This window comes from Pseudomonas sp. N2-3-1-14 (assembly GCF_041228395.1).
In the GTDB taxonomy this organism is placed as follows: Bacteria; Pseudomonadota; Gammaproteobacteria; order Pseudomonadales; family Pseudomonadaceae; genus Aquipseudomonas.
The window spans coordinates 122,501-180,171 of record NZ_CP166199.1; the positions used below are offsets into that span (position 1 = coordinate 122,501).

Consider the following 57,671-nt stretch of genomic DNA (forward strand, 5'->3'; position numbering starts at 1 on the left):
AGATGTAACGGGGCTCAAACCATACACCGAAGCTACGGGTATCACGTAAGTGATGCGGTAGAGGAGCGTTCTGTAAGCCTGTGAAGGTGAGTTGAGAAGCTTGCTGGAGGTATCAGAAGTGCGAATGCTGACATGAGTAACGACAATGGGTGTGAAAAACACCCACGCCGAAAGACCAAGGTTTCCTGCGCAACGTTAATCGACGCAGGGTTAGTCGGTCCCTAAGGCGAGGCTGAAAAGCGTAGTCGATGGAAAACAGGTTAATATTCCTGTACTTCTGGTTATTGCGATGGAGGGACGGAGAAGGCTAGGCCAGCTTGGCGTTGGTTGTCCAAGTTTAAGGTGGTAGGCTGAGATCTTAGGTAAATCCGGGATCTTAAGGCCGAGAGCTGATGACGAGTTAACTTTTAGTTAACGAAGTGGTTGATGCCATGCTTCCAAGAAAAGCTTCTAAGCTTCAGGTAACCAGGAACCGTACCCCAAACCGACACAGGTGGTTGGGTAGAGAATACCAAGGCGCTTGAGAGAACTCGGGTGAAGGAACTAGGCAAAATGGCACCGTAACTTCGGGAGAAGGTGCGCCGGTGAGGGTGAAGGACTTGCTCCGTAAGCTCATGCCGGTCGAAGATACCAGGCCGCTGCGACTGTTTATTAAAAACACAGCACTCTGCAAACACGAAAGTGGACGTATAGGGTGTGACGCCTGCCCGGTGCCGGAAGGTTAATTGATGGGGTTAGCTAACGCGAAGCTCTTGATCGAAGCCCCGGTAAACGGCGGCCGTAACTATAACGGTCCTAAGGTAGCGAAATTCCTTGTCGGGTAAGTTCCGACCTGCACGAATGGCGTAACGATGGCGGCGCTGTCTCCACCCGAGACTCAGTGAAATTGAAATCGCTGTGAAGATGCAGTGTATCCGCGGCTAGACGGAAAGACCCCGTGAACCTTTACTATAGCTTTGCACTGGACTTTGAATTTGCTTGTGTAGGATAGGTGGGAGGCTTTGAAGCGTGGACGCCAGTCTGCGTGGAGCCAACCTTGAAATACCACCCTGGCAACTTTGAGGTTCTAACTCAGGTCCGTTATCCGGATCGAGGACAGTGTATGGTGGGTAGTTTGACTGGGGCGGTCTCCTCCTAAAGAGTAACGGAGGAGTACGAAGGTGCGCTCAGACCGGTCGGAAATCGGTCGTAGAGTATAAAGGCAAAAGCGCGCTTGACTGCGAGACAGACACGTCGAGCAGGTACGAAAGTAGGTCTTAGTGATCCGGTGGTTCTGTATGGAAGGGCCATCGCTCAACGGATAAAAGGTACTCCGGGGATAACAGGCTGATACCGCCCAAGAGTTCATATCGACGGCGGTGTTTGGCACCTCGATGTCGGCTCATCACATCCTGGGGCTGAAGCCGGTCCCAAGGGTATGGCTGTTCGCCATTTAAAGTGGTACGCGAGCTGGGTTTAGAACGTCGTGAGACAGTTCGGTCCCTATCTGCCGTGGACGTTTGAGATTTGAGAGGGGCTGCTCCTAGTACGAGAGGACCGGAGTGGACGAACCTCTGGTGTTCCGGTTGTCACGCCAGTGGCATTGCCGGGTAGCTATGTTCGGAATAGATAACCGCTGAAAGCATCTAAGCGGGAAACTAGCCTCAAGATGAGATCTCACTGGAACCTTGAGTTCCCTGAAGGGCCGTCGAAGACTACGACGTTGATAGGTTGGGTGTGTAAGCGCTGTGAGGCGTTGAGCTAACCAATACTAATTGCCCGTGAGGCTTGACCATATAACACCCAAGCAATTTGCTTGCTTCAAGCTGAAAAGCGAAAGAGCACCAGATTGCGGTGTGTGAAGACGAAATGAACCGAAAGTTCGAATCTCACAAAACACCGAAAGCTGTCACATACCCAATTTGCTGAAGCGAGGCCACATGGTCACGACTCAGTACCCGAATTTCTTGACGACCATAGAGCATTGGAACCACCTGATCCCATCCCGAACTCAGCAGTGAAACGATGCATCGCCGATGGTAGTGTGGGGTTTCCCCATGTGAGAGTAGGTCATCGTCAAGATTAAATTCCAAAGCCCCTGTTTGCTAACGCAAACAGGGGTTTTGTTTATGTAGAAGTCCATGAATTTCACCGGCACGTTGCAAACGCAACGCGCTGGTACACAGAATTTCTTGACGACCATAGAGCATTGGAACCACCTGATCCCATCCCGAACTCAGCAGTGAAACGATGCATCGCCGATGGTAGTGTGGGGTTTCCCCATGTGAGAGTAGGTCATCGTCAAGATTAAATTCCGAAACCCCTGTCTGCTAACGCAGACAGGGGTTTTGTCGTTTTGGAGGACTGCCGCCGACTGAGAGAAGGCAGGTAAGTCCTCCCGGGTCGACCACATCAGATCACCTGAACCCGGCCCACAAAAAAGCCAGTGCCTGAAAGCGGACACTGGCTTGTCAGAAACGCTAACAGATCAGAATTGATAGCTTACCGTCGCACTGACGTTACGTTCTTCGCCCAAATAGCAGAAGTTCAGGCTGGCACAGGACGCTACATAGGTCTCATTGGTCAGGTTGTTCGCGTTCAACCGTACATCTACGCCTTTCAACCCAACCCTGCCCAAGTCATACCCCAAGGATGCGTCAAACAAGGTGTAGGCCGGTACTTTCATTGTGTTCTCCGCGTCTGCCCAGCTGTAGCCGACGTACCGAACCCCGCCGCCAATTCGCAAGCCGTCAAAGGCGCCGCTATCAAACGTGTAGTCCGCCCACACCGATGCCATATGGCGAGGTGCCTGCGTGGGGGAGTTGCCTTTGTTCTCGATCAAGTTGTCGGCTGAGCTCAACGTACTGACCATCGATTTTGAGTATTTAATGTCGGTAAAGGTATAGCTGCCCAAAATCTTCAGGTTATCGGTCAGTTGCATGTGTGCTTCCAACTCCAGGCCCTGCGAGCGAACCGCACCTACTGCGCGATAGAAGTTTTCTTGTGGAAGCTTCGTCGCCAGGTTTTCTTGGTCGATGCGAAACCAGGAAGCTGTAAACAGGTCATCCGTCCCCGGCGGCTGATACTTCAAGCCCGCTTCCCACTGCGTTCCATTGGTGGGTGCCAGCGGGTTACCGGCGCTGTCTGAATAGGAGTTCGGGTTGAACGACTCTGAATAGCTGACATAGGGTGCCAAGCCGTTATCAAACAGATACAGCGCGCCGGCTCGCCCAGTCAGCTTGGTACGCTTGTCAGAAATCTCTGTGCCCAGCGGTCGACCCGCTTCAGCAATACGGTTCTCGTCAGAGGTCTCTACCCAGTCCTGACGCAGCCCTAGAGAGAACCGCCATTTATCCATTTCGATCAGGTCTTGTAGATAAACGCCAGTTTGCTCAAGGCGACGCAGATAGCTGGTCAGGCTGGCATTGCTGATAGCAGTGTTGCCATAGACCGGGTTGAATGCGTTGATTGGCTGCAGTGACCCGCTCATCCAGTCCACCACCGTTTTACGTCGCTGATAATCAGCTCCCATCAGCACGGTATGTTGGGTGGCCCCGGTAAAAAATTCTGCCTGCAGCATGTTGTCGATGATGAACGCATGCAGCTTCTCATCACCTCCCGAGTAATAGCGATTCAACTCGTTACTGGTCGGTGTGGTCCAGCCATAGGCGTACACCTGATCCAATTGCACCTTGGAGTCGAGATAGCGCAAGTTCTGTCGCGCAGTAAACACGTCGTTGAATCGATGCTCGAACTGATAGCCGAACGACTGCTGATCACGTTTGTAGCCATCAACTCCAGGTTCACCTTCAAAGAAGTGGCTGGAGATGCGCTGGCCATTACGCTGATGCAATGCGCCGTCTGCCGGCATACCGCCGTGATAGCCGCCATCAGGATCGTGCTGCAGGTACGCCTGGAGTGTCAGCGAGGTGTCTTCGGTAAAGTCGATGCTGAGTGTCGGCGCCAAGGCAAAGCGCTTTTCTTTGGCGTGGTCGAACTGCGTATCGGCCTTGTCCGCTAAACCGGTAAGCCGATAGGCAATGCGCTTGTCGTCATCCACGGGGCCACTGAAGTCAAAACCCATGCCCTGCTGGCCGTGACTGCCTGCCGTTGCTTGAACCTGATGGTAGGGCTCAAGCAATGGCTTCTTGCTGGTCAGCGCGACCAGGCCGCCGGGCGAGCTGCGTCCATAGAGGACAGAGGAAGGCCCCTTCAGAATGTCCACGCGCTCGAGAAAATACGGATCAACCTGCATGGTGCTATAGGTGCCGCTATCCCCCATGGACTTCAAGCCATCAAGGTAGATGTTGTCCACAGAACCATCGTTAAAACCGCGCATTGCCACGTAGTCATAACGATGGGTCGCGCCATAGGGGTTGGTCAGTACACCAGGCGTGTAACGCATGGCTTGTGCGACGGTCTGTGAGCCTTGGTCGTCCATCTGCTCGCGCGTCACCACAGAGACGGTTTGCGACGTCTCCAGCAGCGCAGCGCTGGTCTTGGTTGCGATTTGGCTATGCGTCGCGTTATAGCCTTCCATGCTGCCTAAGGCATTACCCAGGGCGAAGCCTTTGATATCCGTGGTGGGCAGCGTCACGGTGCTGCTCTGCATCTGGGTCTCCAGCACAAAGCTGACACCATCTTGCGATACGGCCTGCAAGCCAGAGCCGCTGAGTAGATGATTCAACCCCTGCTCGGCTGAATACTCGCCACGCAGCCCGGCTGATTGCCGGCCTTGGGTTTGCCCAGGCGTGCTGGAGAGGGTAATGCGTGCCTGACGGGCGAATTGATTGAGCACCTCGCCCAGGGCGCCGGCAGGCAGGTCGTAGCGCTGGTTAACCTGCTCGATGTTTGCTTGCCCAGCCATGCCGGCGATCGGAACCGCGCCCATGCCCAGCGCGGTCGACAGCAATGCCGCACGGATGGATTTAGCCAAAAGGGGGTAGGAAGAGCACGGTGAGTTGCCGGGAAAACGCGCTGTCATGATCAAGATCCGTGGAGGCCGGTGAGGGCTGATTGAAAGGCTTACTGTCTAAGCCGGTCTCACGGAAAAAAGCCGCCAAAAAAACTTCATATAAAACATAAAAAATCAGGCTGAACGTTCCAGGCTTACCCACCAACGCGTGCGATAGCGCACTTCAACAGACAGCGTCTGTGCAACGACCGCCAACAATTTATCCGTGTCCTCCAGGCGGAAAACCCCCGACAACCGCAAGTCGCTGGCTTCTGCCGAACAACCCAGATAACCATGGCGATAGCGCCCCACCTCCGACAGGAAGGCAGCCAGGCGCATGTTCCGCGTCACGATCAGCCCATCGACCCAGGCGCCCATGTCCATATCCAGCGGCGGCGCCAGCGTGGCATGCGTGCGATGTACCAGGTAGTTCTCTCCTGCGTGGACTTGAGTCGACAGTCCGTCTGCCGAGTGTGGTGAGTGAATGGCCACGTTGCCACTGACCACACTCAAGCGTGTGCAATCGCTGTCTTGGCGCACGGCAAAGCGCCCGTCGATACCTTCGAGCAAGCCATGCCGAGTTTGCACCAGCAGTGGCGCTGAAGAAGGCGCGCCGCACGTCACCAGGATTTCCCCGCGAACCAGCGTGATCAGACGCTGCTGTGCGTTGAAGTCCAGGTCCACGGCGCTGTCGGTGTTGAGTTGCACGCGAGCGCCATCCGGCAATTGCACGCTGCGCCGTTCCCCTGTGGCGGTCGCAAGGTCGGACGTCCAGCGCTGCCAGCCGGTCAGGTCGCGGCTTAACCAGGCTGCGGAGCCCACCAACATGACGCCAGACAACATCTTCAGTGCCTGCCGCCGGCCCACGCCTTGCGAAGCATTTTCCAAGGCCACGCGCGCACCGGGAATCGCGGCCATTTGGCTGCTCAATTCCTGCTGCAGTGCTTGTACCCGCTGCCAGGCCAATTCATGGTCGTCATGCGCCTCGCGCCAGCGCTCACATTGTGCATGCAAGCGCACATTGGCCCGGTTATTACGCAGGCGCAGTGCCCAAGTGATGGCCTGCTTGACCACCTGAGGATCTGGCCCCGGGCGCGCGGCATTATCCATCGGGGTCACGTTTCATAACGCACTACGTAGCAGTGATACAGCGCCTGCGCGATATACCGTTCCACTGTTCGCAACGACACCCCCATCTGCAGCGCGATCTGCTTGTGCGCCAACCCATCACACTGAGCCAGCAGAAACGCCTGACGTACTTTCGGTTTCAATCCGTCCAGAAGACGGGCAATTTCCTCCAGCAGTTCCAGCACCAACATCCGCGCTTCTGCGCTGGGTGCCAACGCTTCAGGCAGATGGGCAATAGACTCAAGGTAGGCGCGCTGGATTTCTTCGCGCCGCCAATGATCAATCACCAGGCCGCTGGCGATGCTTCGCAGAAAGGCGCGAGGAGCTTTGAGTTCAAGGCGTTCGGTTTTTTGCAGCAAGCGCACGAACGTGTCTTGAGCCAGGTCCGCTGCATCCGCCGCATTGCCCAGGCGACTGCGCAGCCACCGGTTGAGCCAGCTGTGATGGGCGCTGTAAAGCGTCTGCACAACAGGTTCACAAGGGATGTACTCGGTAGATGGCATTCACACAGGCCCGGCCAAACGTCACAAATGATAATTAGTCGCATTGTCTGGGAGGCTGAAAAATTTTGCAACGCTAGAGCGTGCAGATCTACCGCCGGTCGGTTTCCTACTCAAAATGAGGATGCTTCTCACAAATTTCTAAGATTTATCCTGGCCTGGCCGAAAGCCTGACGAGCCATGCGTGCACCGAAATAGAGCGGTCGCAGAGTCCGCCTATCCCGTTACATGGAATGTTCCACTCGGCACGCTCATCCCCATTTGGCAAAAGAAGTCGATGAAATGAATCTTAAGTTCAGTCATAAAATTCTGCTGGCCGCATCAGGCGTCGTGGTTCTCGCGTTCGCGTTATTCACGCTTTACAACGACTACCTGCAGCGCAGCACCATCAAGCAAAACCTGGACTCGTCTATCCAGCAATCAGGCGAACTCACGGCCAGCAGTGTGCAGAACTGGCTCATTGGCCGCATTCTGGTACTCGAAAGCCTGGCGCAAAACGTTGCCCATCAGGGCACTCAGGCCGATCTTCCTGGCTTGGTTGATCAGCCTGCGTTCACCTCGAACTTCCAGTTCACCTACGTCGGGCAAACCAACGGGGTGTTCACCCAGCGTCCTGACGCGAAGATGCCTGACGATTACGACCCGCGTCAGCGCCCTTGGTACAAGCAGGCGGTGGCTGCCGATAAACCCATGCTGACTCCGCCTTACATGGCCGCAGTCGGCGGGCAGATCGTAACCATTGCTCTGCCCGTCAAAAAGAACGGTGAGCTGTTGGGTGTGGTCGGCGGTGACCTGAGCCTGCAAACCCTGGTGAAGATCATCAACTCGGTAGACTTCGGCGGGATCGGCCATGCGTTCCTGGTCAGCGCCGATGGCCAGGTCATCGTCAGTCCTGACCAGGACCAGGTGATGAAAAACCTCAAGGACATCTACCCAGGTACCAACCTGCGGATCGAAAAGGTCAGCCAGGACGTGGTTCTCAATGGTCAGGACCGCATTCTTTCGTTCACGCCGATCAGCGGTTTGCCCGGTGCAGATTGGTACATCGGTCTGTCGATCGATAAAGACAAAGCCTACGCACCACTTGGCAAATTCCGTACTTCGGCGTTGATCGCCATGCTGATCGCGGTTGTCGCCATTGCCGTGCTGTTGAGCCTGTTGATCCAAGTACTGCTGCGCCCGCTGACCACCATGGGTGTGGCCATGCAGGACATTGCCCAGGGTGAGGGCGATTTGACTCGCCGCCTGGACGTAACCAGCAAGGACGAGTTTGGCGAGGTAGGCAGCGCCTTCAACCAGTTCGTCGAGCGTATCCACGCGTCTATTTCCGAGGTGTCTTCGGCAACGCGTCAGGTGCATGACCTGTCCCAGCGCGTGATGGCGTCGTCGAACGCCTCGATCATCGGCTCGGACGAGCAAAGCGCACGCACCAACAGCGTGGCCGCGGCGATCAACGAGCTGGGCGCCGCTACCCAGGAAATCGCGCGTAACGCAGCTGATGCTTCGCAGCATGCCAGTGGTGCCAGTGAACAAGCAGACGACGGGCGCAAGGTGGTGGAGAAAACCATCCTGGCAATGTCGGAGCTGTCGCAGAAGATCAGCCTGTCCTGCACTCAGATTGAAACCCTGAACGCCAGCACCGACAACATTGGCCACATCCTTGATGTGATCAAAGGCATCTCCCAGCAAACCAACTTGTTGGCGCTCAATGCCGCAATCGAGGCCGCGCGTGCCGGGGAAGCCGGGCGTGGGTTTGCCGTGGTTGCCGATGAAGTGCGTAACCTCGCTCACCGTACCCAGGAGTCCGCCGAAGAGATCCACAAGATGATCACGTCGCTGCAAGTGGGCTCGCGTGAGGCGGTGACCACCATGAACGCCAGCCAGACCTCCAGCGAGGAGAGCGTTGAAGTGGCCAACCAGGCCGGCGAGCGCCTGGTCAGCGTGACGCAGCGAATCGTCGAGATCGATGGCATGAACCAGTCGGTCGCGGCGGCTACCGAGGAGCAGACCGCTGTGGTTGAGACCCTCAATGTCGACATCAACCAGATCAACCTGTTGAATCAGCAGGGTGTGGCCAACCTCAACGAAACGCTGAAGGACTGCGATGCGCTGTCTCAGCAAGCGAGCCGCCTGAAGCAACTGGTCGACAGCTTCAAAATCTGACCGGGCCCTGCAGGAGCGAGGCGTCTCGCTCCTGCTGATCAGCTGAACATCTGGCGTACATTCTCCAAGGCAGTGTCGGCGAAGGTCTGCACAAACTGCTCAAACGCCGCCTGGGTGGTATCGACCGGCTCACCCATGAGCGTCCAGGTTGCCCGCGAACATCCTGCGCCGAGCGCTTCCACCTGCATCGCAGCCCACAGCCGGGCGACACCCAAGGTGTTGTAGAGTGTGGTCCAGGTCATGTACATGGCGTCGTCGTCGCGGCTGTTGAGTTGCTCAACGACGCAATGGCCATCGTGGAAATATTTCGTGCGCAAGGCGCCTATGCCTGTGCCCGTCATTTCGATGTGCGAGAGAGTCGGAACGAAGGCATCAAAGCCTGCAAAATTGCCCACCACTTGCCACAGATCAGCGGCCTCGCACGCGACGTCAACAGACGCCACCACCGGTGTGCCGTTTGGGTTGCGAATTAATGTATCGGGTTGCAGCAGATTCATAGAAATGTCCTGAACGGTCAGAGAAAGCCGATGGCCTTGAGGTGGTCGCAGCCCCTGCGCAACAGCGCCGGGTCCTTGTGCGGGTACTGCTCGCCCATCGCCTCCACACCCTGGCGTGCGTTCTCGTGACAAATCATCGTGATGTCGCTGATGTCTTCTGCGAGGTTATCCAGGTAGAAGCCCAGCACGCCAAACAGCGCGTTATCGGGGCCTACCGTTCGCAGCTCTGTCTGCCACTGCGCAACGCTCACTCGCTCGAAGCAGTGGCCTGCCTGACTGAATGCATCAAGGTAGTGATCCCAGCTCAAAGGCTGTGGGTTGTGCAGGTTGAATACGTTTCGTCTCGCAACAAAGCGGCCGCAGTGAAACGCAACAAAACGGGCAAAGAAGTCCACCGGCATCAGGTCGAAGTTCACCTGCAGGCGCGGCGCCAGGCCCAATTGCAACGAACCCTTGAGCATCATCATCAGGCGGTTGTTTTGCGGCTTGCAGACGCCGTTGCGGCTATTGAAAGCGATGTTTCCCGGGCGATAGATGTTCACCCATGCGCCTTGCTCGGCTGCACGCCCCAGCAAGCGTTCGGCGACCCACTTGGAGAGGTTGTAGCCATTCTTGAGGTAGAGCGGCAATGTGGTTGCAGCCGGCGTTTCAAGGATGTGTCCCTGGGCGTCGACACTGCTGCAGGCCGACAGGGTCGAGATGAAATTGAAGACTTTCTTGCAGTGGGTTTCACACAGGCGCAGGCACTCACGTATCGGTTCGACGTTGTCCTGGGCGAGTGAGGCGTAATCCATCACATGATTGACCCGCGCCGCGTTGTGCACCAAGACCCCGTGGTTACGGGCGAGGTGCTCATACACATCGCTGGCCAGGCCCAGCCGCGGCAAGCCCATATCGGCGGCATATACCTGCACCCGACTCAAATCCAGATGTTCCAGCCGGTACTCGCGCAATGCCTGGGTGAACCGCGTCGTCGCCGACTGCCCCGGCTGTTCACGCACCAGGCATGCCACCTCCTGCACACCGCCGGCCAACAAGGCTTCGACGAGGTGCACGCCGACAAAACTGTTGGCGCCCGTGACAATCACCTTGCGCGGATCGCCAGCGCGGTCCTCATGCAGCGTTTCTATATTCAGCGCTTGCGACGCATCCTTTTCCACCTGGCCTGACAGTGCATGCGGCAGTGCGCCGTCTTCCATGAGCACGCAGAGCGTACGAATTGTCGGCGCTTCAAAGAAGCTGCTCAGTGAAACGCTACGGCCAAACGCTTTGCGCAGACGCAGCAGCAGGGTAGACAGCAGAATGGAATGACCGCCCAGGTTGAAAAACCCATCGTCGATGGAAATGTCGCCATCCGGCACCGCCAACAACTCGCTCCACAGCGCCACCAACCGCATTTGCAGAGGCGTTCGTGCAGCATTGCAGTCGTTGCGCGCAGTTGCATGTTTCGGTATCGCCAGCAATGCCTGGCGGTCGATCTTGCCGTGGTGAGTGCGCGGCAGAGTGGGTAATTCTGTCCACACCTCGGGCTGCATGTAGGTCGGCAGCCATTGCCGCGCATGGTGCTTGAGGCCCGCCATGGTGGCGCCTGGTTCGGGTTGGGCGGCAAAGCTGAGGATCCTGCGGTCAGGATCAATCAACACCGCCACTTGGCGAAACAGCCGACTGCTGCGCAGGCATTGCTCAATCTCCTGGGGCTCGACCCGAAAGCCGCGGATTTTTACCTGATCATCCCGCCGACCGCCCAGTTCGATACCGTCGGCCGTCCATTTCGCCCGGTCGCCACTGCGGTATGCCCTCACCGATCGGCCGCCCGGCAGTGTCAGCTCAACAAACGGGCTGTCGGCCCCTTGCGGCGCGCTCACATACCCAAGGCCCAGGCCAGGGCCGACGATATACAGATCGCCCATCACCTGTTCATCCACCGGGTGCAGGTCGTCGTCGAGGATCAGCACCTGGCTGTTGGCAATGGGGCGGCCAAGATTGCGTGTGCTGTCACCGGGCTGGAACGTTCGGTGGGTGACCAGTACCGTCGTTTCGGTAGGGCCGTAGAAATTGTGCAGGTGGCATTGGCTCGCCAGGCATTCGATCACATGCGGCTCGCAGGCATCGCCGCCCGTCATCAAGTGAGTCAAACCCAAGGGCTGATCCAGCGGCAGAATGCTCAGCAGCGCCGGCGGCAGAAACGCGTGGCTGATGCCCTGTTGGCGAATCAGCTCGACCAGTTGCTGAGGATCGTGCCGTTGGCGCTCGCTCGGGACGATCAACTCGGCGCCGGCTATCAGGGCAGGGAAGATGTCGATCAGCGATGAGTCAAAACTGAGCGGCGAAAACTGCAGCACGCGGCTGTGCTCGTCCAACGACATACAGGCGCCAAGCCAGGCGGTGAAATGCGCAAGGTTGTGTTGGCTGAGCAGTACGCCTTTCGGTTGGCCGGTCGTGCCTGAGGTGAAAAGCGCCACGCAGGGCGCCTCGCTGCTGGGACGATGCTGCATCAGCGGGCGTGTGATGTCGGCACAGGTCGGGTCGACAGTGCTGACATTCAGGGTAACGAAATCGCCGCGCAAAGGGTGCTGACCCTCTACCACCAACACCTTGGCGTTGCTGCTTCGCAGCATGGTGCGCTGGCGTTGCGGCGGATGATCCGGTGCCAGTGGCAGGTACACCGCGCCGCAACCCAGCACCGCCAGAATGCTGGCATACAGATCAACGGATTTTTCCAGGCACACGCCGATCACGGTTGGCGTCTGCGCGTGTTCCAGCAGGGGGCGCAGGCCTTGCTGGATCGACACGGCGCGATCCAGTAATTGACGGTAGGTCAGCACGCTGCCCGCGATGTTCAGCGCCGGTCGTTCAGCAAAGGAATGAAGGCTGGCCTGTAACCGTTCGATCATTGGCACCTGGGCAGCCTGTAGCAGTGCCGGCTGCGCGGTACGGTTGAATCGATGCAGGAACGCCAACTCATCCAGCCCTTGCAGGCCTTGCTCAGGCCAGGCATTAGCGACGGTTGTTGCCGAAAAAAACGCCGGGTCTCGCGAGAATTGGCTGACCAGCGAGGCTACCCATTCCACCAGGGCATTCGTCGCTTGTCGGCGCAATCGCTCGCCGTTGCCGCTGGGCTCCTCGGTAATATCGCGTATCGCCAGTACGCGACGGGTCTGGTCATAGCAGCGCAATTGCACCGCAGGAAGCCCGTGTTCAGACACCGGGCCAATGCCCAGTCGCAGGCTGATCCGCTGGGTTCTATCGGCAGGCACGCGCAGCGGTTGGCTGCCGTCTTCAATCATGACGTCGAGGGACTCCGTCGCGGTGACGTGTCCGTACTGCTCCAGCGTTTGCCTGATCGCTTCCAGGGCTTTGCTGGTGCCGCTCCATCCCATGTTCAAGCGCCTCATGGCTGCCTCCCCGATTCGGGTAAATAGGCGCTCAGGGCCAGGGCGACGCTCGGGGTGTGCAGCACACCGCTGTGGTGCAGAAAACCCATGATATTGCCGAGCAGCGGGTGTTGGCGGGTGATGGGAAAGTGCAGCGCTGCGACTTCGTCCTCAAGCGCACGGCGAACGTCGGCGCCAACGTCCAGGTGTTCGATCAACTGCAGATCGAAAGCTTTCTGCAGATCGTTGGTCAGGTAATGCGTCAAGAACACCGGCAAGGTAGCCGCGATGCTGTCGCGGTCGGCCGGGTTTGCCGACTGCCAGTAGATACGCACCAGGTGGGTCCAGAACTGTGCATGGCGGCCTTCATCAAACAGGTGGTCGGCCATCAAGCCGCGTATGGACGGTTTGACGCTGTCATCTTTGGCAAACGCCGCGACGTCATGGGTGATGGTGTTCTCGGCGATAGCCACGCCAATCAATTCCACGGCATCACGCAGGTGCGGCGGTGCCAGCGCCTGGGCTGCGGGCAAGGCATGGCTCAGTTCGATTTGGCCAGGCAAGTCGAGCGGTTGCAGGCCCGTCATGGCCACGGTCTGTTGCAGGAAATCCAGCGCGACCAGCGCGTGGTAATCCTCATCGACCACGACGGTCATTGCGTCGTAGCGACAGGCGAGGGGGAAGGTCAGCGAGAAGCGATTCTTGGCAATGCTGCGAGCGGTCTTGTCGACGATCTCGGTTTCGAAGATCACCACGTCATTGAGGAATTTGTAGAAGCTTTGCACCAGCACGAAGTCGCGCCACTGCGAGCAATGCTCAAGGAAAGTCGCGCTCAGCACCAGGGGCTGGCGGCTCGCGGGATAGATCAGCCTGTCGTCGTTTTCCAGCATGCGCCGCGGACGTGTACGCAGGGTTGCACGGCGTTCCCAGTCATCGGCGAAGGAGCGATAGTCGGCGGCGTTCATGGCTGCCTCTCTTGCAGCGAGGCGCGCACGTCGTCCCAGAAGCGGAGGCGGCTGTGCACGGCGCCCAGAGCGATTTCATCGGCCTGGCGTTGGCGAGTCGGGTCTGTACCGATCAGGCGCTGAAGTAGCAGCTCTGCGGCGGGCCCATGCCCTTGCGTGTCCAGTTCGATGTGACGGTTCAAGTAGTAGCAGAAGGTCGGCGCCTGGCGGCCCTTGAATACATCGCCGCGCAGAATGCACGCGAACATGGTGGGAATGACACTCTCGCGTCCATGCAGGAAGGCGGACGCTACGCCGTGGGTGGGCGCGTTCAAGGCGATCTGCAACGTGCTTTCGACAAAGCGGGCTACGCCTGGCGGCGCATCGACCTGATGCAAGGCCGCGCTGGCTTCGGTCCCTTGACGCTGCAGCTCAATGAAGCGCCGGACGACGCGGGTGTCAGCGCCTACTTCGGCCATCGCTTGCAGGTACAGGTCGAAGTGGCTGCAATGGCCCTGTGCGGGGTGTGCGTCGGACTCTTCGCCGAGCACTATTTCGTTGATGAGGCGTGCCGCTTGCGGGTCGAGGGGCGGCAGCCAGGGTAATTGCGTGCAGCTCAGGTCCTGCTGCAAGCGTTTGGTCAGGCTCATGAAGTCCCAAACGGCAAATACATGGTGTTGCATAAAACGCTGTAACTTGGTCAATGAAGTTATTTCTTTAAATAACGGATGGCTGCACAGTTGCAGTTTCTTTTGTTCAAGTAAGTGTTGATGCATGGTTGATGCCTATAAGTTATTGCGACTGCTCTGAAAACAGTGTTGGGATTTATAACCGGGCGTGCAGGCGTGGCGCATAGCCAGACCCCGCGCGCAGTAAGAACGCGACTAGACTGCGCAGCAAAATGAAGTGTTTGTTGTATGAGGCAGCGATAGTAAGCTGATTAAACGTTTGGGCGAGATGGTGAAAGTATTAGATATTTTTTCGAAATACAGTTTGTTGTAAGTAACTTGCTTGAATGGAAGTGGGACGTTTCTTTAAGTTAGCCGGGCATCAATAAATAGGCGATGTATACCGTGGGGGCCCTTCCGCACAGAAAGGGGCCTTCACCGTATAAGGATCTACAAAACGCGTGGTCAAACTTACTGCGTGTCGAGTGTTGCGGCGGCTTCAAGACCATTGAGGTAGGTGGAGATGACCTCCATGCCGCGCATCAGGTGGTTGCGCAACGTCAGGATGCTTTCGTCGGTTTTCTTCTGGGCTACCAGGCTCAGCAGTTCACGGTGATCTTCCTGGGACGTCTCGCCCAGCCCCATCGCTTCGAGGTTGAAGCGCAGAAAGCGTTCTTCCTCATTCAAACCGTGTTCAACCAACTTGAGCAAACGCTGGTTGGGTGCCTTGCTATAAAGCGCCATGTGAAACAGACGATTGAGACGGCCGATCTCGGCGTAATCTTTCTCCTGCTCCAGCGCTTTGATCAAGGCGTCGGCTTCGGCAATGTCGGCGTCGGTGAGCAACGGGATCGACAGGCGCAGCGCTTCGGATTCCAGCAGCATGCGCAGGGCATAGGTTTCAGCCGAATTGTCTTCGATCAACGGCGCAACCACGGCGCCCTTGTGCGTCACCACATGCAGCAAAGACTGGGCTTCCAGCTGGCGCAAAGCTTCGCGCACGGGCATGCGGCTGACACCGAACAGGCTGGCGAGCTCTTGCTGGCGCATCGCGGTACCACAGGGCAGTCGACCGTCGAGAATGGCATTGCGCAGGGTTTCTTCAATAACGGCGCGGGCAAGGTGGGCGGGAATAGGCCCGCTGATTTTGATGCTGCTTAACGGGTTCGGCTTCTGCGTCACGGTTACGCTATCCTCCTTATTGTTGAATGGAGTGTGTTTAATTGGATCCAATGCACACTAAAGATGGCCCACACGCTTGTCAAACAGCCAAAGTTTCCGTTTGTAAGGGCTTACAAGCTGTACTTTGTGCATCCCACAGCGGCGGGTCATGAACTTCGCCCCCGTATGAATGATTGCACTGTGCCATTGTTTTTTGTCGGTTGAGGCTTCACCATCCTTTGAAATTCCGTCTCTCTTCACGGACTGAACGCCTTGGCGGTAAGTTTTATTCCCTCTCGAATCCTTAGCTGGCTATTTTCAGCGATTCTGTTGGCTGGCTTGATGCTCGGCGGGCTGCATGCCGATTGGGATTTCTCTCAGATCAGCCGCAAAGCCACCGCCTTGTACGGGCCGCTGGGTGAGGGCCAGCAGCGGATTGACGCCTGGCAGCGGTTGCTCGCGACCCAAAAGCAGGTCGACGAGCAGGAGCAGCTCAAGGTCGTCAATCTGTTCTTCAACAAGCAAATGACGTACGTGGAAGACATCGACCTGTGGCACGTGGTCGATTATTGGGAGACGCCCATCGAAGCCCTGTGGAAAGGTGCCGGAGATTGTGAAGACTATGCAATCGCCAAGTATTTCAGCCTGCGTCACCTGGGCGTTTCCAGCGACAAATTGCGCATTACCTACGTCAAGGCCTTGCGGCAGAATCGCGCGCACATGGTGCTGACGTATTATTCGACCCCGAACGCCATCCCGCTGGTGCTCGATAGCCTGATGGACGAGATCCTGCCGGCCACCCGCCGTACCGACCTGATTCCCGTGTATTCCTTCAACGCCGAGGGTTTGTACCTGCCCGGCGCCAAGGGCAACACGAAAGTCGGTGATACCAAACGCTTGTCGCGCTGGCAGGATGTGTTGAGAAAAATGCGTGCCGAAGGCTTCCCGGCCGAGCCTGCCAACTAGGAGTAACTGATCGGATGTCTCTGTTCAAACAACTATTGATCGCAATCTGTCTGTTCCTGGTGGTCGCCTTCAGTGGCAGCTTCATGGTCAGCCTGGAAAGCTCGCGCACCCAATACGTCAACCAGCTTCGCTCCCACGCGCAGGATGCGGCGACCGCACTGGCATTGTCGCTGACGCCCAATATCGACGACCCGGCCATGGTCGAACTGCTGGTCAGCTCGATCTTCGACAGCGGCTATTACGCGAGCATCCGCGTGGTGGACCTGGCCACGGATAAAACCATCGTCGAGCGCAGCGGCATTCCCGACAACAACGGTGTGCCCAACTGGTTCGTGAAATTGATCGGCCTGGAGCCGGCGGGTGGCGATGCGCTGGTCAATCGCGGCTGGGAGCAGGCGGCGCGCGTGGAGGTGGTCAGTCACCCGATGTTCGCCCTGGCCAAACTCTGGCAAAGCGCCCTGGGCAGCCTCGGCTGGCTGTTGCTGTGCGGCGCGGTCAGTGCGGTGCTTGGCGCGTTGTTGCTGCGTCGGCAGTTGAAGCCATTGGACTACATGGTCAAGCAGTCCCACGCCATTGCCCGCCGCGAATTTCTCAGCTTGCCCGACCTGCCGCGCACGCCGGAACTGCGCCGCGTAGTGCAGGCCATGAACCAGATGGTGGAAAAGCTCAAGGCGCTGTTCCAGGAGCAGGCCGAGCGCAGCGAAAAGCTGCGCATCGAGTCCTACCAAGACAACCTCACCGGCCTCGCCAACCGGCGTTATTTCGAAATGCAGCTCAACGCCCGTGTGAGTAACCCGGAAGAGACCAGCTCCGGCTATCTGCTGCTGCTGCGGGTCAAGGACCTGGCCGGTCTCAACCAGCGCCTCGGGGGCCAGCGTACCGACCAATTGCTGCAAGCGGTCGGCGAACAGCTGCTGCGCGAGTGCGAGCCGTACCCGGAAACCCACAACCTCGTCACCCGTATCCGCGGCGGTGAGTTTGCGGTGCTGGCGCCGGGGCTGGTGCGCGAAGAAGCGCTGCAACTGGCGCAGAACCTTGAGACCACGTTGCTCAGCCTGCAGGCCACTGGCGCCAGTGATGTCACGCCAGTTGCCTATATCGGCCTGGCACCGTTCAACCATGGTGACTCGCCTCAAGCGTTGTTGACCCTGGCTGACCAAGCCCTGGCCCAGGCCGAAGGGCAGGGCGACACCAGTTGGGTATGCCTGGACCATAGCGCCGCCGCCAGCGTCGGCGACGATCACCATGCGTGGCACACACTGCTCGACCAGGCCCTGACCCAGCAGCGTTTCCAGCTGTACTTCCAACCGGTCGTCGCCAGCCAGGACCCGCAGTTGGTCTTGCACTACAAAGTGCTGTCGCGCTTGCAGGATGAAGACGGCCACACGATACCTGCCGGGCGTTTCCTGCCGTGGCTTGAGCGCTTCGGCTGGACGGCGCGCCTGGACCGCTTGATGCTCGAGCAGGTACTCAAGCAAATGGCCGGCCACAGCCATAGCCTGGCGCTGAACCTGTCTGCCGCGACCTTGCAGGATGCTCAGGCGCTGAATCGGATTTTTGAGCTGCTGCGCCCGCACAGCAACCTGGGCCCGCGCCTGACCCTGGAAATCGGTGAAGAACAATTGCCGGAGCAGGCGCTGCTGGAGCAGTTGACCCAGCGCCTGCGCGAGCTGGGCTTCTCTCTGAGCCTGCAGCGCTTTGGTGGGCGTTTCAGCATGATCGGCAACCTTGCACGGCTGGGCCTGGCGTACCTGAAAATCGACGGCAGCTACATCCGCGCCATCGATCAGGAAAGCGATAAACGCCTGTTTATCGAGGCGATCCAGCGTGCGGCCCACAGCATCGACTTGCCATTGATTGCCGAGCGCGTGGAAACCGAGGGTGAGCTGAAGGTGATTCGCGAGATGGGGATTTTCGGTGTGCAGGGGCAGCTATTCGGTGAACCGGCGCCCTGGAAATAATCCAAACCTAACGGGGCACTCGCTTGTGTGGGAGCTGGCTTGCCTGCGATAGCATCACTTCGGTCCGCCTGATACACCGAGGTGCCTGCGTCGCAGGCAAGCCAGCTCCCACAAAAGCCTGCCCCGATTTAGCTTCGGTTTGCCTAACTAAATCAGATCAAACCAGTCTCTTCATCATTGATCAGGTGGCTCAACCCGCCCAACGCTTCCCGCGCGTGGGTACGGTCCATCAGCTTGGCCTGCGCTGCCGGCGGCAGGTCCGTCACGCTGATCACGCCCTTGCGCGTCAGCACCTGAATCAAGTCGTCCAGCACCCGAATCATCTCCAGGTCACTTTGCTTGAGCTGCGCCAGGCTGGTTTCCACCACTTCGTTGGCGTACCAGGCCTGGATCTCATGGTGATCGGCCGGCAGGGTTTCAGTTGATTCGGCAAAGGCGGCGGCCTCGACGCGACTCAGTGCACCCTGTGCATCACGTTGCACGTAAAACATAAGAAACCCTCGAAAATGAGCCACACGCGTTCACCAGCATAGGTCAATGGTGTGTTTATGAGCGCGAGTATGCGATGCAACCGCCCGTAAGAGCCAGTAACGCATCAGCCAAATAAATCGGCCGCCCGAGTGGGCGGCCGGTTCATCGCGTCTTAGGCGGTGTGATCGATCTTGATGGTCGGGTCGGCACCACTGATCAGCGAGTTGATGCTGGTGTGAGACCAATCATTGCCTTCCAGCTTGATCGTCACATCGGCATTGGCCACGCCGCCAGCCGCGTTGAGCTTGCCTTCACTGCTGATTTGCAGGGTCGACACGCCATCTACCGTGGTGATCTTGAGGTAGTTGTCGATGGTGCTGTCTGTCTCACCCTTCAACAGATCCTTGAGATCGATCCGGTCACCTTCCGAGGCTTTAAAGTCCTTGATCACATCGTTGCCCAGGTCACCCGCCTTCCACACGAAGGTGTCGGCACCCGAACCACCGATCAGGATGTCGTTGCCCTGGCCGCCGATCAAGGTGTCGTCACCGGTGCCGCCCAGCAAGATGTCATTGCCTTTGCCGCCGTCCAGGTAGTCGTTGCCGCCCTGGCCGAACAGGATGTCATCACCCGCGCCGCCCAACAGTGTGTCGTTGCCGTCTTTGGCGCCGGACACGTCGAAGTCGGCATAGTGCTCGGTCACGTACTGGTGCACGTTCGAGGTGGTCACCGCCGTGACCGCCACGCCGGTCTTCTGTGCAACAAAGGCCTGCAGTGCGTTGTACCCCTCACCGGTAATACCGCTGAAGCTCACCAGGTCGCCGAAGATGATGTCGTTGCCGTCACCCCCGTTGATGGTGTCGTTGCCCGGCAGCGTTGCCTCGGTGTGGCCGAGGATGGCGTTGGCCAGGTCCTTCGGATCGATGTTGCTTTGCGGCTTGCCATCGCTGTCGTACGGCCGGAGGTCATTGAGGCTGACGTCGCCGTTGATACCGATGGCTTCTACCGCCGACAAGCCTTTGAGCAGTGCAAAGCCGCTGCTGGAGTTGTTTGTGGTCGCTGTGCTGGTGCTGCTGCCACTGCCGTCGAGGTAGGAGACTTCAAACGTGCCGTCACCCTGGGCGTGCACGGTGCCGATCACGCCATTGTCGTACCAGCCGCCACTGCGGACCTGTACCCATTGGTGCAATTGGCCGCGACTGTCGATCAACTGCAGGTTAGTGCCGTTGACGTTGATGCTGAACGTGTTACCCAGCACATAGTTGTTGGTGCTGATGTAGTCGTCCAAGCGACCATCGGTGACGCCGCTGTTGTAGAAGTCAGTGACCACCGGGTTGGTCTGCTCGCCGTTCTGGAAGTACGTCGGCTGGCCGTCGGTGATGAAGTAGGTCAGGTTGGTCGCGCCGGTGTTGCCGGTCGCCAGGCCGCTTTGGAAGAAGTTGGCCGTGGTCTTGAACACGTCTTCATAGTTGGTACCGCCGCCCGACACCATCGAGTCCAGCACTGCCTTGAGCAACGTCAGGGCGTTTGGATCGTTGAGGTTGATGGCGACCGACTTGTTCACCTGGGTATCGAAATCCGCCAGGAAGATATTCACAGTCCCCGACGTGTTGGCACCCAGGCTGTCTTTGAGCGAGTTGAACACCGAGGTCAACGAAGCCTTCGCGGCGTTGACCGACGCGGTGCTCATGCTGCCGGAACTGTCCACCATGAACGCGATGTTGTAGTTCTTGCCCTGCACCACGTTCAGGCCGCCGATATCGGCCACGACGATGTCGTTGCCATCGGTGCCGGTAATCGCGTCACTGCCCGAGGTGCCCGTGATTGCGCTGTAGGTGGCCGGGTACACCGTCACCGGCAATTGCGCGGTGGTGATGGCCGAACCGCCGAGGCTTTCGGTGGACGTCGAGGTGACGGTCAGGTTGAACTGGCCGCTGTAGTAGGTCGGCGGCTTGATGGTCAGGGTGCTCAGGTCCCAGCCGGTGACGTTGACGTCGCCCACGGTTTTGGTCGCGGTGAAGGTGTGCCCGGAAGCGTCGGTGAGCACGGAGCCTGCCGGTACGCCGCTGATCTTCACGCTCAGGGTTTCCGAGCCGTCGGTATCGGTCAGCGCGGTGGTGACCTTGGACAGCTTCACAGTGCCGTTTTCCTGGCCTTCGTTGAGCTTGTAGCCCACGTAGTAACCGTCACCGTTGCTGCCATGCAGGTCGGACACGGTCACGCCGGCGTTGGTCAGGTCAGTGACGCCGGTGTACAGCGCTGCGCCGCTGGTGCTCAGGTCTGTGGCCGCTGCGCCGTTGATCGACAGGTTGACGTCATAGCTGCCCGGGCCGGACTGGTTGGCGTGGTAAATCTCGATGCTGTAGTAGCCGCTGACGGTCGGGGTAATCGAGCCGCTGAACTTGCCACTGTTGGTGCCCCATTGCGCGCTGGCCACGTCTTTGCCGCCGACGTTGATCACCAGGCTGTCATCGCCGGTGCCGCTGAAGGTGTAGGACTTGCCGGCTTCCATGTACATCAGGCCGGAGATCTTCGAGCCCGCACCTGCCGCCACGTTGGCGGTGGATTCGACGTTGGTCACAATCGCGCTGCTGTTCGGCGTGCCGGCGTTATCAATGGCGTTTTTCAGGTCGGCCGGGCCGCGCCGTTACCGTTGGTGCCGATACCGGCGATGCTGTTCCAGCTTTGCTTGAGCAAGCCCACCGAATTGACGTTGTTGTCAGCCACATTCAGGGTCGGTGCGTCGGCGACCGGCGTGATATCGACTTTTACCGTGGCGCTGGTGCCCAGGTCCTTGCCGTCGGTAGGCTGGAACTTGAACTGCGCGTAATCGGCCTGCTTGTTGCCAATGCCGGTGCCGCCATAACCGTCGGTGCCGGACTCGTTGGCATTGGGCATAAAGCGCAACTGGCCGCCGTCGATCTGCGCCTTGGTGAAGGTCTGGCCGGCGGTCACATTGGTCCAGGTGGAGCCGTCGGCCGCCAGGTATTGCAGCTTGCCGGCCACCGGCAGGTCGGTGATCTTCACGCCGAGGCTGGCTTGTGGCGAGTCCACATCGGTCACGCCGAAGTTGGCCCAGGTCAGGGCCAGCGGCGTGTCTTCGGTGCCGGTCACGGCGCTGCCGGTTGCCACTGGCGCATCGTTGACCGCCACCACGTTGACCGTGGCGGTAGCGACGTTGGAATAATTGCCGCCATCGGTCACGGTCACGGTGATGGTCCGCGGCGTGGTGCTCGGGTCGTGGCTGTTGTTGGTGAACGTGATGTTCTTGATCTGCTGCATGTAGTCAGCCAGCGACGCCGTACCGGTCAGGGTCAGCGTGATCTTGCCGGTGGCAGGGTCTGTGGTCGGGGTCACAGTGATGCCGGTAACGCCTGCGTAGTTCAGCGAATCGCCCTGCTGAGTGTTGGTCAAGACCACGGTGGCGCCGGTCAGTTGAGTGCTGTCCGGATCGGTAATCTTGATGTCGGTGTCAGCAATCGACACGCCCGTGCCGCCTTCGGTGAACGAAGTCTTGTAGTCGGCACCGGTGGCGCCGCTGGAGTTGTTGGCATCCAGGTCGATGACCGGCGGCGCGTCGTTGTCGATGATGTTGGTGCTGACGCTGCCATTGCCGACCACCAGGTTTTCGAAGTTGCCGCCGGTGGTTTTATCGATGGTGATGACGATCGTTTCTGTCGGCTCGGTGATCTTGTCGTCGATCGTGCCGATCGTGAACGGCACGCTGCTGGCGCCGGCCGGGATCTTCACGGTGTACACGCCGGTGAAGTCCGAGCCGTCGGTGGCGGTGCCGCTGTACTTGAGCGTCACGGTCACATCGGTTTGCGCCGGGTTGCTCAGGGTCAGGGTGTAGTTCGCCGTGCCGCCTTCAGTCACCGATGCGTCGCCGGTAATGCTGATGGTGGTGTTGTTGATCACATCCGTCACCTTGGTGGTCACGGTGCTGCCGTCGACGATCAAATGCTCGTACTTGTCGCCGCCGCTGACCACGCCGGTGATCTTGGCAGTCACGTCGTTGGCGCCGACATACGCATCGTTAGGCGCAGTGGCGGTCGCGGTGTTGCTGGACTGGCCGTTGCCGATGGTAATGGTCGAGCCGTTATCCAACTTCACCACCAGGTCGGAGCCGACGTTGGTTACGGCATTGCCGTTCTTGTCGACCAGGGACGCGGTGTAGGTGATCTGGCCGCCTTCGCTGACCGAGCCGTTGGCTTTGAGCGACACGGTCACGTCATCGATGGTGTCGTTGACGACGGTGGTCGCGCCGCCCGGGGTGATGGTCACGCCCTCGAAATTACCGCCGGTAGTGCCGGTGATCTTCACGGTCTGGGTGCTTTTGTCGATGAACACGTCATCGCCTGGCGCATTGACGGTCACCTGGCCGACCAGGGAATCCTTGGCAATCTTGATCGTGGCGCCGTTATCCAGGGTGACCACCATGTCGCTGCCGGCCTTGTTGCTCAAGGTGGCGGTGTAGGTGATGGTGCCGCCTTCGTTGACCGCACTTGGCGCGCTCAGGGTTACGGTCGTCAGGTCGGTGGTGCCCGGTGTGTCGTATACGGTGGTGCTCACCGGATCCTTGACCGGCACCAGGTTCTCGAACTGCTCACCACCGGTGACGCCCTTGATGGCTGCAGTCACCGTCTGGTTGCCGGCGTACACATCGTTAGGCGCGACAACGGTGGCCGTGCTGGAACTCTGGCCGTCGGCGATGCTGATGGTCTTGCCGTTATCCAGCTCGACCACCACAGTTTTGCCGACGTTATTGACGGCATGACCGTCTTTGTCGACCAGGGTGGCGGTGTAGACGATGTTGCCTTTCTCGCCGACGCTGCCGGTGGCGGTCAGGAGGATTCTCACCGTATCAATGGTGTCGTTGACCACGGTGGTGGCGCCGCCTGGCGTCACGCTGAGGTTTTCGAAATTACCGCCGGTCGTGCCGGCGATCTTGACGGTCTGGGTGCTCTTGTCGATGAATACATCATCGCCTGGCGCATTGACGGTCACCTGGCCGACCAGGGAATCCTTGGCAATCTTGATCGTCGAGCCGTTATCCAGGGTGATCACCATGTCGCTGCCAGCCTTGTTGCTCAAGGTGGCGGTGTAGGTGATGGTGCCGCCTTCGTTGACTTCGCTTGGCGCGCTCAGGGTCACGGTGGTGGTGTCGATCGAGTCGGTGATGCTCGTCACGGCAGCGGCCGGATTCGCCGCCAGGTTCTCAAAATTACCGCCGGTTGCCTTGGTGATCGTCGTGCTGACAGTCGACGCGTTGTTGTAAACGTCGTTCGGCGGCGTTTGGAACACGACCGTGCCCGAAGACTTGCCTGCTTCGATGCTGATCGTCTGGCCGTTGCTCAGCGTCACGGTGACCGCGGTTTGCGCTGGGTTGGTCAGCGTGGCGGTGTAAGTGATGGTGCCGCCTTCAACGACCGATGGATCTGCCGTCAGAGTGACGGTGGTGGTGTCGATCGAATCGGTGATGGTGGTGGTTGCTGGCGCTGGGTTAGTCGCCAGGTTTTCGAAGTTACCGCCGGTAGCGTTGGTGATCGTCGTGTTGACGGTCGAGCCGTTGTTGTAAACGTCGTTGGCCGGGGTTTCAAACACCACCGAGCCGGCAGATTTACCGGCCTCAATGACGATCGTCTGACCATTAGAAAGCGTCACAGTCACCGCAGTTTGCGCCGGGTTAGTCAGCGTAGCGGTGTAAGTAATATTGCCGCCTTCAACGACCGATGGGTCCGCCGTCAGCGTGACGGTGGTGGTGTCGATCGAGTCGGTAATGGTGGTAGTCGCTGGTGCTGGGTTAGTCGCCAGGTTTTCGAAATTACCGCCGGTAGCGTTGGTGATCGTCGTGTTGACGGTCGAACCGTTGTTGTAGACGTCGTTAGCCGGGGTTTCAAACACCACCGAGCCTGCAGATTTACCGGCTTCGATGACGATGGTCTGGCCATTGCTCAGCGTCACGGTGACCGGAGTTTGCGCCGGGTTTGTCAGCGTAGCGGTGTAGGTAATGTTGCCGCCTTCAACGACCGATTGATCAGCCGTCAAAGTGACGGTGGTGGTGTCGATCGAGTCGGTGATCGTGGTGGTGGCTGGCGCAGGGTTGGTTGCCAGGTTCTCGAAGTTGCCACCGGTGGCGCTGGTGATCGTCGTGTTGACGGTCGAACCGTTGTTGTAAACGTCGTTAGCTGGGGTTTCGAAAACTACAGTTCCGCTGGACTTGCCCGCTTCGATGTTGATCGTCTGGCCGTTGCTCAGCGTGACCGTCACAGCAGTTTGTGCTGGATTGGTCAACGTCGCGGTGTAAGTGATGTTGCCGCCTTCAACGACCGAGTTATCGGCAGTCAGAGTGACGGTGGTGGTGTCGATCGAATCGGTAATCGTGGTGGTGGCTGGCGCTGGGTTGGTCGCCAGATTCTCGAAGTTGCCACCGGTGGCGTTGGTTATCGTCGTGTTGACGGTCGAACCATTGTTGTAAACATCGTTAGCCGGGGTTTCAAACACCACCGAGCCTGCAGATTTACCGGCTTCGATGACGATGGTCTGGCCATTAGAAAGCGTCACCGTCACAGCAGTTTGTGCTGGATTGGTCAACGTCGCGGTGTAAGTGATGTTGCCGCCCTCAACAACCGAGTTATCGGCAGTCAGGGTAACGGTAGTGGTATCGATCGAATCGGTGATCGTGGTGACTGCTGGCGCAGTGCTCGGCACCAGGTTCTCAAAGTTGCCGCCAGTTGCACCGGCAATAGTGGTGCTAACGGTGGAACCGTTGTTGTAGACGTCGTTGGCTGGAGTTTCGAAAACTACAGTTCCGCTGGACTTGCCTGCTTCGATATTGATCGTCTGGCCGTTGCTCAAGGTAACCGTCACAGCGGTTTGCGCTGGATTGGTCAGCGTGGCGGTGTAAGTGATGTTGCCGCCTTCAACGACCGATGTATCTGCCGTCAGAGTGACGGTAGTGGTGTCGATCGAATCAGTGATCGTGGTGACCGCTGGGGCAGTACCTGGAACCAAGTTCTCAAAGTTACCGCCAGTTGCACTGGTAATAGTGGTGCTGACAGTCGAACCATTGTTGTAGACGTCGTTGGCCGGAGTTTCGAAAACTACAGTTCCGCTGGACTTACCCGCTTCGATATTGATCGTCTGACCATTGGAAAGCGTCACAGTCACCGCAGTTTGCGCCGGGTTAGTCAGCGTAGCGGTGTAGGTAATGTTGCCGCCTTCAACGACCGATGGATCAGCCGTCAAAGTGACGGTGGTTGTGTCGATCGAGTCGGTGATCGTGGTGGTGGCTGGCGCAGGGTTGGTTGCCAGGTTTTCGAAGTTGCCACCGGTAGCGTTGGTGATCGTCGTGTTGACGGTCGAACCATTGTTGTAAACGTCGTTTGCCGGAGTTTCAAACACCACCGAGCCAGCAGATTTGCCAGCCTCAATGACGATGGTCTGACCATTAGAAAGCGTCACAGTCACCGGAGTTTGCGCCGGGTTAGTCAAGGTAGCGGTGTAAGTGATGTTGCCGCCTTCAACAACCGATGGGTCCGCCGTCAAAGTGACGGTGGTGGTGTCGATCGAGTCGGTGATGGTGGTGGTCGCTGGCGCAGGGTTGGTCGCCAGATTTTCGAAGTTGCCACCGGTAGCGTTGGTGATCGTCGTATTGACGGTCGAGCCGTTGTTGTAGACGTCGTTGGCCGGAGTTTCAAACACCACCGAGCCTGCAGATTTACCGGCTTCGATGACGATGGTCTGGCCATTGCTCAGCGTCACGGTGACCGGAGTTTGCGCCGCGTTAGTCAGCGTAGCGGTGTAGGTAATGTTGCCGCCTTCAACGACCGATTGATCAGCCGTCAAAGTGACCGTGGTGGTGTCGATCGAGTCGGTGATCGTGGTGGTGGCTGGCGCTGGGTTGGTTGCCAGGTTCTCGAAGTTACCGCCAGTGGCATTGGTGATCGTCGTGTTGACGGTCGAACCATTGTTGTAAACGTCGTTAGCTGGAGTCTCAAACGCTACAGTGCCGCTGGACTTGCCGGCTTCGATGTTGATCGTCTGACCGTTGCTCAGTGTGACCGTCACAGCGGTTTGCGCAGGGTTGGTCAGCGTGGCGGTGTAAGTGATGTTGCCGCCTTCAACGACTGATGGATCAGCCGTCAAAGTGACGGTGGTTGTGTCGATCGAGTCGGTGATCGTGGTGGTGGCTGGCGCTGGGTTTGTTGCCAGGTTCTCGAAGTTACCACCAGTGGCGTTGGTGATCGTCGTGTTGACGGTCGAGCCGTTGTTGTAGACGTCGTTGGCCGGAGTTTCGAAAACCACAGATCCGCTGGACTTGCCCGCTTCAATGTTGATCGTCTGGCCGTTGCTCAAGGTAACCGTCACAGCGGTTTGCGCTGGGTTGGTCAACGTGGCGGTGTAGGTGATGTTGCCGCCTTCAACGACCGATTGATCCGCCGTCAGCGTGACGGTGGTGGTGTCGATCGAATCGGTAATCGTGGTGGTGGCTGGCGCTGGGTTGGTCGCCAGGTTCTCGAAGTTGCCACCGGTGGCGTTGGTTATCGTCGTGTTGACGGTCGAACCATTGTTGTAAACATCGTTAGCCGGGGTTTCAAACACCACCGAGCCTGCAGATTTACCGGCTTCGATGACGATGGTCTGGCCATTGCTCAGCGTCACGGTGACCGGAGTTTGCGCCGGGTTAGTCAGCGTAGCGGTGTAAGTGATGTTGCCGCCTTCAACGACCGAGTTATCGGCAGTCAGAGTGACGGTGGTGGTGTCGATCGAATCGGTGATCGTGGTGACTGCTGGCGCAGTGCTCGGCACCAGGTTCTCAAAGTTGCCGCCAGTTGCACCGGCAATAGTGGTGCTAACGGTGGAACCGTTGTTGTAGACGTCGTTGGCTGGGGTTTCAAACACCACCGAGCCGGCAGATTTACCGGCCTCAATGACGATCGTCTGACCATTAGAAAGCGTCACAGTCACCGGAGTTTGCGCCGGGTTGGTCAACGTGGCGGTGTAGGTGATGTTGCCGCCTTCAACGACCGATTGATCCGCCGTCAGCGTGACGGTGGTGGTGTCGATCGAGTCGGTGATGGTAGTGGTCGCTGGCGCAGGGTTGGTTGCCAGGTTTTCGAAGTTGCCACCGGTAGCGTTGTTGATCGTCGTGTTGACGGTCGAACCGTTGTTGTAAACGTCGTTAGCCGGAGTCTCAAACACTACAGTGCCGCTGGACTTGCCGGCTTCGATGTTGATCGTCTGACCGTTGCTCAAGGTAACCGTCACAGCGGTTTGCGCTGGATTGGTCAACGTGGCGGTGTAAGTAATGTTGCCGCCCTCAACGACCGATGGATCAGCCGTCAAAGTGACGGTAGTGGTGTCGATCGAGTCGGTGATCGTGGTGACTGCTGGCGCAGTGCTCGGCACCAGGTTCTCAAAGTTGCCGCCAGTTGCACCGGCAATAGTGGTGCTAACGGTGGAACCGTTGTTGTAGACGTCGTTGGCCGGGGTTTCAAACACCACCGAGCCGGCAGATTTACCGGCCTCAATGACGATCGTCTGACCATTAGAAAGCGTCACAGTCACCGCAGTTTGCGCCGGGTTAGTCAGCGTAGCGGTGTAAGTAATATTGCCGCCTTCAACGACCGATGGGTCCGCCGTCAGCGTGACGGTGGTGGTGTCGATCGAGTCGGTAATGGTGGTAGTCGCTGGTGCTGGGTTAGTCGCCAGGTTTTCGAAATTACCACCGGTAGCGTTGGTGATCGTCGTGTTGACGGTCGAACCGTTGTTGTAGACGTCGTTAGCCGGGGTTTCAAACACCACCGAGCCTGCAGATTTACCGGCTTCGATGACGATGGTCTGGCCATTGCTCAGCGTCACGGTGACCGGAGTTTGCGCCGGGTTTGTCAGCGTAGCGGTGTAGGTAATGTTGCCGCCTTCAACGACCGATTGATCAGCCGTCAAAGTGACGGTGGTGGTGTCGATCGAGTCGGTGATCGTGGTGGTGGCTGGCGCAGGGTTGGTTGCCAGGTTCTCGAAGTTGCCACCGGTGGCGCTGGTGATCGTCGTGTTGACGGTCGAACCGTTGTTGTAAACGTCGTTAGCTGGGGTTTCGAAAACTACAGTTCCGCTGGACTTGCCCGCTTCGATGTTGATCGTCTGGCCGTTGCTCAGCGTGACCGTCACAGCAGTTTGTGCTGGATTGGTCAACGTCGCGGTGTAAGTGATGTTGCCGCCTTCAACGACCGAGTTATCGGCAGTCAGAGTGACAGTGGTGGTGTCGATCGAATCGGTAATCGTGGTGGTCGCTGGCGTAGGGTTGGTCGCCAGATTCTCGAAGTTGCCACCGGTGGCGTTGGTGATCGTCGTGTTGACGGTCGAACCATTGTTGTAAACATCGTTAGCCGGAGTTTCGAAAACTACAGTTCCGCTGGACTTGCCCGCTTCGATATTGATCGTCTGACCATTAGAAAGCGTCACGGTCACCGGAGTCTGCGCCGGGTTGGTCAGCGTAGCGGTGTAGGTAATGTTGCCGCCTTCAACGACCGATGGATCAGCCGTCAAAGTGACGGTGGTTGTGTCGATCGAGTCGGTGATCGTGGTGGTGGCTGGCGCTGAGTTTGTTGCCAGGTTTTCGAAGTTGCCACCGGTGGCGTTGGTGATCGTCGTATTGACGGTCGAACCGTTGTTGTAGACGTCGTTAGCCGGAGTCTCAAACACTACAGTGCCGCTGGACTTGCCCGCTTCGATGTTGATCGTCTGACCGTTGCTCAACGTCACGGTAACCGCAGTCTGCGCCGGGTTTGTCAGCGTAGCGGTGTAAGTAATGTTGCCGCCTTCAACGACCGAAGGATCTGCCGTCAGAGTGACAGTGGTGGTGTCGATCGAATCAGTGATCGTGGTGACGGCTGGGGCAGTACTTGGAACCAAGTTCTCAAAGTTACCGCCAGTTGCACTGCTAATAGTGGTGCTGACAGTCGAACCATTGTTGTAGGCGTCGTTGGCCGGAGTTTCGAAAACTACAGTTCCGCTGGACTTACCCGCTTCGATATTGATCGTCTGACCATTAGAAAGCGTCACGGTCACCGGAGTCTGCGCCGGGTTGGTCAGCGTAGCGGTGTAGGTAATGTTGCCGCCTTCAACGACCGATTGATCAGCCGTCAAAGTGACGGTGGTGGTGTCGATCGAGTCGGTGATCGTGGTCACCGCAGGCGCAGTGCTCGGCACCAGGTTCTCAAAGTTGCCGCCAGTTGCACCGGCAATAGTGGTGCTAACGGTGGAACCGTTGTTGTAGACGTCGTTGGCTGGAGTTTCGAAAACTACAGTTCCGCTGGACTTGCCTGCTTCGATATTGATCGTCTGGCCGTTGCTCAAGGTAACCGTCACAGCGGTTTGCGCTGGATTGGTCAGCGTGGCGGTGTAAGTGATGTTGCCGCCTTCAACGACCGATGTATCTGCCGTCAGAGTGACGGTAGTGGTGTCGATCGAATCAGTGATCGTGGTGACCGCTGGGGCAGTACCTGGAACCAAGTTCTCAAAGTTACCGCCAGTTGCACTGGTAATAGTGGTGCTGACAGTCGAACCATTGTTGTAGACGTCGTTGGCCGGAGTTTCGAAAACTACAGTTCCGCTGGACTTGCCCGCTTCGATATTGATCGTCTGACCATTAGAAAGCGTCACGGTCACCGGAGTCTGCGCCGGGTTGGTCAGCGTAGCGGTGTAGGCAATGTTGCCGCCTTCAACGACCGATGGATCAGCCGTCAAAGTGACGGTGGTTGTGTCGATCGAATCAGTAATCGTGGTGGTCGCTGGCGCTGGGTTGGTCGCCAGGTTTTCGAAGTTGCCACCGGTGGCGCTGGTGATCGTCGTGTTGACGGTCGAACCGTTGTTGTAGACGTCGTTGGCCGGGGTTTCGAAAACCACAGTTCCGCTGGACTTGCCCGCTTCGATGTTGATCGTCTGACCGTTGCTCAACGTCACGGTAACCGCAGTCTGCGCCGGGTTTGTCAGCGTAGCGGTGTAAGTAATGTTGCCGCCCTCAACAACCGAGTTATCGGCAGTCAGAGTGACGGTAGTGGTGTCGATCGAGTCGGTGATGGTGGTCACCGCTGGCGCTGGGTTGGTTGCCAGGTTCTCGAAGTTACCACCAGTGGCGTTGGTGATCGTCGTATTGACGGTCGAGCCGTTGTTGTAGACGTCGTTGGCCGGAGTTTCAAACACCACCGAGCCCGCAGATTTACCCGCTTCGATAACGATGGTCTGGCCATTGCTCAACGTCACGGTAACCGGAGTTTGGGCCGGGTTAGTCAACGTAGCGGTGTAAGTGATGTTGCCGCCTTCAACGACCGATTGATCAGCCGTCAAAGTGACAGTGGTGGTATCGATCGAGTCGGTGATCGTGGTGACTGCTGGCGCTGGGTTGGTTGCCAGGTTTTCGAAGTTACCGCCAGTGGCATTGGTGATCGTCGTGTTGACGGTCGAGCCGTTGTTGTAGACGTCGTTGGCCGGAGTTTCGAAGACTACCGAACCCGCAGATTTACCGGCTTCGATGACGATGGTCTGGCCATTAGAAAGCGTCACCGTCACCGGAGTTTGCGCTGGGTTAGTCAGCGTAGCGGTGTAAGTGATGTTGCCGCCTTCAACGACAGAAGGATCTGCCGTCAGGGTGACGGTGGTGGCGTCAATCGAATCAGTAATCGTGGTGGTCGCTGGCGCTGGGTTGGTCGCCAGGTTCTCAAAGTTGCCGCCAGTTGCACCGGCAATAGTGGTGCTAACGGTGGAACCATTGTTGTAGACGTCGTTCGCCGGGGTTTCGAAAACTACCGTTCCGCTGGACTTGCCTGCTTCGATGTTGATCGTCTGGCCGTTGCTCAAGGTAACCGTCACAGCGGTTTGCGCTGGATTGGTCAACGTGGCGGTGTAAGTAATGTTGCCGCCCTCAACGACCGATGGGTCCGCCGTCAGGGTGACGGTAGTGGTGTCGATCGAATCAGTGATCGTGGTGACAGCTGGGGCAGTACCTGGAACCAAGTTCTCAAAGTTACCGCCAGTTGCACTGGTAATAGTGGTGCTGACAGTCGAACCATTGTTGTAGACGTCGTTGGCCGGAGTTTCAAACACCACCGAGCCTGCAGATTTACCGGCTTCGATAGCGATGGTCTGGCCATTGCTCAACGTCACGGTAACCGCAGTCTGCGCCGGGTTTGTCAGCGTAGCGGTGTAAGTAATGTTGCCGCCTTCAACGACCGAAGGATCTGCCGTCAGAGTGACAGTGGTGGTGTCGATCGAATCGGTGATCGTGGTGACCGCTGGGGCAGTACCTGGAACCAAGTTCTCAAAGTTACCGCCAGTTGCACTGGTAATAGTGGTGCTGACAGTCGAACCGTTGTTGTAGACGTCGTTGGCCGGAGTTTCAAACACCACCGAGCCCGTAGATTTACCGGCTTCGATAACAATGGTCTGGCCGTTGCTCAAGGTAACCGTCACAGCGGTTTGCGCTGGGTTGGTCAGCGTGGCGGTGTAAGTGATGTTGCCGCCTTCAACGACCGAGTTATCGGCAGTCAGAGTGACGGTAGTGGTATCAATCGAGTCGGTGATCGTGGTGACCGCAGGTGTAGTGCTCGGCACCAAGTTCTCGAAGTTACCGCCAGTTGCACCGGTAATAGTGGTGCTGACAGTCGAACCATTGTTGTAGACGTCGTTAGCCGGAGTTTCAAAGACTACCGAGCCCGCAGATTTACCCGCTTCGATAACGATGGTCTGGCCATTAGAAAGCGTCACAGTCACCGGCGTTTGGGCCGGGTTAGTCAACGTAGCGGTGTAAGTGATGTTGCCGCCTTCAGCGACCGATTGATCAGCCGTCAAAGTGACAGTGGTGGTATCAATCGAATCGGTGATCGTGGTGACTGCTGGCGCTGGGTTGGTTGCCAGGTTTTCGAAGTTACCGCCAGTGGCATTGGTGATCGTGGTGCTAACAGTCGAACCATTGTTGTAAACGTCGTTGGCCGGAGTTTCGAAGACTACCGAACCCGCAGATTTACCGGCTTCGATGACGATGGTCTGGCCATTAGAAAGCGTCACCGTCACCGGAGTTTGCGCTGGGTTAGTCAGCGTAGCGGTGTAAGTGATGTTGCCGCCTTCAACGACAGAAGGATCTGCCGTCAGGGTGACGGTGGTGGCGTCAATCGAATCAGTAATCGTGGTGGTCGCTGGCGCTGGGTTGGTCGCCAGGTTCTCAAAGTTGCCGCCAGTTGCACCGGCAATAGTGGTGCTAACAGTCGAACCATTGTTGTAGACGTCGTTCGCCGGGGTTTCGAAAACTACCGTTCCGCTGGACTTGCCTGCTTCGATGTTGATCGTCTGGCCGTTGCTCAAGGTAACCGTCACAGCGGTCTGCGCAGGATTGGTCAGCGTGGCGGTGTAAGTAATGTTGCCGCCCTCAACGACCGATGGGTCCGCCGTCAGGGTGACGGTAGTGGTGTCGATCGAATCAGTGATCGTGGTGACAGCTGGGGCAGTACCTGGAACCAAGTTCTCAAAGTTACCGCCAGTTGCACTGGTAATAGTGGTGCTGACAGTCGAACCATTGTTGTAGACGTCGTTGGCCGGAGTTTCAAACACCACCGAGCCTGCAGATTTACCGGCTTCGATAGCGATGGTCTGGCCATTGCTCAACGTCACGGTAACCGCAGTCTGCGCCGGGTTTGTCAGCGTAGCGGTGTAAGTAATGTTGCCGCCTTCAACGACCGAAGGATCTGCCGTCAGAGTGACAGTGGTGGTGTCGATCGAATCGGTGATCGTGGTGACCGCTGGGGCAGTACCTGGAACCAAGTTCTCAAAGTTACCGCCAGTTGCACTGGTAATAGTGGTGCTGACAGTCGAACCGTTGTTGTAGACGTCGTTGGCCGGAGTTTCAAACACCACCGAGCCCGTAGATTTACCGGCTTCGATAACAATGGTCTGGCCGTTGCTCAAGGTAACCGTCACAGCGGTTTGCGCTGGGTTGGTCAGCGTGGCGGTGTAAGTGATGTTGCCGCCTTCAACGACCGAGTTATCGGCAGTCAGAGTGACGGTAGTGGTATCAATCGAGTCGGTGATCGTGGTGACCGCAGGTGTAGTGCTCGGCACCAAGTTCTCGAAGTTACCGCCAGTTGCACCGGTAATAGTGGTGCTGACAGTCGAACCATTGTTGTAGACGTCGTTAGCCGGAGTTTCAAAGACTACCGAGCCCGCAGATTTACCCGCTTCGATAACGATGGTCTGGCCATTGCTCAACGTCACGGTAACCGGAGTTTGGGCCGGGTTAGTCAACGTAGCGGTGTAAGTGATGTTGCCGCCTTCAACGACCGATTGATCAGCCGTCAAAGTGACAGTGGTGGTATCGATCGAGTCGGTGATCGTGGTGACTGCTGGCGCTGGGTTGGTTGCCAGGTTTTCGAAGTTACCGCCAGTGGCATTGGTGATCGTCGTGTTGACGGTCGAGCCGTTGTTGTAGACGTCGTTGGCCGGAGTTTCGAAGACTACCGAACCCGCAGATTTACCGGCTTCGATGACGATGGTCTGGCCATTAGAAAGCGTCACCGTCACCGGAGTTTGCGCTGGGTTAGTCAGCGTAGCGGTGTAAGTGATGTTGCCGCCTTCAACGACAGAAGGATCTGCCGTCAGGGTGACGGTGGTGGCGTCAATCGAATCAGTAATCGTGGTGGTCGCTGGCGCTGGGTTGGTCGCCAGGTTCTCAAAGTTGCCGCCAGTTGCACCGGCAATAGTGGTGCTAACGGTGGAACCATTGTTGTAGACGTCGTTCGCCGGGGTTTCGAAAACTACCGTTCCGCTGGACTTGCCTGCTTCGATGTTGATCGTCTGGCCGTTGCTCAAGGTAACCGTCACAGCGGTTTGCGCTGGATTGGTCAACGTGGCGGTGTAAGTAATGTTGCCGCCCTCAACGACCGATGGGTCCGCCGTCAGGGTGACGGTAGTGGTGTCGATCGAATCAGTGATCGTGGTGACAGCTGGGGCAGTACCTGGAACCAAGTTCTCAAAGTTACCGCCAGTTGCACTGGTAATAGTGGTGCTGACAGTCGAACCATTGTTGTAGACGTCGTTGGCCGGAGTTTCAAACACCACCGAGCCTGCAGATTTACCGGCTTCGATAGCGATGGTCTGGCCATTGCTCAACGTCACGGTAACCGCAGTCTGCGCCGGGTTTGTCAGCGTAGCGGTGTAAGTAATGTTGCCGCCTTCAACGACCGAAGGATCTGCCGTCAGAGTGACAGTGGTGGTGTCGATCGAATCGGTGATCGTGGTGACCGCTGGGGCAGTACCTGGAACCAAGTTCTCAAAGTTACCGCCAGTTGCACTGGTAATAGTGGTGCTGACAGTCGAACCGTTGTTGTAGACGTCGTTGGCCGGAGTTTCAAACACCACCGAGCCCGTAGATTTACCGGCTTCGATAACAATGGTCTGGCCGTTGCTCAAGGTAACCGTCACAGCGGTTTGCGCTGGGTTGGTCAGCGTGGCGGTGTAAGTGATGTTGCCGCCTTCAACGACCGAGTTATCGGCAGTCAGAGTGACGGTAGTGGTATCAATCGAGTCGGTGATCGTGGTGACCGCAGGTGTAGTGCTCGGCACCAAGTTCTCGAAGTTACCGCCAGTTGCACCGGTAATAGTGGTGCTGACAGTCGAACCATTGTTGTAGACGTCGTTAGCCGGAGTTTCAAAGACTACCGAGCCTGCAGATTTGCCGGCTTCGATGACGATGGTCTGGCCATTAGAAAGCGTCACAGTCACCGGCGTCTGCGCAGGGTTGGTCAGCGTCGCGGTGTAAGTGATTTGACCGCCTTCGGTGACAGTCTCGCCCGCCGTCAACGTGACGGTAGTGGTATCAATCGAATCAGTAATCGTAGTGACCGCAGGCGCAGTGCTCGGCACCAGATTTTCAAAGTTGCCGCCCGTTGCCCCAGTAATCGTGGTGCTAACAGTCGAACCATTGTTGTAAACGTCGTTAGCCGGCGTATCCACCACAACAGTGCCAACCGATTCTCCGGCCTTGATGGTGATCACCGAGCCATTGCTCAAAGTGACCGTCACCGGCGTCTGCGCAGGGTTGGTCAGCGTCGCGGTGTAAGTGATCTGACCGCCTTCGGTGACAGTCTCGCCCGCCGTCAACGTGACGGTGGTGGTGTCGATCGAATCAGTAATCGTAGTGACCGCAGGCGCAGTACTCGGTACCAGGTTCTCAAAGTTACCGCCCGTTGCCCCAGTAATAGTGGTGCTAACAGTCGAACCATTGTTGTAAACGTCGTTAGCCGGCGTATCCACCACCACCGTGCCAACCGACTCACCCGCCTTGATGGTGATCACCGAGCCATTGCTCAAAGTGACCGTCACTGGCGTCTGCGCAGGATTAGTCAGCGTCGCGGTGTAAGTGATCTGACCGCCTTCGGTGACAGTCTCGCCCGCCGTCAACGTGACGGTAGTGGTATCAACCGAATCAGTAATCGTGGTGACCGCAGGCGCAGTACTCGGCACCAGGTTCTCAAAGTTACCGCCCGTTGCCCCAGTAATCGTGGTGCTGACAGTCGAACCATTGTTGTAAACGTCGTTAGCCGGCGTATCCACCACCACCGTGCCAACCGACTCACCCGCCTTGATGGTGATCACCGAGCCATTGCTCAAAGTGACCGTCACCGGCGTCTGCGCAGGATTAGTCAGTGTCGCGGTGTAAGTGATCTGACCGCCTTCGGTGACAGTCTCGCCCGCTGTCAGCGTCACCGTGGTGGTGTCGATGGTATCGGTAATCTGAGTCACGGCCGGATTGGGGTCGAGGGTCAGTACCAGGTTGTTGCCGCCAGTGGTGCCGGTGACGTTGACGCTGATCTGGCTTGGATCGATGTAGGGGCTGTCATTCGGCGCCAGCGGTACGTTGACGGTGCCGGTGGTCTGGCCGGCAATGATGGTGATCACTGCGCCGTTGGACAGCGTGATGTTCAGGTTGCTGGAAGGCGCCTGGGTCACCGTGGCGGTGTAGGTCAGCACGCCGCCGGCTTCGGTGATGCTCGGGGTTGCGCTCAGCGACAGGGTGGACGCCTGCAGCACCAGGTTGCCGCTGTTGTCGGTCGAGCCTTGGGCGCCCGCCAGTTGGGTTTGTGTCGCCGTGGTCTGGCCCAGAGGGCCGGTCGGGAAGCCGATGGTCGGGTCGACACGGCCTGCGGTCGCGTCCAGCACGACGAAGCTGTGGCCGCCGCCCGCGGCGCCGTTACCGGCAGCGGTTGCGCCTGCGGCAGTGGCTTCCAGGTCGGTGGTCGGGTCGGCGCCGGCGGCGATGGCTTGTTGCAGCTCGGCAACCGACGGCGCGGCCTGCTCGGTGGCTGCGGCCAGATCAAGGCTGGAGTCCGGCATGTCGGCGCTCCATTGGGTATCCCGACCGAGGTCCAGCGTGCGGCCGTCGGCCAGTTCCAGGCTGACCGCGCCGGACATGCCGGTGTCTACCTGGTCGCCCGCGAACAGGCGATCACCTTCAACGAGGACGCGGCGTGTCCCTTCCGGAGAAATAACGAAAACTTGACCAACAATGCTTTTGACGATGGCAACAACACTGCTCATTAAAGATTTCTCCGGCGATCCGTTTCTGATGATTTCCATGCGGCCGCTCGCGAGTGCGAGGGCCAAACAGGAGGGGGGCGTAGTCTAATTACTTATTGGCGTCAAATAATTGGCTAGATTTATTCGCTATCTAGTTTATGCCAAACTATTGACCTTCTGGTCGCCATCCTAAACAATTGGCCCTGTAATGTCACATTGATATTCATGCGGCGAACCGTCCTACATGTGTGAAGCAGTTCCGCTTTTTGAACTTTCCGACGTACGGTCATTACGGTAGCCATTATCCGACTCAGCGAGGCCAATCGCTGTGATTTGAGACAAGAAGTCCTGGGGAATTTTTAAATGCGTTTGCACCTGTTCAAGGCAATACCGTTCGTACTCGCCGCCAGTTTTGTACAAGCCCAAACATTGCCCCAGGCCATGCAACAGGCATTAGACGTGCACCCGGAAATTCAAGCCGGCGTGAATAGCCGTATCGCCGCTGATTACGATTTACGCGCTGCACAAGGTGGTTACTTGCCTCGCGTGGACCTGAACGCCGGTTATGGTCGTGAAGGCACCGACGATTCCAACACGCGCGCCGCCAGCGGCCCGAACGGCAACCAGTGGGACACCCACAACCGCGGCGAATCGAGCCTGCGTCTGCAGCAGATGATTTTTGACGGTTTCGCCACCTCCAGCGAAGTCGGGCGCCAACAAGCCAACGTCAATTCCCGCGCTTACTCCTTGCTGGGTACTTCCGAGCGCACCGGGTTGACTGTCGCCCAGGTGTACCTGGATGTGCTGACACGCCGTGAGTTCGTGCGCCTGGCTGAAGAAAACCTGCGCAACCACGAACGCATTTACGACCAGATCAAGCTGCGCACCCAGCGCGGCGTCGGTAACGGTGCCGACCAGGACCAGGCCGAAGCGCGTCTGGCCCAGGCCCGCAACAACCTGATCACCGAGCAGACCAACCTGGCCGACTCCCAGGTCAATTACCTCAGCGCCGTCGGCCAGATGCCCGACCAGCTCGAGCGCCCGGCGCCGTTCGTGGCCATGCTGCCGGCTGACTTCAACGAAGCACGTCGCCAGATGCTCGACAACAGCCCGGTCCTGCGTTCGGCCGAGTCGGATATTTCCGCCGCCGAAAGTCAGTACGAAGCTGCCAAGTCCACCTTCTACCCGCACTTTGATGCAGAACTGGGCACTAATGCCGACAACAACGTCGGCGGCGATGCCGGCCACAGCAACGGTTGGGAAGCCATGGTGCGCATGCGCTTCAACCTGTTCGCCGGTGGCAGCAACAAGGCTGACCTGCAATCGAAGTCCTACCAGGCCAACCAGGCACTGGATATCCGCAACAATGCCCTGCGCCAACTCAACGAAGAACTGGGCCTGGCCTGGAACGCCTTGAACAACGCCAACGCGCAATTGCCGGTAGCCCAGCAATACGTGGATCACAGCACCCGCGTGCGCACCTCTTACCAGCAGCAGTTCAGCCTGGGCCAACGTACCCTGCTCGACTTGCTCGACAGCGAGAACGAATTGTTCACCGCTTCGCGTCGTCTGGAAGAGATCAAAAACATTCAGTTATTTACTCAATATCGAATCAAGGCGACCATGGGCGAATTGCTCAAAAGTCAGGGCGTGGTCGCACCGATGGCCTCCGTCGTACAGAACGACGTGAAGCCAAAAGTCCAACTGCCTGGGATGAATTGAGTCACCCCTATAGCCCCATCTGTTAGTCGAGAGTGCAGCGCGTGGAATCCGAAGTCAGTCGAGTTCATCTCAGTCATGATCCACGCACGCTGCACGACGACCCGTTACTGGACGGGTTGTTGGCACTTTGTGCCTTGCATCAAAAACCGGCCAGCGCGGCCATGCTCACCACCGGCCTGCCGCTGCCTTCGCAGCGCCTGAGTGCCGAGTTGCTGTCGCGCGCAGCCGCACGTGCCGGCCTGCAAGGGCGGGTGCTGCAACGCAAGCTGGAACAGATTCCGACCATCGCACTGCCCGCGCTGCTGTTGCTCAAGGACGGTCGCAGTACGGTGCTGGTGGGTTGGCAAGGCGAAGACGAAGCCCGCATCCTGCTCAGCGAAAGCGACGGCGGTGAAGTGCTGATCAAGCGTGAGCTGTTGGTCGACGATTACATCGGCAAAGTCTTCTTCGCCCAGCCGCAGCACAAATTCGACGTCAACCACGGCACCCTGATCCCGCGAGCGCGCTCGTGGTTTCGCGACACCCTCAAGCGTTCGCGCTGGCTCTACACCGACGCCATCGCCGCCAGCTTCCTGATCAACATCATCGCCATGGCGGCGCCGCTGTTTGTGATGAACGTCTACGATCGAGTAGTGCCCAACCAGGCCACCTCCACCTTGTGGGTGTTGGCCGTGGGCATCGGCGGCGCGTACCTGTTCGACCTGGTGCTCAAGAGCCTGCGCAGCCTGTGCCTGGACCTGGCCGGCAAAAAGACCGACCTGATCATCTCGGCCACGCTGTTCGAGCGCATTGTCGGCATGTCCATGAAGTACCGCCCGGCACGGGTCGGCAGCTTCGCGCAGAACATCCATGAGTTTCAAAGCCTGCGCGATTTCCTCGCATCGCTGACCCTCACCAGCCTGATCGACCTGCCGTTCACCCTGCTGATTTTCCTGGTGATCGCCATCCTTGGCGGCCACCTGGTGTGGATTCCGGTGCTGGCTTTCCCGATTGCCCTGGGCATCGGCTACGCCCTGCAAAAACCGTTGGTAGCGACCATGGAGCGGACCATGGCCCTGGCTGCCGAGCGCCAGTCGAGCCTGATCGAAACCCTCGCAGGTTTGGACGCGGTCAAGGTCAACAACGCCGAGAGCGAGCGTCAGTACGGCTGGGAACAAACCATCGGCACCCTCAGCCGGCTGGAGCTGCGCGTGAAGTTGCTGTCGGGCCTGTCGATGAACATGACCCTGCTGATCCAGCAACTGGCCGGCGTGATCATGATCGTGTTCGGCGTGTACCAGATCATCGACGGCAACCTCAGCATGGGCGGCCTGATTGCCTGCTACATGCTCAGTGGCCGTGCGCTGAGCCCGCTGGCCTCGCTGTCGGGCCTGCTGACCCGCTACCAGCAAGCCAAGGTCACCATGACCTCGGTGGACCAGATGATGGAGCTGCCCCAGGAGCGCAATTTCGAAGAACGCCCGATGAGCCGCCGCACCCTGCAAGGTGCCATCGAGTGCCGTGGCCTGAACTTCACCTACCCGAACCAGCAGAATGCCGCGCTGAAAAACATCAACCTGGTGATCAAGCCCGGCGAAAAAATCGGCATCATCGGCCGCAGCGGCTCGGGTAAAAGCTCCCTGGCCAAACTGATCGTCGGCCTGTACCAGCCCGACTCCGGCGCCTTGCTGGTGGACGGCGTGGACGTACGCCAGATCGACGTGAGCGAGTTGCGCCACAACATCGGCTACGTCGCCCAAGACATCCAGCTGCTGGCCGGCACCCTGCGCGACAACCTGGTCTCGGGTGCGCGTTATGTCGAAGACGAAATGGTCCTGCAAGCCGCCGAACTGGCCGGCGTGCACGAATTCGCGCGCCTGCACCCGCAAGGCTATGAACTGCAAGTGGGCGAGCGTGGGCAGAACCTGTCCGGCGGCCAGCGCCAGAACGTCGCCCTGGCTCGCGCGCTGTTGCTCAACCCGCCCATCCTGCTGTTGGACGAACCCACCAGCGCCATGGACAACACCGGTGAAGAACGCTTGAAACAACGCCTGCAAGCCGTGGTGCAAAACAAGACCGTGGTGCTGGTCACGCACCGTGCCTCACTGCTCTCGCTGGTGGACCGCCTGCTGGTGGTCGACCGTGGGCAGATCCTCGCGGACGGCCCGAAAGCCGTGGTTATGGAAGCGTTGAAAAAGGGGCAGATCAGTGTTGCTTAACTCCATCAAAAGCGCGGTCGGCCGCTACTTCAAAGGCTCCGATTCGTTGCAGGGCCAGCCGCTGCCTGAGGTCAACAAAGCGCTGATCGAAGATGCACCGCGGGTCATCCGCCTGACCATTTGGGCAATCATTGCGTTCATCGTATTCCTGGTGGTGTGGGCGGGTTTTTCCAGCATCGACGAAGTCACCCGTGGCGACGGCAAGGCGATTCCGTCGTCCAAACTGCAAAAAATCCAGAACCTGGAAGGCGGCATCGTCTCCGAGCTGTTCGTCAAGGAAGGCCAGATCGTCGAAGCCGGCGCGCCGCTGATTCGCCTCGACGACACGCGGTTTGTTTCCAACGCCGGCGAAACCGAAGCCTTGCGCCTGGCCATGCAACTGCGCGTCGAGCGCCTGAGCGCGCAGGTGGATGACCGCCCGCTGAACATTCCCGACGACGTGCTCAAGGCCGCGCCAAGCCAGGCGGCCAACGAGCGCTCGCTGTATGAAAGCCGTCGCCAGCAGTTGAAAGACGAAGTCGGCGGTTTGCAGGAGCAGCTGGTGCAGCGTCAACAGGAACTGCGCGAGTTCACCTCCAAGCAAGGCCAGTACCGCAGCCAGTTGTCCCTGCAGCGTCAGGAAATCAACATGTCCGAGCCGTTGGTGGCCCAGGGTGCGGTGTCGCCGGTGGAAGTGCTGCGCCTCAAGCGCGCCGAGATGGAAACCCGTGGCCAGTTGGACGCCACCACCCTGGCGATTCCCCGTGCGGAGTCGGCGATCAAGGAAGTGCAGCGCAAGATCGACGAAACCCGGGGCAAATTCCGCAGTGAAGCGCTGACCCAACTCAACGAAGCGCGCACCGAACTGAACAAGGCCGAATCCACCGGCCGCGCCCTCGAAGACCGCGTCAGCCGCACGCTGGTCACCTCGCCGGTGCGCGGTATCGTCAAGCAGCTGCTGGTCAACACTGTCGGCGGCGTGATCCAGCCGGGCAGCGACATGGTCGAAATCGTGCCGCTTAACGACACCCTGCTGGTCGAAGCCAAGATCCGCCCGCAAGACATCGCGTTCCTGCACCCCGGGCAAGAAGCGATCGTCAAATTCACCGCCTATGACTACACCATTTATGGCGGGCTGAAGGCCAAGCTCGAACGCATCGGTGCTGACACCATCACCGACGAAGACAAGAAAACCACCTACTACATGATCACCTTGCGCACCGACCGCAGCCATCTGGGCACCGATGAGAAGCCGCTGCTGATCATCCCCGGCATGGTCGCCTCGGTGGACATCATCACGGGCAAGAAAAGCATCCTGAGCTACCTGCTCAAACCGATCATCAAGGCGCGGGCCGAGGCGTTGCACGAGCGCTGATCTTCAGCGCCGGCACGGGCCTCATCGCGGGCAAGCCCGGCTCCCACATTTGAATGTGTTCACAAATCAAAATGTGGGAGCTGGCTTGCCTGCGATGGCGCCATCAGCTTCACCACAGACCCCCACCCTAATGCATATCGATATTCGCTAACGGTATTTAATCGCCCGTTCTTATATCTATAAAGTCACTCTCCTGTCCGACCGGGAGTGCCCTCATGTCCGCCACCTCTACTGTTCCAACAGCGACCCCAACCGCCCAAACCTTCGAGATCCGCCCATTCCCCGGCAGCGTTGGCGCCGAGATCGTCGGCCTGGATTTGTCTCGCCCGGTTAACGACCAGGACTTCGCACGCATCCACCGCGCGCACCTGGATCACCACGTCGTGGTGTTCCGCGACCAGCGCATCACCCCCGAACAACAGATCGCCTTCAGCCGCCGCTTCGGTGTGTTGCAGATCCACGTGCTCAAACAGTTCCTGCTGGCCAACCACCCGGAAATCCTGATCGTCTCCAACATCATCGAAAACGGCCAATCCATCGGCCTGGGTGACGCGGGCAAGTTTTGGCACTCGGACCTGTCCTATAAAGAGCTGCCAAGCCTGGGCTCAATGCTGCACGCCCAAGAGCTGCCCTCCGAAGGCGGCGACACACTGTTTGCCGACATGCACAAAGCCTGGGACCAACTGCCCGAGCCTCTACGCAAAGCGGTGGAGGGCCGCAGCGCTGCGCACTCCTACACCGCGCGCTACAGCGAAACCAAATTCGAAGGCAACTGGCGGCCAACCCTGACGCCTGAGCAGCTGGCCCAAGTGGCCGAAGTGGTGCACCCGATCGTGCGCACTCATCCGGAAAACGGCCGCAAGGCGCTGTTCGTCAGTGAAGGTTTCACCACCCGCATCGTCGGCCTGCCCGAAGATGAAAGCCGCGACCTGCTGGCCCAGCTCTACGCCCACAGCGTGCTGCCGCACAACATCTACCGCCACCAGTGGCAGCCCCACGACCTGGTGTTCTGGGACAACCGCTCGCTGATCCACCTGGCCGCCGGTTGCCCGAGTCACCTGCGCCGCAAGCTGTTTCGCACCACCATTCAGGGCGATGCGCCTTTCTAATCCTGATCCTCGGCAAGAGAGTTGAAATGAACGCGCCCCTGCAAGGCCACGCGGCCAGCAACCTGAACACCGCCCAGCCGCTGTTGGCGGTGGACCACGTCAGCCTCGAATACCGCACCCCCGAGCGCGTGGTGCGGGCCACCCATCAAGTCAGTTTCGAGATCGACCCGGCTGATCGCTACGTGCTGCTCGGCCCTTCGGGCTGCGGCAAATCCACCTTGCTCAAGTCCATCGCCGGGTTTATCAAACCCTGCGAAGGCGAGATTCGCCTGCTCGGGCAAAAGGTCGAACAACCCGGCCCGGACCGCATCGTGGTGTTCCAGGAATTCGACCAGTTGCCGCCGTGGAAAACCGTCAAGCAGAACGTGATGTTCCCGCTGCTGGCGTCCAAAACCTTGAAGCGTCGCGAAGCCGAAGAGCGTGCGCTGTACTACCTCGAAAAAGTCGGCCTCAGCGCTTTTGCCGATGCTTACCCCCACACCTTGTCCGGCGGCATGAAAGCCCGTGTGGCGATCGCTCGCGCCCTGGCCATGCAGCCAAAAATCCTGCTGATGGATGAACCCTTCGCCGCCCTCGACGCCTTGACCCGACGCAAGATGCAGGAAGAACTGCTGTTGCTCTGGGAAGAGGTGCGCTTCACGCTGTTGTTCGTCACCCATTCCATCGAAGAAGCCTTGGTGGTGGGAAATCGCATCCTGTTGCTGTCGCCGCACCCGGGGCGCGTGCGAGCGGAAATCCACAGCCATCAATACGACCTGCACAGCCTTGGCGGTGTGGAATTCCAGGCGTCGGCGCGGCGTATTCATCGCCTGCTGTTCGATGAAGCGCCCGAGGCCGAACGTGAGTTGGGTTTCGCCGATATCCGCATCGCTTACTGAGGGGCCGACCTATGCGCCAGGAATTTGAAGTACACCTCGAACCGCTGCTCAGCGTTCCCGTTGAACGCGAGCTGCCGCTGCGCCAACGCTTGTGGCAGCAAGGCTGGCTGCGCAAGGGCCTGATCCTGATCGTGCTGGCGGTCCTCTGGGAGGCAGTCGCGCGTTACCAGAACAATGACCTGCTGCTGCCGAGCTTCCTGCAGACCTCTCAAGCGTTATTCGATGGCCTGCTCAGCGGTGAGTTGTTGAGCAAAGTGAGCATCTCGCTGGCGGTGCTGATCAAGGGCTACGTGATCGGCATCGTGCTCGCGTTTGCCCTGACCACGCTGGCGGTCTCGACCCAGCTTGGCCGCGACCTGCTGAGCACACTGACCTCGATGTTCAACCCGCTGCCGGCCATTGCATTGCTGCCGCTGGCCCTGCTGTGGTTCGGCCTGGGGCAGAACAGCCTGATTTTCGTGCTGGTGCATTCGGTGCTGTGGGCCCTGGCGCTGAACACGTATTCGGGGTTTCTCGGCGTGTCTGAAACCCTGCGCATGGCCGGCCGCAACTACGGCCTCAAGGGCATGCGTTTTGTGCTGTTCATCCTGATCCCGGCGGCGCTGCCGTCGATTCTTGCCGGGCTGAAAATCGGCTGGGCATTTGCCTGGCGCACGTTGATCGCCGCCGAGCTGGTGTTCGGCGCCAGCAGCGGCAAGGGCGGTTTGGGTTGGTACATCTTCCAGAACCGCAATGAGCTATACACCGACAAGGTGTTTGCCGGCTTGGCGGTGGTCATCCTGATCGGGTTGCTGGTCGAGAATCTGGTGTTCAACACCGTTGAACGGCTGACGGTGAAGCGCTGGGGCATGCAGCGTTGATCCTACTTATCTGTAGGAACGATCCTCTTCAAATAGGAATGATTGCTCATTGGTCTCGCTGAGTCCGATAATGCCGGCCGAACCTGACGTCGCCTTGACGTCAGGCATTCCCGGTAGAAGGATTTACGGCGATGCGGTTTTTTGTCTTGGCTGCGGCTTTATTTTTGTCGACGTCGGTGTTTGCTCAATTCAAGCCTGAAGCGGTGTCCATGCCCAAGCCGCATTACCCGGCAAACCTGATCAACCTCCAAGGGCATGCGCGCATCAGCCTGAATATTCACAACGACGGAACCGTCAGCGATGTCAAAGCGATCAGTGCCACCCAGCCTGCATTCGGTGCGGCTGCCGTGGAGGCGGCCAGTCAATGGCGGTTCAAAGCCTGGGCGGTAAACGCCGATCAGCCAGCGGTGCTTGAGGCGCAAAACGATATGGTTTTCACGCCTGAACCGGCAAGCAAGGAAGAAGCAACTCAACTGTCTTTTATGCAAACTACCTATCAAACCTGCCGCGCGTTGAGCGAAGAAGTCAGCCAATTTCGCCGTGACCATCCCGCCCGCCCGTTGATCGCCATGAAGAGCTTTGCTATTACCCGTGTGGCGGTGATGTTTCCGGCGTTCACCGGTAAAAGCGACTACAACGAGAGCCTGGCCCGAGCCGATGAACTGGAACAATCCCTGCCGGATATCGTGCGCAAGTGTCAGGCTCATCCCAAATCCACTTATGCTCAGTACCTGCCGCGCAACTTGAGGCGCTACCTGTAAAGCCTGCTACGATTGCGTGCGCTTCACGCCCCACTGAACACGAGTGCTTGGCATGCAACTACCGGACATGAACCTGCTGGTCGCCCTCGACGCCTTGCTCGACGAGGGCAGTGTGGTCGGCGCCGCGCGGCGGATGAACCTGAGCCCGGCGGCCATGAGCCGCACCCTCACGCGTATTCGCGAAGCGGTGGGCGACCCGATCCTGGTGCGCGCCGGGCGTGGTCTGGTGCCAACGCCCAAGGCGCTGCAGTTGCAAGGCCAGGTGCGCAACGTGGTGGAGCAGGCGGCGTTGTTGTTCCGCTCGGCAGACCAGGTTGACCTCAGCACCTTGCGCCGGCGTTTCAGCGTGCGTGCCAATGACTTCTTTATCGGCGTGTATGGCGGTCGTCTGTTCGACACCATGGAACGCATGGCACCGCTGTGCGAGCTGTGTTTTGTGCCCGAAGGCGACACCGATGACGAGGCATTGCGTGAAGGCCGGCTGGACCTGCGGGTGAGTAATTCCATGCCGTCCAGCCCCGAAGTGAAGGTGCAGAACCTGTTTTCCACCACCTTTGTGGGCCTTGCGCGCGAGGACCACCCACTGTTCGACGAAGAAATCACCGCCGCGCGGTTTGCCAGCTACTCCCACATCAGCATTTCGCGACGCGGCATCGCCCGCGGGCCAATCGACACGGCGCTCAATGCCCTGGGCCTGGAGCGCCGCGTGGCCATGATCGCCCCAGGCTTTCATGGCGCGATGTTCATGCTGCCCGATTCCGACCTGCTGCTGCCGGTGCCCAAGGAAGCCCTGCTGAGTGCCAATCGCCTGAAGCTGCCCCTGCGCGCATTCCAATTGCCGATCTCCCTGCCGACGCTGATGCTGGCCCAGTTCTGGCATCCGCGTTTCGACAAAGACCCTGCCCATAAGTGGCTGCGCGAAACCATGCGCGAAAGTTGCCACGCCACCTGGCTGGAAGCGCAGCCCACCTAAAGTGTAGGCACTGGCTTATCGTGGCGAGCGGGCTTGCCCCGCGTTGGGCTGCGAAGCGGCCCCAAAGCCAGGCGCTGAGTTTCATCAGAAAACTCTCAGTGTCTTTATCGGGGCCGCTTCGCTGCCCGACGCGGGGCAAGCCCGCTCGCCACGGCAAGCCAGCTACCACGGGATAAGTGCGTGGCCCAACAGTTGCGTCTGACGCACTTATAAGCTTCCAGCAAGTAACTTTTTGTTATGGGTGTGCCTGATTAAACTGCTCGGGTATTTCTAATCCCGAGTTACCTGTCCATGACCTCCCTCGCTGCCCCCGCCCTCCAGGCTGCAGCCAAACCCACTGCGCTCAACCCGCCCGTGTTCGGCCCGCGCATCATCATTGGCTTGGTCGGCGTATTGCTGGCGGTGCTGGTGTCCGGTCTCAACGAGATGGTCACCAAAGTCGCCCTCGCCGACATCCGTGGTGCGCTGTACATCGGTTTTGACGAAGGCACCTGGCTGGTCGCGGCTTACACGGCGACCTCCGTGGCGGCCATGGCTTTCGCGCCCTGGTGTTCGGTGACGTTTTCCCTGCGTCGCTTCACGCTGTGTGCCATCGGCGTGTTCACCGTTCTGGGCATCCTGTGCCCGTTTGCGCCGAACTACCAAACCCTGCTGGTGCTGCGCACCGTGCAAGGCCTGGCCGGTGGCGCGTTGCCGCCGATGCTGATGACCGTGGCGCTGCGTTTCCTGCCGGCCAACGTCAAGCTGTATGGCCTGGCGGGTTACGCACTCACCGCCACGTTCGGCCCAAGCCTGGGCACGCCGTTGGCGGCGCTGTGGACTGAATACGTCGGCTGGCAATGGGCGTTCTGGCAGATCGTCGCGCCGTGCCTGCTGGCGATGGCCGCCGTGGCCTACGGCTTGCCGCAAGACCCGGTGCGCCTGGAGCGCTTCAAGCAGTTCAACTGGCGCGGCTTGCTGCTGGGCTTTCCCGCGATCTGCATGCTGGTGATCGGTTTGTTACAGGGCAATCGCCTGGACTGGTTCGAGTCCGGCCTGATCACCTTTCTGCTCAGCGGCGGCACGCTGTTGCTGGTGCTGTTTCTGATCAATGAATGGTCGCAGCCGATTCCGTTTTTCAAGTTGCAGATGCTCGGCCTGCGCAACCTGGCGTTTGCCTTGATCGTGCTGGCGGGCGTGTTGATGGTGCTGACGTCGGTCATCATCATCCCGTCGAGCTTCCTCGCCCAGGTTCAGGGTTACCGGCCGCTGCAAACTGCGCCGGTGATGCTGCTGATGGCGTTGCCGCAGTTGATTGCGCTGCCGTTGGTGGCGGCGCTGTGCAACCTGCGCTGGGTCGATTGCCGCTGGGTCCTGGGGATTGGCTTGAGCATGCTGGTGCTGTGCTGTGTGGGCAGCTCGCACCTGACGTCGGAGTGGATCCGGGACGATTTCTACGGCCTCTACCTGCTGCAAATCTTTGGTCAGCCCATGGCCGTGCTGCCGCTGCTGATGCTTTCCACTGGCAGCATCCAACCGATGGACGGGCCGTTCGCCTCGGCGTGGTTCAACACCGTCAAAGGCCTGGCCGCCGTGATCGCCACCGCCGTGCTGGACACGCTGACCACCCAGCGTCTGCACTTTCACTCGACCATGTTGGTGGACCGCCTGGGCAACTCGCCCCTGGCCGACGGCGACGCGCCGGGCCTGGCGCACCGCCTGCACGAGCAGGCCGTGGTGCTGACTTCTTCGGACCTTTATTACGTCATGGCCGCCGTCGCGGTGGCGCTGATTCTGCTGATTTTCTGGATGCCGACGCGGATTTTTCCACCGCGCGCACCGACCTAGCCAAAAGGATTTCTCATGAAACGCAAAGACAAAATTGCCGTCGCCGTTATTGCTGTGTTTGCCGTCGGTGTACTGGTTTATCTGGTTGCGCCCGGCCTGTTGGGCAGCAAGCGCCAGACCACCAACGACGCCTTCGTTGCCGCCGACTTCACCTTGGTGGCGCCGCGCGTGGCCGGTTTTATCAAGGAAGTGCTGGTGGAAGACAACCAGCGCGTCAAGGCCGGCCAGCTGTTGGCGTTGATCGATGACCGCGATTTTCGCGCCGCCGCCCAGGCGGCCGATGCCGACACGCTCGTCGCCCAGGCCCAACTGAAAAACGCCACCGCGACCCTCGAACGCCAAAGCTCGGTGATCGCCCAGGCCCAGGCCACCGTAGCGGCGGACCGTGCCGAAGTGGCTTTTGCCGAACACGAACTGAACCGCTACAACCACCTCGCCGGGGTAGGCGCGGGCACCGTGCAGAACGCCCAGCAAGCCAAGACCCGCATCGACCAGGCCACCGCGCGCCTGGCCAATGCCACGGCGGTGCTCGCGGCAGAACGCAAGCAGGTGGAAATCCTCACCGCCCAGCGCGATGCCGCCGAAGGTGGGCTCAAACGTGCCCAGGCAGCGCTCGAAATGGCCAGCTATCAACTCTCTTACACGCGCATCGTCGCGCCAGTGGATGGCATGGTCGGTGAGCGCGCGGTACGGGTGGGCGCCTATGTGACGCCGGGCAGCAAGATCCTCGCCGTGGTGCCCTTGGCCGAGGCCTATGTGGTGGCCAACTTTCAGGAAACCCAGTTGTGGCACATGCACGCGGGTCAAGCCGTGCAGGTGCGCGTCGACAGCCTCGACGGCGAAATGCTCAAGGGTCATCTGGAAAGCCTCGCACCCGCCACGGGCGTGACGTTCGCCTCGGTCAAACCCGACAACGCCACCGGCAATTTCACCAAGGTGGTGCAACGCATTCCGGTGAAAATCGTGCTCGAACCCAATCAGCCACTGACCGAGCGCTTGCGTGTCGGCATGTCGGTGGAGGCCAGCGTCGACACCCAGCCTGTCGCGCAGCCGCGTGAGGTGGCCCAGCAATGAAGCCATTTGCCTGGCTCACCTTGAGCCTCATCAGCCTCAGTGCCTGTACCGTTGGCCCGGATTTCCAGCGGCCGCAAGGCCCGCACATCACGCAATGGGGCGAGCCCCAAGGGCGCCAAGCCGCCAGCCGCGCCGTCACCGAGCCTTTGCAGGAGCGTTGGTGGGACGTGTTCCACGATGCGCAACTCTCGGCCCTCACACGCCGTGCGCTCACCGATAACCTCGACCTGAAACTGGCCAGCAGCCGCCTGCAACAAAGCCGCGCCGTGCGCCAGGTGACCACCGCCGAGCGTTATCCCAACGTCAACGCCACCGGTGGTTATCAGCGTGAGCGCAACAGCGCTAAGGGTTTGAGTGATCCGTCCGGCGAGAATGGCCGTTCGGCGTTCAGCCAATGGGACATGGGCTTCTCTGCCGCCTGGGAATTGGACTTCTGGGGCCGTGTAAAACGTGAAACCGAAGCCGCCGACGCCACCTTGCAAGTGGCCGAAGACGACCGCCGCGCCGTGCTGCTGTCGGTGCTCGCCGAAACCGCCCAGGACTACATCCAGTTGCGCGGCGTGCAGAACACCCGCGCCGTCACCGAGCAAAACCTCGACGTGGCGCGCCACAGCCTCAAACTCTCGCAACTGCGCCTGGCCGACGGTGTGGCGACCGACCTGGACGTGGCCGAAGCGGCTGCCCAAGTGGCCGCCATCGAAGCGCGCCTGCCGGATTTGCAGCAGCGCCAGGACCAATTGATCAACGCCCTGAGCCTGTTGATGGGCGAGCCGCCACAAGCCCTGCATGCGCAGTTGTCCAAGGACGCCGCCGTGCCGCAAACCCTGCGCCAGGTCGCCATCGGCTTGCCGTCGGAGTTGGCTGAACGCCGCCCCGACATCCGTCAGGCCGAAGCGCGCCTGCACGCGGCCACCGCCACTATCGGCGTGGCCAAGGGTGACTTCTACCCGCGCATCACCCTGTCCGGCAGCCTGGGCTCCCAGGCCTTGCAACTGTCGGATTTCGGCTCATGGGGCTCGCGTGCGTTCGCCTTCGGTCCGCAATTCAGCTTGCCGCTGTTCAACGGCGGGCGCCTGCAAGGCATGTTGAACCTGCGTGAAGCGCAGCAACAGGAAGCCGCGCTGGCCTACCAGCAAACCGTGCTGCGCGCCTGGCATGAAATCGACGACCAGCTGACCCGCTACAACGCCAGCCAACTGCGCCGCGACAGCCTCGCCGAAGCGGTGCGCCAGAACCAGATCGCGTTGAGCACTGCGCAACAGCAGTACGTCGAAGGCGTGGTGGATTTCGTCAACGTGCTGACCGTGCAAAGCGCGCTATTGGCAACGCAAGAGCAATGGGTTGAAAGCTCCACCGGCGTGTCGTTGGCCATGGTCGGGTTGTACAAGGCGCTGGGCGGCGGGTGGCAGTCTGTTTATCCCGCAGGCTAAACACAACACCCTGTGGGAGCGGGCTTGCCCGCGATGAGGGCATATCATTCAACATCACGTTGACTGAACTGCCGCTATCGCGGGCAAGCCCGCTCCCACATGGAAACCGTGCGTGGGTCACGGATTCTGCAGAAAAACCACATACCCGCGAAACCACTCATTCCCCTTCAAATACCCCGGCGCCTCCCACACGCCGCCCTGAATCAAGCCGACCTTGAATGGCAGCCCCAGCCGGTTCATGCGCGGTAAATACGCGGCGTAATCCGGGATGCTGTGGCGCCCTTGATACGTCTGCACCACCACTTCATCCACCACGCCTTTGAGCTGCGCGATGGCGGTTGGGTCGGCATTGCTGCTCCAGTCCATCAGCCCGGTGATGCTCAGCTTCAAGTCGGCGGGCAGGCGGTGGCGCAGGTCGCGCAGGAAGTCGGCGTATTCGTGCAGGTATTGGGTGCGGGCGTCGAAATCGATTTGGATGCCGACCACCGGGTTGCCCGCGTCGCGCCAGCGTTGCACCTGGCCGAGGAGTTGGGTGTAGACCTGTTCTGGCCAGTGCAAAGTGTGGGCGCGGTAGACCACCCAGACGTCGCCCCGGGTGAGGCGCGGGATGCCGAGGCCTTGGGCGGTCAGTTGCACGCCGCGCTCGGGGGCGCGGCGGGTGGAGTTGATCTGGCCTTGCAGGATGTACAGGGTTTTTGCCTGCTTGAGGACTGGCTGTGGAGTAACGCCACTCCACAGCCAGAAGGCGTCGTAGTCGCGAGCGTCGACGGCGCCAAAGGCCGGGCTCGCCAGCAGGAGCAAGCCGAGCCACAGGTGCTTCACCAGTAGTACTGCAGCGATTTGCCCCACTGGGTGTCGGCGAAGCCGCTTTTCAGCTGGCGGAACCAGGCCTTGCGCACGGCAGGTTCAACGTCATCGCCGCCGCAGCTGTTGTAGCCGGCCGGTGCATAGCAGTTGATGGCGCGGAACAGTGCGTAGGCCTTGTCGTTCTTCGGCGCCTTGGCGTTGGCGATCACCTGCTTGTAGCCGTTGAGCCGCGAGAAGGTTTCACCGGGGAATGGCGACGCGGTGCTGCCCAGGCTGCCGGCGGCGCGTGCCTGTTCCAGGGGCATGCCGTCGAGGTTATTGCGCAAGATGAATTCACCAAAGCAGTTCAGGGCTTGCGGGTTTTTCGCATCGGTTTGCAAGGTGGCGGCGGTTTGCGCGATGGCCGGGCAGCTGTAGCCGGATTCGGCTTTTTCACCGTTCCACTGGAACAGCTTCAAACTCTGGCCGCCGCTGTAGACGTAGCCCAGGCTGGTGCCCAGCTTGTCTTCAGGGGCCGGCGCTGGCAGTTGCTTGAGGTCGTCGGCGAAGGTGGCGAACTGGCCGCGCAGCAAGTCCTTATAGAGCAGCACGAATTGCGCGGTCTGGCGCTCCACCGGGTCGTCGGCTTTGGCGATCTGCTGGCGCAGCAAGTCAGGCCCGGCAACGTTGCGCAGCAGGATGTAACGCACTTGCTTGGCGCTGATCGGCGAATCGGCGGCGAACACGTTGGCCAGCTGGCCGCTGCGCTCGTAGTTGAGTGCCAGGGCCAACTCCAACTGGTCGCGTTGCAGCGCCAATTTGGCCAGCGGCAGCAGTTGCAGCCACAGGTCTTGTGCGCCTTTCCAGTCTTGCTTAGCTTCCAGGGCCAGGGCGCGCAGGGTTTGTTGGCTGAAGGCGAAGTAATTCAGGCTCGACGGCACGCTTTGCGGCAACTGCTTCAAGGCGGCATCCGGTTGATGCTCGACGTACAGCGCGCTCACGGCTAACAAGTAGTCGTAAAACGCCGGCTCATCGGCAAACGCTGCTTTTTGCTTCTCAAGGTCTGCGCGGCTGAGCGCGGGCTGGTTGCCGCCACGCATGACCATCAGGTCGCTGACGAGTTGGATCATCGGCGTCTTGACCGTGTCGCTATTGACCATCAACAGCTTGAGGTCGGCCTCTTCGACCAATTCATCCACCGACACATTGCGCTGCTCGTCGGTGGCCTGGGTCAGCTGCCAGGCAAATGCCTCGGCGAGTTTTTCGTTGTCGTCCGCCAGCCAGTACACCCGGCGCAGCAAGCCGCGCGCAGAGGCGCTGTACTCGCCCTGTGGATAAGTTTTCAGATACGCGTTGAAGCCTTTCTCGGCCTCGGCGAGCGCAGGTTTATCCACACGGTCGAGGTGCGGCACGCCGTCTTCGTCATAGGTGTTGGCTTGGGCCTGGTTGAGTGCGTTACGCGCGGTCATGTACAGCGCGGTTTCTTTCAGCCAGGGCGAAGCGGCGTTCTGGGTGGCGACGAAGCCAGGCCCTGCGTCGGTGAAACGGCCTGTGTAGAAATCGGCGGCGGCTTGCAGGTACGTGCGAAACAGCTGACCTTCGGTCGACTGGATATCTTGCGGCGGCTCCACCACCGGGCCTACCCATTCACAGGCGGTGAGCAATTGCAGGCGCGCCTTCACCAGCAGATCGCGTTCGGTGGCTGGCATGTCGGCTTTGACCACCTGGCTGATAAACGCGGCGGCGCTGTTTTCGTCATTGCTGCGGCAGCGGCTGCCTTCGCCATTGAGAAACGCATCGCCGGCAGCTTTGGCGTCGTCGCGCTTGATGCCCAGCGGTTCAAGCAGTGCATCGAGTGGCGAGGTGTTGGGGGCGTCGGACGTGCTGACCGGCTCGGCTTCGCCACGCGGCACAAGGCGATACACCGGGAACGGCACCGGGCCAAAACCCTCGGCCAGGTCATCTTCGCTCAGGGCATTGGGCGTCAGCGGCGCGGCTTTCCTGTCGGCCAGCAACAAGCGCAGATTGGCCCGGCTGTCATTGCCAGGGCTCAGGAACGGCAGGTTGTTGCAGGGGTCCAGCGTGTCACGCGACACCCGCCAGTCGGGGTAACACGAGTCGTCCGAACTGGCCTGGGCCGGTAGGGAAATGCCGGCAAGCAGGGCCAGAGCCAGAGGTGACAAAAAACCGATGCGCATGACGTGTCCTTGATCCTGAGTCCTTGGAGGGTGCCAATCATAGCTTGATCCGGCAGCAGCTTCGGTGAAGGCCTACACAAATTGCTGATTTGTCCGATTTTTGGTCGTGGCAATGCTCAGCGAAATCCAGGCGCAGTGGCGGGTCTATGAGCTTCAAGTCAAATCCCGCGGTGTGCCGCCCGACGGTTGTAAAACAGCGAGCGAAACCGGGGCTTTTGTCCTAGAGTGGCGCTTGTTTGCGCGTGTGCAGGGTTTGCCCGGGAAATGGGCAGTGTCAGGGGAATTGAGGTGCGACGGTCTGTGGTAGAGCAAGACGACAAAATTGGGACGTTTCCCGCAGTCAATCGCCTCACAGGCGCCTGGGAGGGTGCCGGTTGGCTCAGCCGATTATGGTGGGTGCCGATTCTGGCGCTGGCCATGGCCGTGCGTTTCTATGGCCTGACCGCTTCGGCGATCTGGGGCGACGAAGCGTCGAGCCTGCTGCTCAGCGAATACGCTATGGAGGACCTGTGGTTTCACGCCGCCCATGATGTGCACCCGCCGCTGTACTTCTTCATGCTGCGCGGTTGGATCGAGCTGTTTGGCGATGGCATCTGGTCGATTCGCGGCATGAGTGCCCTGCCCGGGATCGGGGCGGTGGGGCTGGGCATCTGGCTCACGCGACAACTGTCCACGCGTCGGGCGGCAGTGCTGGCGGGCGTGCTGCTGGCGTTGTTCCCGACGGCGGTGCGTTACAGCCAGGAAGTGCGCATGTACTCACTGCTGGCCGTATGGTTGCTGGGCGCCACGCTGGCGCTGGTGTACTGGGTGCGCCAGCCCGAGCGCACGCGTTACCTGGCCGTCTATGTAGTGCTGATGGCAGCCGGGTTCTACACCCACTATTTCACCGCGCTGTGTGTGCTGGTGCATTGGGCTTACCTGGGCGTGTTGTGCCGCTCACAGGCACCCGGCCAACGCTTGATCATTCGCCCGTCGTGGTGGTGCGCCAATGCGCTCATTGTGGCGTTGTACCTGCCGTGGCTGCCGAACCTGCTGGACCTCACCCAGCACATTGAGCAGCTCAAGGTTGGCGGTGACATTGGCTGGGAAGATCCGGTTTCGCTGATTTCCGTGCCGTCGATGGTCTGGCAGTTCATGCTTCAGGATGAAGGCATCGGTTTCTGGCCGCCGCTGTTCTGGCTGTTCCCGCTGCTGTTGATCGCCGTCGTGGGCATCGCGGCCTGGCGTGATCGTGAGCGGTATCGCCCGGCATGCCTGCTGGCGCTGTTCTTCCTGCTGCCGCTGTTGCTGGTGTACGGCGTCTCTTTCATCTCCCCGGTATTTATCGAGCGCTACCTCACGGTCTACGCACTCGGCTTGCCCATCCTCATGGCCCTGGCCATCGACCGCCTGCCCAAACGCCTGGCATGGTTGGGCGCGGCGTTGTTCGTGTTGTTCGTGGGTGTGGAACTGCTGGGGTTGAAGAACAACGCCACCGTGGATGTGCATGATCAATTCAACGTGCCGGTGGAGTTCGTTAACCGCAACTATCAGGAAGACGACCGCATCGTCCTCAGCGATATGCTGTGGTACTTGCCCTACGTGTATTACGACGAGACCGACGCCCAATTGCAGCTTTACACGCCCCCCAAACCCGACGGCACGCCGACCCGGCCGAACGCCTACGGTTTCGGCACGTTGGTGGATCAGGACGGCGGGCGTATTTACCTGGACCGTTTGTCGGCATTGCCGGCCGATACGCACCGCGTGTGGCTGATCAGCAGCACGGATATGCCGGACGAGTTCGCCCCGATTCCTGCCGATTGGCGCCAGCTTCTGCAGCAAGTCGGCGGCGGAGCGCGGGCGCGCTTGTTTGTGCTGTGCCGCGGGCCAGAGCCCTCGCAACCCGAGGGTTGCCGTTAATCAAGCATCGGCATTAAGTACATGCCCGGAACGCCTGTTCCGGGCCAATCCCTTCGAAAACACTCAGCGGGTTTACGATTTCGTTGATGGCACAGCAGTGCGTCACGTGGTTGTTGGCCTGGCTGGCGCCTGGACTAGACTCACAGGAATGGTCTTTGTAGGAACCCACCATGGAATCGCCTGTGCACAGCTTGCCGTCACTGTTCAAACAGCTGGGGCTGCCGGATGACCCGGTGAGTATCGAGCAGTTTGTGACGGTACATTCACCGCTCAAGCCTGAGCTGCATCTGGCGGACGCGTTTTTCTGGACGGCCAGTCAGCGAGCGTTTTTGCGCGAAGAGATTTTGGAGGATGCGGATTGGGCGGAAGTGGTGGATCAGCTGAGTGTGTTGTTGCGCACGGGGCGTGAGGGGTAAAAATAGTGGCCTCCCTGGTGTTTGGGATTTTGCCGACGGCTTGTACCGATAACCGTCAGGTGCGAGGCCAACGCTGACCCAATGTGGGAGCCAAAGTGGAAAAACCAGCACGCCCACTCAAACCCGCTTTACTTACCCACAGCGCCCCGCGCCGCCGATCACAAATTTGTTTCAAAACTTGACTGCTTTGGACGCATCCACCATATTGATAGTTAGCAAACTAACTGTATGCGAACAATCCAGTGCCTCATACCCTCGAACAACTTCAGATGAACCTCAGCAGCAGCATGGTGGTGGGCGCCCGCAATTGGCGCAAAATCTGCCAGACCACGCTGGTGAGCTACGGTATTTCCGAAGCCTGCGCCGTGCCGTTGTTGATGATCGGCCGCTTGGGCGACGGTGTGCACCAAGTAAAAGTCGCCCAGGCCTCCGGCATGGAAAGCCCGTCGTTGGTGCGCCTGCTTGATCAGTTGTGCGCCAGCGGCTACGTGTGCCGGACCGAAGACGTGCATGACCGCCGCGCCAAGGCCTTGAGCCTCACCGAGCGCGGCCGCGAACTGGTGCAAGCGGTGGAAGTGCAGCTGGTGCGCCTGCGTCAGGAAGTGCTGGCGGACATTGCCCACAGCGACCTTGAAGCCGCCCTGCGCGTGCTGCGGGCGTTCGAAGCGGCCGGGGTTGCAGCGCCTTGAACGGATTTTTTACCGGTTTTCCGCCAGCCCGCGATTGGTTCTACGGGGTACGGACGTTCGCAGCGTCAATGATCGCGCTGTACATCGCCATGCTCATGCAAATGCCACGTCCGTACTGGGCGATGGCCACGGTGTATATCGTCTCCAGCCCGTTTGTCGGTCCT

The 57,671-nt window shown here is 59.3% G+C and carries 31 protein-coding genes and 3 rRNA genes (2 of these 34 running past the window's edge); 21 read left to right on the forward strand and 13 right to left on the reverse strand.

The window, feature by feature from the left end:
- The 3 genes from AB5I78_RS00590 to rrf (AB5I78_RS00600) form a co-directional block, all read left to right on the forward strand.
- Nucleotides 1–1,775: ribosomal RNA gene (locus AB5I78_RS00590) — 23S ribosomal RNA — on the forward strand (it extends 1,117 nt beyond the left edge of the window).
- 170 nt (nt 1,776–1,945) lie between these two features.
- Nucleotides 1,946–2,061: ribosomal RNA gene (rrf, locus tag AB5I78_RS00595) — 5S ribosomal RNA — on the forward strand.
- 109 nt (nt 2,062–2,170) lie between these two features.
- Nucleotides 2,171–2,286, forward strand: a 5S ribosomal RNA gene (rrf, locus tag AB5I78_RS00600).
- Between the two features lie 181 nt (nt 2,287–2,467).
- Here rrf (AB5I78_RS00600) and AB5I78_RS00605 read toward each other — a convergent pair.
- From AB5I78_RS00605 to AB5I78_RS00615, 3 genes are all read right to left on the reverse strand, one after another.
- Nucleotides 2,468–4,963 (reverse strand): TonB-dependent siderophore receptor, encoded by a 2,496-nt coding sequence (locus tag AB5I78_RS00605; protein WP_369303437.1) that lies wholly within the window; start codon nt 4,961–4,963, stop codon nt 2,468–2,470.
- Nucleotides 4,964–5,068: 105 nt separating this feature from the next.
- Nucleotides 5,069–6,043, reverse strand: coding sequence for a FecR domain-containing protein (locus AB5I78_RS00610; protein ID WP_145166187.1), 975 nt, complete (start codon nt 6,041–6,043; stop codon nt 5,069–5,071).
- Between the two features lie 5 nt (nt 6,044–6,048).
- A complete protein-coding gene (locus tag AB5I78_RS00615) occupies nt 6,049–6,564 on the reverse strand; it encodes a sigma-70 family RNA polymerase sigma factor (RefSeq protein WP_369303438.1) in 516 nt (171 codons plus the stop codon).
- A gap of 279 nt (nt 6,565–6,843) precedes the next feature.
- On the opposite strand from AB5I78_RS00615, the gene AB5I78_RS00620 reads away from it, so the two are divergent.
- Nucleotides 6,844–8,724: a methyl-accepting chemotaxis protein gene (locus tag AB5I78_RS00620; protein WP_369303439.1), complete on the forward strand. Its 1,881-nt coding sequence runs from the start codon at nt 6,844–6,846 to the stop codon at nt 8,722–8,724.
- Between the two features lie 38 nt (nt 8,725–8,762).
- On the opposite strand, the gene AB5I78_RS00625 is transcribed toward AB5I78_RS00620, so the two are convergent.
- The 5 genes from AB5I78_RS00625 to AB5I78_RS00645 form a co-directional block, all read right to left on the reverse strand.
- Nucleotides 8,763–9,221 carry an SRPBCC family protein gene (locus AB5I78_RS00625; protein WP_145166190.1) on the reverse strand — a complete coding sequence of 153 codons (459 nt, stop codon included), beginning with the start codon at nt 9,219–9,221 and terminating at the stop codon, nt 8,763–8,765.
- 17 nt (nt 9,222–9,238) lie between these two features.
- Complete coding sequence (locus tag AB5I78_RS00630) at nt 9,239–12,616, reverse strand: amino acid adenylation domain-containing protein (protein WP_369303440.1); 3,378 nt, start codon at nt 12,614–12,616, stop codon at nt 9,239–9,241.
- On the reverse strand, nt 12,613–13,560 hold the full coding sequence (locus AB5I78_RS00635) for a diiron oxygenase (RefSeq protein ID WP_369303441.1): 948 nt from the start codon (nt 13,558–13,560) through the stop codon (nt 12,613–12,615). The genes AB5I78_RS00630 and AB5I78_RS00635 overlap by 4 nt, the downstream gene beginning before the upstream one ends.
- Complete coding sequence (locus AB5I78_RS00640) at nt 13,557–14,315, reverse strand: DUF3050 domain-containing protein (protein ID WP_369303442.1); 759 nt, start codon at nt 14,313–14,315, stop codon at nt 13,557–13,559. The genes AB5I78_RS00635 and AB5I78_RS00640 overlap by 4 nt, the downstream gene beginning before the upstream one ends.
- Before the next feature lie 363 nt (nt 14,316–14,678).
- The gene (locus AB5I78_RS00645; RefSeq protein WP_242201948.1) at nt 14,679–15,389 is read right to left on the reverse strand and encodes a GntR family transcriptional regulator; all 711 of its coding nucleotides are present in this window, start codon (nt 15,387–15,389) and stop codon (nt 14,679–14,681) included.
- Between the two features lie 252 nt (nt 15,390–15,641).
- Here AB5I78_RS00645 and lapG point away from each other — a divergent pair, with 252 nt between their 5' ends.
- Nucleotides 15,642–16,334 (forward strand): cysteine protease LapG, encoded by a 693-nt coding sequence (gene lapG / locus AB5I78_RS00650; protein WP_106580708.1) that lies wholly within the window; start codon nt 15,642–15,644, stop codon nt 16,332–16,334.
- 14 nt (nt 16,335–16,348) lie between these two features.
- Entirely contained in the window at nt 16,349–18,295 is a 1,947-nt protein-coding gene (lapD, locus tag AB5I78_RS00655; protein ID WP_145166195.1) for a cyclic di-GMP receptor LapD, read from the forward strand.
- Between the two features lie 152 nt (nt 18,296–18,447).
- On the opposite strand, the gene AB5I78_RS00660 is transcribed toward lapD, so the two are convergent.
- The 3 genes from AB5I78_RS00660 to AB5I78_RS00670 all read right to left on the reverse strand — a co-directional run bounded on the left by AB5I78_RS00660 (nt 18,448) and on the right by AB5I78_RS00670 (nt 37,351).
- On the reverse strand, nt 18,448–18,786 hold the full coding sequence (locus AB5I78_RS00660; protein ID WP_016968775.1) for a hypothetical protein: 339 nt from the start codon (nt 18,784–18,786) through the stop codon (nt 18,448–18,450).
- Nucleotides 18,787–18,938: 152 nt separating this feature from the next.
- Nucleotides 18,939–21,347 (reverse strand): type I secretion C-terminal target domain-containing protein, encoded by a 2,409-nt coding sequence (locus AB5I78_RS00665; RefSeq protein WP_370004324.1) that lies wholly within the window; start codon nt 21,345–21,347, stop codon nt 18,939–18,941.
- A gap of 44 nt (nt 21,348–21,391) precedes the next feature.
- Nucleotides 21,392–37,351 (reverse strand): retention module-containing protein, encoded by a 15,960-nt coding sequence (locus AB5I78_RS00670; RefSeq protein ID WP_370004325.1) that lies wholly within the window; start codon nt 37,349–37,351, stop codon nt 21,392–21,394.
- 342 nt (nt 37,352–37,693) lie between these two features.
- Between AB5I78_RS00670 and AB5I78_RS00675 the strand changes: the two genes are divergently transcribed.
- The 11 genes from AB5I78_RS00675 (at nt 37,694) to AB5I78_RS00725 (ending at nt 51,516) form a co-directional block, all read left to right on the forward strand.
- Nucleotides 37,694–39,052, forward strand: coding sequence for a TolC family outer membrane protein (locus AB5I78_RS00675; RefSeq protein WP_145159602.1), 1,359 nt, complete (start codon nt 37,694–37,696; stop codon nt 39,050–39,052).
- A gap of 41 nt (nt 39,053–39,093) precedes the next feature.
- Nucleotides 39,094–41,250 carry a type I secretion system permease/ATPase gene (locus tag AB5I78_RS00680; protein WP_369301851.1) on the forward strand — a complete coding sequence of 719 codons (2,157 nt, stop codon included), beginning with the start codon at nt 39,094–39,096 and terminating at the stop codon, nt 41,248–41,250.
- Nucleotides 41,240–42,604 (forward strand): HlyD family type I secretion periplasmic adaptor subunit, encoded by a 1,365-nt coding sequence (locus AB5I78_RS00685; RefSeq protein WP_369301850.1) that lies wholly within the window; start codon nt 41,240–41,242, stop codon nt 42,602–42,604. Before AB5I78_RS00680 ends, AB5I78_RS00685 begins: the two co-directional genes overlap by 11 nt.
- A 215-nt stretch (nt 42,605–42,819) precedes the next feature.
- Nucleotides 42,820–43,713 (forward strand): TauD/TfdA dioxygenase family protein, encoded by an 894-nt coding sequence (locus tag AB5I78_RS00690; RefSeq protein ID WP_369301849.1) that lies wholly within the window; start codon nt 42,820–42,822, stop codon nt 43,711–43,713.
- 26 nt (nt 43,714–43,739) lie between these two features.
- Entirely contained in the window at nt 43,740–44,591 is an 852-nt protein-coding gene (locus AB5I78_RS00695; protein WP_145159606.1) for an ABC transporter ATP-binding protein, read from the forward strand.
- A gap of 11 nt (nt 44,592–44,602) precedes the next feature.
- Nucleotides 44,603–45,451 carry an ABC transporter permease gene (locus AB5I78_RS00700; protein ID WP_242201692.1) on the forward strand — a complete coding sequence of 283 codons (849 nt, stop codon included), beginning with the start codon at nt 44,603–44,605 and terminating at the stop codon, nt 45,449–45,451.
- Between the two features lie 131 nt (nt 45,452–45,582).
- Nucleotides 45,583–46,212 carry a TonB family protein gene (locus AB5I78_RS00705; protein ID WP_369301848.1) on the forward strand — a complete coding sequence of 210 codons (630 nt, stop codon included), beginning with the start codon at nt 45,583–45,585 and terminating at the stop codon, nt 46,210–46,212.
- 52 nt (nt 46,213–46,264) lie between these two features.
- Nucleotides 46,265–47,185 (forward strand): LysR family transcriptional regulator, encoded by a 921-nt coding sequence (locus tag AB5I78_RS00710; RefSeq protein WP_145159612.1) that lies wholly within the window; start codon nt 46,265–46,267, stop codon nt 47,183–47,185.
- Between the two features lie 291 nt (nt 47,186–47,476).
- Nucleotides 47,477–49,012, forward strand: a complete 1,536-nt coding sequence (locus AB5I78_RS00715; protein WP_369301847.1) for an MFS transporter — start codon at nt 47,477–47,479, stop codon at nt 49,010–49,012.
- A 15-nt stretch (nt 49,013–49,027) separates the two neighbouring features.
- Complete coding sequence (locus tag AB5I78_RS00720; protein WP_369301846.1) at nt 49,028–50,086, forward strand: HlyD family secretion protein; 1,059 nt, start codon at nt 49,028–49,030, stop codon at nt 50,084–50,086.
- A complete protein-coding gene (locus AB5I78_RS00725) occupies nt 50,083–51,516 on the forward strand; it encodes an efflux transporter outer membrane subunit (RefSeq protein WP_369301845.1) in 1,434 nt (477 codons plus the stop codon). The genes AB5I78_RS00720 and AB5I78_RS00725 overlap by 4 nt, the downstream gene beginning before the upstream one ends.
- A 117-nt stretch (nt 51,517–51,633) precedes the next feature.
- Here the strand turns inward: AB5I78_RS00725 and AB5I78_RS00730 are convergent, their stop codons facing one another.
- Entirely contained in the window at nt 51,634–52,338 is a 705-nt protein-coding gene (locus AB5I78_RS00730) for a DUF3142 domain-containing protein (protein ID WP_369301844.1), read from the reverse strand.
- Entirely contained in the window at nt 52,335–54,500 is a 2,166-nt protein-coding gene (locus AB5I78_RS00735; RefSeq protein ID WP_369301843.1) for an outer membrane assembly lipoprotein YfiO, read from the reverse strand. The genes AB5I78_RS00730 and AB5I78_RS00735 overlap by 4 nt, the downstream gene beginning before the upstream one ends.
- A gap of 288 nt (nt 54,501–54,788) precedes the next feature.
- Here AB5I78_RS00735 and AB5I78_RS00740 point away from each other — a divergent pair, with 288 nt between their 5' ends.
- From AB5I78_RS00740 to AB5I78_RS00755, 4 genes are all read left to right on the forward strand, one after another.
- Nucleotides 54,789–56,402 (forward strand): glycosyltransferase family 39 protein, encoded by a 1,614-nt coding sequence (locus tag AB5I78_RS00740; protein ID WP_369301842.1) that lies wholly within the window; start codon nt 54,789–54,791, stop codon nt 56,400–56,402.
- Nucleotides 56,403–56,572: 170 nt separating this feature from the next.
- Nucleotides 56,573–56,818: a DUF2789 domain-containing protein gene (locus AB5I78_RS00745; protein WP_145159625.1), complete on the forward strand. Its 246-nt coding sequence runs from the start codon at nt 56,573–56,575 to the stop codon at nt 56,816–56,818.
- A 269-nt stretch (nt 56,819–57,087) separates the two neighbouring features.
- Nucleotides 57,088–57,507, forward strand: coding sequence for a MarR family winged helix-turn-helix transcriptional regulator (locus AB5I78_RS00750; RefSeq protein WP_369301841.1), 420 nt, complete (start codon nt 57,088–57,090; stop codon nt 57,505–57,507).
- Nucleotides 57,504–57,671: the 5' end (the start) of an FUSC family protein gene (locus AB5I78_RS00755; RefSeq protein ID WP_145159627.1), read on the forward strand. It continues 1,911 nt past the right edge of the window; 168 of the gene's 2,079 nt are visible here — the first part of the coding sequence; it begins with the start codon at nt 57,504–57,506; its stop codon lies beyond the right edge, outside the window. The genes AB5I78_RS00750 and AB5I78_RS00755 overlap by 4 nt, the downstream gene beginning before the upstream one ends.

Excerpts from the sequence above, each read along its gene's own strand:
- AB5I78_RS00605 (WP_369303437.1), bottom strand. The coding sequence starts at position 4,963 with ATGACAGCGCGTTTTCCCGGCAACTCACCGTGCTCTTCCTACCCCCTT.
- AB5I78_RS00610 (WP_145166187.1), bottom strand. The coding sequence starts at position 6,043 with ATGGATAATGCCGCGCGCCCGGGGCCAGATCCTCAGGTGGTCAAGCAG.
- AB5I78_RS00615 (WP_369303438.1), bottom strand. The coding sequence starts at position 6,564 with ATGCCATCTACCGAGTACATCCCTTGTGAACCTGTTGTGCAGACGCTT.
- AB5I78_RS00620 (WP_369303439.1), top strand. The coding sequence starts at position 6,844 with ATGAATCTTAAGTTCAGTCATAAAATTCTGCTGGCCGCATCAGGCGTC.
- AB5I78_RS00625 (WP_145166190.1), bottom strand. The coding sequence starts at position 9,221 with ATGAATCTGCTGCAACCCGATACATTAATTCGCAACCCAAACGGCACA.
- AB5I78_RS00630 (WP_369303440.1), bottom strand. The coding sequence starts at position 12,616 with ATGAGGCGCTTGAACATGGGATGGAGCGGCACCAGCAAAGCCCTGGAA.
- AB5I78_RS00635 (WP_369303441.1), bottom strand. The coding sequence starts at position 13,560 with ATGAACGCCGCCGACTATCGCTCCTTCGCCGATGACTGGGAACGCCGT.
- AB5I78_RS00640 (WP_369303442.1), bottom strand. The coding sequence starts at position 14,315 with ATGCATCAACACTTACTTGAACAAAAGAAACTGCAACTGTGCAGCCAT.
- lapD (WP_145166195.1), top strand. The coding sequence starts at position 16,349 with ATGTCTCTGTTCAAACAACTATTGATCGCAATCTGTCTGTTCCTGGTG.
- AB5I78_RS00660 (WP_016968775.1), bottom strand. The coding sequence starts at position 18,786 with ATGTTTTACGTGCAACGTGATGCACAGGGTGCACTGAGTCGCGTCGAG.
- AB5I78_RS00670 (WP_370004325.1), bottom strand. The coding sequence starts at position 37,351 with ATGAGCAGTGTTGTTGCCATCGTCAAAAGCATTGTTGGTCAAGTTTTC.
- AB5I78_RS00675 (WP_145159602.1), top strand. The coding sequence starts at position 37,694 with ATGCGTTTGCACCTGTTCAAGGCAATACCGTTCGTACTCGCCGCCAGT.
- AB5I78_RS00690 (WP_369301849.1), top strand. The coding sequence starts at position 42,820 with ATGTCCGCCACCTCTACTGTTCCAACAGCGACCCCAACCGCCCAAACC.
- AB5I78_RS00695 (WP_145159606.1), top strand. The coding sequence starts at position 43,740 with ATGAACGCGCCCCTGCAAGGCCACGCGGCCAGCAACCTGAACACCGCC.
- AB5I78_RS00700 (WP_242201692.1), top strand. The coding sequence starts at position 44,603 with ATGCGCCAGGAATTTGAAGTACACCTCGAACCGCTGCTCAGCGTTCCC.
- AB5I78_RS00705 (WP_369301848.1), top strand. The coding sequence starts at position 45,583 with ATGCGGTTTTTTGTCTTGGCTGCGGCTTTATTTTTGTCGACGTCGGTG.
- AB5I78_RS00710 (WP_145159612.1), top strand. The coding sequence starts at position 46,265 with ATGCAACTACCGGACATGAACCTGCTGGTCGCCCTCGACGCCTTGCTC.
- AB5I78_RS00715 (WP_369301847.1), top strand. The coding sequence starts at position 47,477 with ATGACCTCCCTCGCTGCCCCCGCCCTCCAGGCTGCAGCCAAACCCACT.
- AB5I78_RS00720 (WP_369301846.1), top strand. The coding sequence starts at position 49,028 with ATGAAACGCAAAGACAAAATTGCCGTCGCCGTTATTGCTGTGTTTGCC.
- AB5I78_RS00725 (WP_369301845.1), top strand. The coding sequence starts at position 50,083 with ATGAAGCCATTTGCCTGGCTCACCTTGAGCCTCATCAGCCTCAGTGCC.
- AB5I78_RS00735 (WP_369301843.1), bottom strand. The coding sequence starts at position 54,500 with ATGCGCATCGGTTTTTTGTCACCTCTGGCTCTGGCCCTGCTTGCCGGC.
- AB5I78_RS00745 (WP_145159625.1), top strand. The coding sequence starts at position 56,573 with ATGGAATCGCCTGTGCACAGCTTGCCGTCACTGTTCAAACAGCTGGGG.
- AB5I78_RS00750 (WP_369301841.1), top strand. The coding sequence starts at position 57,088 with ATGAACCTCAGCAGCAGCATGGTGGTGGGCGCCCGCAATTGGCGCAAA.